The organism is Bradyrhizobium sp. UFLA05-153 (assembly GCF_054185185.1).
In genome coordinates this window covers 1-51,081 of the sequence record NZ_JBBIAM010000065.1, presented here as the reverse complement: position 1 = coordinate 51,081, position 51,081 = coordinate 1, and the positions used below count along the sequence as shown (strand labels likewise).

Annotated in this window: 52 protein-coding genes, 1 tRNA gene, 1 pseudogene and 1 riboswitch; of the genes and pseudogenes, 18 read left to right on the top strand and 36 right to left on the bottom strand. The window is 62.8% G+C overall.

From position 1 onward, the window contains the following. Positions 1-307 precede the first annotated feature (307 nt). Positions 308-796, top strand: coding sequence for a GNAT family N-acetyltransferase (locus tag Q2941_RS31030; protein WP_458194784.1), 489 nt, complete (start codon positions 308-310; stop codon positions 794-796). 34 nt (positions 797-830) lie between these two features. Here the strand turns inward: Q2941_RS31030 and Q2941_RS31025 are convergent, their stop codons facing one another. Then, positions 831-1,106 carry a hypothetical protein gene (locus tag Q2941_RS31025; RefSeq protein WP_156944672.1) on the bottom strand — a complete coding sequence of 92 codons (276 nt, stop codon included), beginning with the start codon at positions 1,104-1,106 and terminating at the stop codon, positions 831-833. A gap of 181 nt (positions 1,107-1,287) precedes the next feature. On the opposite strand from Q2941_RS31025, the gene Q2941_RS31020 reads away from it, so the two are divergent. Further along, on the top strand, positions 1,288-2,469 hold the full coding sequence (locus tag Q2941_RS31020) for a radical SAM protein (RefSeq protein WP_458194783.1): 1,182 nt from the start codon (positions 1,288-1,290) through the stop codon (positions 2,467-2,469). Positions 2,470-2,549: 80 nt separating this feature from the next. Here the strand turns inward: Q2941_RS31020 and Q2941_RS31015 are convergent, their stop codons facing one another. The 7 genes from Q2941_RS31015 to Q2941_RS30985 all read right to left on the bottom strand — a co-directional run bounded on the left by Q2941_RS31015 (position 2,550) and on the right by Q2941_RS30985 (position 7,937). Continuing rightward, on the bottom strand, positions 2,550-4,028 hold the full coding sequence (locus tag Q2941_RS31015) for an FAD-dependent monooxygenase (RefSeq protein ID WP_458194782.1): 1,479 nt from the start codon (positions 4,026-4,028) through the stop codon (positions 2,550-2,552). Positions 4,029-4,276: 248 nt separating this feature from the next. After that, positions 4,277-5,047: a hypothetical protein gene (locus Q2941_RS31010; protein ID WP_458194781.1), complete on the bottom strand. Its 771-nt coding sequence runs from the start codon at positions 5,045-5,047 to the stop codon at positions 4,277-4,279. Positions 5,048-5,132: 85 nt separating this feature from the next. Continuing rightward, positions 5,133-5,438: an ATP-dependent Clp protease adapter ClpS gene (clpS, locus tag Q2941_RS31005; RefSeq protein WP_027526523.1), complete on the bottom strand. Its 306-nt coding sequence runs from the start codon at positions 5,436-5,438 to the stop codon at positions 5,133-5,135. Between the two features lie 40 nt (positions 5,439-5,478). Then, entirely contained in the window at positions 5,479-5,820 is a 342-nt protein-coding gene (locus Q2941_RS31000; protein WP_458194780.1) for a DUF190 domain-containing protein, read from the bottom strand. 2 nt (positions 5,821-5,822) lie between these two features. After that, a complete protein-coding gene (gene crcB, locus Q2941_RS30995; protein WP_027526525.1) occupies positions 5,823-6,251 on the bottom strand; it encodes a fluoride efflux transporter CrcB in 429 nt (142 codons plus the stop codon). Between the two features lie 5 nt (positions 6,252-6,256). Then, entirely contained in the window at positions 6,257-6,646 is a 390-nt protein-coding gene (crcB, locus tag Q2941_RS30990; protein ID WP_027526526.1) for a fluoride efflux transporter CrcB, read from the bottom strand. 25 nt (positions 6,647-6,671) lie between these two features. Next, complete coding sequence (locus tag Q2941_RS30985; RefSeq protein ID WP_458194779.1) at positions 6,672-7,937, bottom strand: MFS transporter; 1,266 nt, start codon at positions 7,935-7,937, stop codon at positions 6,672-6,674. 37 nt (positions 7,938-7,974) lie between these two features. Further along, a riboswitch (Fluoride riboswitch) is annotated at positions 7,975-8,051 on the bottom strand. A 304-nt stretch (positions 8,052-8,355) separates the two neighbouring features. On the opposite strand from Q2941_RS30985, the gene Q2941_RS30980 reads away from it, so the two are divergent. Continuing rightward, on the top strand, positions 8,356-9,198 hold the full coding sequence (locus tag Q2941_RS30980) for a DUF1194 domain-containing protein (RefSeq protein WP_027526528.1): 843 nt from the start codon (positions 8,356-8,358) through the stop codon (positions 9,196-9,198). 24 nt (positions 9,199-9,222) lie between these two features. On the opposite strand, the gene Q2941_RS30975 is transcribed toward Q2941_RS30980, so the two are convergent. Then, on the bottom strand, positions 9,223-10,071 hold the full coding sequence (locus Q2941_RS30975) for a nucleotidyltransferase domain-containing protein (protein WP_051390042.1): 849 nt from the start codon (positions 10,069-10,071) through the stop codon (positions 9,223-9,225). A gap of 307 nt (positions 10,072-10,378) precedes the next feature. On the opposite strand from Q2941_RS30975, the gene Q2941_RS30970 reads away from it, so the two are divergent. Next, positions 10,379-11,056: a DUF2278 family protein gene (locus Q2941_RS30970; protein WP_458194778.1), complete on the top strand. Its 678-nt coding sequence runs from the start codon at positions 10,379-10,381 to the stop codon at positions 11,054-11,056. A gap of 224 nt (positions 11,057-11,280) precedes the next feature. Here the strand turns inward: Q2941_RS30970 and Q2941_RS30965 are convergent, their stop codons facing one another. The 3 genes from Q2941_RS30965 to Q2941_RS30955 all read right to left on the bottom strand — a co-directional run bounded on the left by Q2941_RS30965 (position 11,281) and on the right by Q2941_RS30955 (position 14,490). Further along, positions 11,281-12,336 carry a class I SAM-dependent methyltransferase gene (locus Q2941_RS30965; RefSeq protein WP_458194777.1) on the bottom strand — a complete coding sequence of 352 codons (1,056 nt, stop codon included), beginning with the start codon at positions 12,334-12,336 and terminating at the stop codon, positions 11,281-11,283. A 462-nt stretch (positions 12,337-12,798) separates the two neighbouring features. Next, positions 12,799-13,092, bottom strand: coding sequence for a hypothetical protein (locus tag Q2941_RS30960; protein ID WP_027526531.1), 294 nt, complete (start codon positions 13,090-13,092; stop codon positions 12,799-12,801). A gap of 486 nt (positions 13,093-13,578) precedes the next feature. Next, complete coding sequence (locus tag Q2941_RS30955) at positions 13,579-14,490, bottom strand: GntR family transcriptional regulator (protein WP_458194775.1); 912 nt, start codon at positions 14,488-14,490, stop codon at positions 13,579-13,581. Positions 14,491-14,575: 85 nt separating this feature from the next. On the opposite strand from Q2941_RS30955, the gene Q2941_RS30950 reads away from it, so the two are divergent. The 5 genes from Q2941_RS30950 to Q2941_RS30930 are packed head-to-tail and all read left to right on the top strand — an operon-like array spanning position 14,576 to position 19,502. Then, positions 14,576-15,511 (top strand): hydroxymethylglutaryl-CoA lyase, encoded by a 936-nt coding sequence (locus Q2941_RS30950; protein ID WP_027526533.1) that lies wholly within the window; start codon positions 14,576-14,578, stop codon positions 15,509-15,511. Further along, a complete protein-coding gene (locus tag Q2941_RS30945; protein ID WP_458194774.1) occupies positions 15,508-16,722 on the top strand; it encodes a CaiB/BaiF CoA transferase family protein in 1,215 nt (404 codons plus the stop codon). The genes Q2941_RS30950 and Q2941_RS30945 overlap by 4 nt, the downstream gene beginning before the upstream one ends. A 38-nt stretch (positions 16,723-16,760) precedes the next feature. Beyond that, positions 16,761-17,807: an ABC transporter substrate-binding protein gene (locus Q2941_RS30940; RefSeq protein WP_458194773.1), complete on the top strand. Its 1,047-nt coding sequence runs from the start codon at positions 16,761-16,763 to the stop codon at positions 17,805-17,807. Continuing rightward, positions 17,804-18,649: an ABC transporter ATP-binding protein gene (locus tag Q2941_RS30935; protein ID WP_027526536.1), complete on the top strand. Its 846-nt coding sequence runs from the start codon at positions 17,804-17,806 to the stop codon at positions 18,647-18,649. Before Q2941_RS30940 ends, Q2941_RS30935 begins: the two co-directional genes overlap by 4 nt. A gap of 1 nt (position 18,650) precedes the next feature. Continuing rightward, entirely contained in the window at positions 18,651-19,502 is an 852-nt protein-coding gene (locus tag Q2941_RS30930; RefSeq protein WP_027526537.1) for an ABC transporter permease, read from the top strand. 95 nt (positions 19,503-19,597) lie between these two features. Here the strand turns inward: Q2941_RS30930 and Q2941_RS30925 are convergent, their stop codons facing one another. From Q2941_RS30925 to Q2941_RS30870, 12 genes are all read right to left on the bottom strand, one after another. Next, positions 19,598-20,089, bottom strand: coding sequence for a GNAT family N-acetyltransferase (locus Q2941_RS30925; protein ID WP_458194772.1), 492 nt, complete (start codon positions 20,087-20,089; stop codon positions 19,598-19,600). Positions 20,090-20,092: 3 nt separating this feature from the next. Continuing rightward, positions 20,093-20,389: a type II toxin-antitoxin system TacA family antitoxin gene (locus Q2941_RS30920; protein ID WP_035664214.1), complete on the bottom strand. Its 297-nt coding sequence runs from the start codon at positions 20,387-20,389 to the stop codon at positions 20,093-20,095. Positions 20,390-20,463: 74 nt separating this feature from the next. Further along, a complete protein-coding gene (locus tag Q2941_RS30915) occupies positions 20,464-21,711 on the bottom strand; it encodes a class I SAM-dependent RNA methyltransferase (RefSeq protein ID WP_458194771.1) in 1,248 nt (415 codons plus the stop codon). Further along, positions 21,704-22,438 (bottom strand): TlyA family RNA methyltransferase, encoded by a 735-nt coding sequence (locus tag Q2941_RS30910; RefSeq protein ID WP_027526541.1) that lies wholly within the window; start codon positions 22,436-22,438, stop codon positions 21,704-21,706. The genes Q2941_RS30915 and Q2941_RS30910 overlap by 8 nt, the downstream gene beginning before the upstream one ends. 25 nt (positions 22,439-22,463) lie before the next feature. After that, the gene (locus Q2941_RS30905; RefSeq protein ID WP_027526542.1) at positions 22,464-23,018 is read right to left on the bottom strand and encodes a nucleoside 2-deoxyribosyltransferase; all 555 of its coding nucleotides are present in this window, start codon (positions 23,016-23,018) and stop codon (positions 22,464-22,466) included. Positions 23,019-23,203: 185 nt separating this feature from the next. After that, positions 23,204-25,132 (bottom strand): 1-deoxy-D-xylulose-5-phosphate synthase, encoded by a 1,929-nt coding sequence (gene dxs, locus Q2941_RS30900; RefSeq protein ID WP_458194770.1) that lies wholly within the window; start codon positions 25,130-25,132, stop codon positions 23,204-23,206. A gap of 348 nt (positions 25,133-25,480) precedes the next feature. Beyond that, a complete protein-coding gene (locus Q2941_RS30895) occupies positions 25,481-26,791 on the bottom strand; it encodes a hypothetical protein (protein ID WP_027526544.1) in 1,311 nt (436 codons plus the stop codon). A 248-nt stretch (positions 26,792-27,039) separates the two neighbouring features. Next, positions 27,040-27,291 carry an exodeoxyribonuclease VII small subunit gene (locus Q2941_RS30890; RefSeq protein WP_027526545.1) on the bottom strand — a complete coding sequence of 84 codons (252 nt, stop codon included), beginning with the start codon at positions 27,289-27,291 and terminating at the stop codon, positions 27,040-27,042. Between the two features lie 72 nt (positions 27,292-27,363). Continuing rightward, a complete protein-coding gene (locus Q2941_RS30885) occupies positions 27,364-28,293 on the bottom strand; it encodes a histone deacetylase family protein (RefSeq protein ID WP_027526546.1) in 930 nt (309 codons plus the stop codon). Positions 28,294-28,426: 133 nt separating this feature from the next. Beyond that, a complete protein-coding gene (locus Q2941_RS30880; protein ID WP_458194768.1) occupies positions 28,427-30,088 on the bottom strand; it encodes a bifunctional metallophosphatase/5'-nucleotidase in 1,662 nt (553 codons plus the stop codon). Positions 30,089-30,197: 109 nt separating this feature from the next. Further along, positions 30,198-30,632 carry a hypothetical protein gene (locus Q2941_RS30875; protein WP_156944676.1) on the bottom strand — a complete coding sequence of 145 codons (435 nt, stop codon included), beginning with the start codon at positions 30,630-30,632 and terminating at the stop codon, positions 30,198-30,200. A gap of 219 nt (positions 30,633-30,851) precedes the next feature. After that, entirely contained in the window at positions 30,852-31,604 is a 753-nt protein-coding gene (locus tag Q2941_RS30870; RefSeq protein WP_254107385.1) for an outer membrane protein, read from the bottom strand. Between the two features lie 558 nt (positions 31,605-32,162). On the opposite strand from Q2941_RS30870, the gene Q2941_RS30865 reads away from it, so the two are divergent. After that, positions 32,163-32,531, top strand: a complete 369-nt coding sequence (locus Q2941_RS30865; RefSeq protein ID WP_027526550.1) for a hypothetical protein — start codon at positions 32,163-32,165, stop codon at positions 32,529-32,531. A 207-nt stretch (positions 32,532-32,738) separates the two neighbouring features. On the opposite strand, the gene Q2941_RS30860 is transcribed toward Q2941_RS30865, so the two are convergent. Both Q2941_RS30860 and Q2941_RS30855 read right to left on the bottom strand, forming a co-directional pair. Beyond that, a complete protein-coding gene (locus Q2941_RS30860) occupies positions 32,739-33,500 on the bottom strand; it encodes an enoyl-CoA hydratase-related protein (RefSeq protein WP_254107383.1) in 762 nt (253 codons plus the stop codon). Between the two features lie 178 nt (positions 33,501-33,678). Continuing rightward, positions 33,679-35,457 carry an acyl-CoA dehydrogenase family protein gene (locus Q2941_RS30855; protein ID WP_458194766.1) on the bottom strand — a complete coding sequence of 593 codons (1,779 nt, stop codon included), beginning with the start codon at positions 35,455-35,457 and terminating at the stop codon, positions 33,679-33,681. A 259-nt stretch (positions 35,458-35,716) separates the two neighbouring features. On the opposite strand from Q2941_RS30855, the gene Q2941_RS30850 reads away from it, so the two are divergent. Next, positions 35,717-35,791: transfer RNA gene (locus Q2941_RS30850), tRNA-Gln, on the top strand. An 853-nt stretch (positions 35,792-36,644) separates the two neighbouring features. Further along, entirely contained in the window at positions 36,645-37,676 is a 1,032-nt protein-coding gene (locus Q2941_RS30845; RefSeq protein ID WP_458194765.1) for an Rv1681 family radical SAM protein, read from the top strand. A 6-nt stretch (positions 37,677-37,682) separates the two neighbouring features. On the opposite strand, the gene Q2941_RS30840 is transcribed toward Q2941_RS30845, so the two are convergent. Together Q2941_RS30840 and Q2941_RS30835 are read right to left on the bottom strand one after the other, a co-directional pair. Then, the gene (locus Q2941_RS30840; protein ID WP_458194764.1) at positions 37,683-38,477 is read right to left on the bottom strand and encodes a phosphate/phosphite/phosphonate ABC transporter substrate-binding protein; all 795 of its coding nucleotides are present in this window, start codon (positions 38,475-38,477) and stop codon (positions 37,683-37,685) included. A 128-nt stretch (positions 38,478-38,605) separates the two neighbouring features. Next, entirely contained in the window at positions 38,606-39,751 is a 1,146-nt protein-coding gene (locus Q2941_RS30835; protein WP_458194763.1) for an acyl-CoA dehydrogenase family protein, read from the bottom strand. Positions 39,752-40,104: 353 nt separating this feature from the next. On the opposite strand from Q2941_RS30835, the gene Q2941_RS30830 reads away from it, so the two are divergent. Genes Q2941_RS30830 through Q2941_RS30815 form a run of 4 tightly spaced genes read left to right on the top strand, consistent with a single transcriptional unit; the run spans position 40,105 to position 43,950 of the window. Next, complete coding sequence (locus Q2941_RS30830) at positions 40,105-40,809, top strand: TIGR04282 family arsenosugar biosynthesis glycosyltransferase (RefSeq protein WP_458194762.1); 705 nt, start codon at positions 40,105-40,107, stop codon at positions 40,807-40,809. Between the two features lie 5 nt (positions 40,810-40,814). Continuing rightward, positions 40,815-42,179, top strand: coding sequence for an MptA/MptB family glycosyltransferase (locus Q2941_RS30825; RefSeq protein ID WP_479684038.1), 1,365 nt, complete (start codon positions 40,815-40,817; stop codon positions 42,177-42,179). A 14-nt stretch (positions 42,180-42,193) separates the two neighbouring features. Continuing rightward, positions 42,194-43,255, top strand: a complete 1,062-nt coding sequence (locus Q2941_RS30820; protein ID WP_458194760.1) for a radical SAM/SPASM domain-containing protein — start codon at positions 42,194-42,196, stop codon at positions 43,253-43,255. Positions 43,256-43,260: 5 nt separating this feature from the next. Then, positions 43,261-43,950 (top strand): glycosyltransferase family 2 protein, encoded by a 690-nt coding sequence (locus tag Q2941_RS30815; RefSeq protein ID WP_458194759.1) that lies wholly within the window; start codon positions 43,261-43,263, stop codon positions 43,948-43,950. 31 nt (positions 43,951-43,981) lie between these two features. Here Q2941_RS30815 and Q2941_RS30810 read toward each other — a convergent pair whose 3' ends face one another. The 4 genes and pseudogenes from Q2941_RS30810 to Q2941_RS30795 form a co-directional block, all read right to left on the bottom strand. Continuing rightward, positions 43,982-44,716 (bottom strand): class I SAM-dependent methyltransferase, encoded by a 735-nt coding sequence (locus Q2941_RS30810; RefSeq protein ID WP_458194758.1) that lies wholly within the window; start codon positions 44,714-44,716, stop codon positions 43,982-43,984. A 26-nt stretch (positions 44,717-44,742) separates the two neighbouring features. Next, positions 44,743-45,399, bottom strand: a complete 657-nt coding sequence (locus Q2941_RS30805; RefSeq protein ID WP_458194757.1) for a DoxX family protein — start codon at positions 45,397-45,399, stop codon at positions 44,743-44,745. Positions 45,400-45,559: 160 nt separating this feature from the next. After that, positions 45,560-46,312 carry a hypothetical protein gene (locus Q2941_RS30800; RefSeq protein ID WP_458194755.1) on the bottom strand — a complete coding sequence of 251 codons (753 nt, stop codon included), beginning with the start codon at positions 46,310-46,312 and terminating at the stop codon, positions 45,560-45,562. Positions 46,313-46,650: 338 nt separating this feature from the next. Then, a pseudogene (locus Q2941_RS30795) lies at positions 46,651-46,941 on the bottom strand (epoxide hydrolase N-terminal domain-containing protein); the annotation flags it as partial. An 80-nt stretch (positions 46,942-47,021) separates the two neighbouring features. Between Q2941_RS30795 and Q2941_RS30790 the strand changes: the two are divergent. Beyond that, on the top strand, positions 47,022-47,267 hold the full coding sequence (locus Q2941_RS30790; RefSeq protein WP_254107366.1) for a histone: 246 nt from the start codon (positions 47,022-47,024) through the stop codon (positions 47,265-47,267). 2 nt (positions 47,268-47,269) lie between these two features. Here Q2941_RS30790 and Q2941_RS30785 read toward each other — a convergent pair whose 3' ends face one another. The 3 genes from Q2941_RS30785 to Q2941_RS30775 form a co-directional block, all read right to left on the bottom strand. Continuing rightward, entirely contained in the window at positions 47,270-47,428 is a 159-nt protein-coding gene (locus Q2941_RS30785; RefSeq protein ID WP_254107364.1) for a hypothetical protein, read from the bottom strand. 329 nt (positions 47,429-47,757) lie between these two features. Then, on the bottom strand, positions 47,758-48,114 hold the full coding sequence (locus tag Q2941_RS30780) for a hypothetical protein (protein WP_371932909.1): 357 nt from the start codon (positions 48,112-48,114) through the stop codon (positions 47,758-47,760). Between the two features lie 143 nt (positions 48,115-48,257). Beyond that, a complete protein-coding gene (locus tag Q2941_RS30775) occupies positions 48,258-48,629 on the bottom strand; it encodes an ATP-dependent DNA ligase (RefSeq protein WP_458194754.1) in 372 nt (123 codons plus the stop codon). A gap of 1,534 nt (positions 48,630-50,163) precedes the next feature. Between Q2941_RS30775 and Q2941_RS30770 the strand changes: the two genes are divergently transcribed. Further along, on the top strand, positions 50,164-50,355 hold the full coding sequence (locus Q2941_RS30770) for a hypothetical protein (protein WP_371260580.1): 192 nt from the start codon (positions 50,164-50,166) through the stop codon (positions 50,353-50,355). 119 nt (positions 50,356-50,474) lie between these two features. Here Q2941_RS30770 and Q2941_RS30765 read toward each other — a convergent pair whose 3' ends face one another. Next, positions 50,475-50,717, bottom strand: coding sequence for a hypothetical protein (locus tag Q2941_RS30765; RefSeq protein WP_027527522.1), 243 nt, complete (start codon positions 50,715-50,717; stop codon positions 50,475-50,477). Positions 50,718-51,081 lie beyond the last annotated feature (364 nt).

The window sequence follows — 51,081 nt, the reverse complement described above, 5'->3', positions numbered from 1 at the left end:
TGTCGGCGGTGACGCTGTGAACCTGATCAATGGTGGTCTAACAAACTTGGGTTTCCAATCGCACTAACAAACTTCGGATTGCAATAAAGCCCCCCGCCATCGGGAATGCCCGCCTGGGCTGCTCCCGTGGTGGGTTTTTTTGCACGCACTTCTGCCCGCACGCCCACTGCCGGCGGCGCGACAGGGACTGGATCAATCCCCGTTAGGCGTGAGCACCCTGGTCGGCCAAGTCGCCCAAAAGGCGCGTCTTCGAATGATCCGGGATCAGCTTGACGTCCGAGAGCCGCTGTAGGAGGACGCTGCGCGCATCGCTGCGATTCACGTCTCAAACTGGCGTGACGCGTATGCCGACCTTGCGCCGGAATTTCTGAGCGGCGGCGTCGAAGCCGACCGGCTCGCCGTCTGGTCGAAACGGCTGCGCGATCATTCCGCAACGCAGTTGATCAACGTTGCCTGTGACCTGGCCGGGCGCGTGCAGGCCTTTGTCGGTAGCTATTGTGATGTCGATCCTGTTTGGGGAAGTCTGATAGGCAATCTTCACGTTCGCCCGCAGGCTCGCGGTCAAGGAATAGGTGAGCAGCTCTTTCGTGCCGCCGCCGCTCAACTCTCGTCAATGGCGACTGGCGCCGGATTGCACTTGTGGGTCTTCGGGGCGAACATAGGCGGCGTTCGTTTCTATGAACGGCTTGGTGGCCGCGTCGTAGAGAAGGACAGTTCCAGAATTCCCGCTGCGGGCGGAAAGACTGTCCTGCGCGTCCATTGGCCCGAAGCCGCAGCGCGTTTGAGGGCAGGCTGAGGAAGCGCCGGTGGTGGTGGCTTAGGACGCGTACTCAGTCTGTTTCAGAGAAGTCCGGCCGCCCGCCTCGACACATTGCCGTTGCAGCAGGAAAGGTATACTGTTTGTCGTTGCTCAGCCGGTCCGATATGCCGGCCTTTCGTTCGATCCTGCACTGCGTCGCGAAAAGAGGAGCACGGCCATGCCGATTACGACCCTGAAGGTTTTGGCGAGCCTCATACAGCTGCATGGGCCAGGCGCAACAATTCAGAGCGATCATCAGGGCATCGGCGCATTGCTGAACGATCTGCGCGGGCAGGGTGCGGAGCAAGGCGTTGTCTCCGGCGAACCCGTAGTGACCCAGGCTGCTTTCAGACGAGGAGGTTTTGCCAAAGGGCCAAATGCTGGCGCCTTTCGCAGAGGGGGATACGCTCCCGGCGTGGGCGCGTTCCGCCGAGGGGGATTTGTTCGAGGGTACTAGGTAGTTCCTCCAAGCCCGTCGCGGTATCGGCATGTCGGCTGACAGTTCAGATTGTGCCGCCTTCGAGGATCAGCCGATCACGCAGTTGCTGGTCAAGGTCGCAACGAGATGCAATATCGACTGCTCCTATTGTTACTGGTTCCGCGACGCGTCCGTTTATAGCAAGCCCAAGCTGATGAGCCCTGACGTGCAGCATCGATTGCTGCAACGCATCGAGGAGCACGTCGTCAGATACTCCCTCGTCGATTTTCCCATCATTCTGCACGGCGGCGAGCCGTTGCTGTGGGGCGTCGAGAACTTCCACCGCTTTGCCGAGGCCTGCGAAGGCATTTCATCACGGACTGGCTGCGACATACCCATCGCGGTCACGACCAACGGCGTGTTGATCGATGACGAATGGCTGGCCTGCTTCGAGGCCCGCAACATTTCGGTTGCGATCAGCCTGGACGGGCCGGCACATATTCACGACCTCCATCGCAGGACGTTTCAGGGTACGGGCACCCATGCCGCCGTGGAACGTGCCGCGCGCATGCTGGTATCGCGCGACATCGGCGTCATTGCCCTGGCAGTCTGCAATCCCGCTTACGCGCCGCAGCAATACGCCGATTTTTTCGCCGCGTGTGGAATCTCCAACTACGATATCATGATCCCCGATGCGACGCTGGATGAGAGGCCACCGTCCATTGCGGCGTTCTACAAGGGCCTGTTCGAACTGTGGCTGGAGGCAAATCGCACGAGGCCGACGACCAATATCCGCATCGTTTCTGACATGATTACGGCCCTGCTCGGCAACAATTCGCCGACCGAGGGCGTGGGCCACAAACCCGTCGAGCTTTGCACCGTCATGACCGATGGCACCGTGGAGGCCCACGATGTGCTGCGGATTGCGGGCGACGGCTTCACCAACACCAAGTTCAACATCTTCGATCATGCGATCGACGAGGTCAGGAATGAGCCTCGCTGGAAGGCCGCGCGCGATGCGTCAATCAATCTTTGCGCGAAGTGTCGCCAATGCAAGTTCATGAACGCCTGCGGAGGAGGCTATCTTCCGCATCGTTTCTCCAGGAAGAACGGCTACGACAATCCGTCGGTCTATTGCGACGATCTCTATGCGATGTTTGAGAACATGCAGTCGGTACTGGAGAGCCATCTCTATGTCAGCAAGCCGGACGGCGGCCGCATCAATGTGCGCGACACGTTGGCAGGCACCTAACGGACCGCGCGAACCGTGAGAGCAGAGTTGGAAAGTGCGTGATTGCCTGGTCATCGCGCTTTGGGACACGGAAGCCCACACTACGCCGCAGCGGGCGGTCCGAACCATGTGGTGAGCGCGTCGGCGAGCCCTGACCGCGTCCGGTCGCCCACCCACGCCACATGGCCGTCAGGCCGAACCAGTGCGGCGTCGGGCGCCGCTACAGCGCCGATCACCGGAAGCTCCCAAGTCGCGGCGCACCTTGCATCGATCGTCTGAACTCGATCGCGCCACGGCGCGATGTCGAGGCCGATGGGCTCACCGAAATTGAGCAGAACCGGTCGTGCATCGTGCAGAAGACCGAAGACCCGTAGCGGACCCCTCGCTGTAACGAGATCGAGATCGGGCATACGGCGTCCGAGCAGCGGATGTCCCTCGCCGAGATCGTAGCGAACGTCGAGACCCGACATCATCGCGGCGACCCGCTTGCGCGGCTCGTCCATACCGAGCAGCCCGGACACGACCTCGCGCAACGCCTCGATGCGGTCGTCGTGGCGGAGCAGCGCGGTCTGCGCCATCGTGTTGTGCAGGACGCGTGCGGCGACCGGGTGGCGTTCGGAATGATAGGTATCGAGGAGAGTTTCCAGCGAGGTACCGTTCACCACCTGGGCAAGCTTCCATCCCAGATTCACCGCGTCCTGCACGCCGATCTGGAGGCCCTGTCCACCCATCGGCGGATGGACATGTGCGGCATCGCCGGCCAGCAGGACCCGTCCGCTCCGGTAGGATGACGCCTGCCGCGTCATGTCCGTGAATCTGGAGATCGAGGTGGGATTGTGGATTCCGTAGTCGGTGCCATAGACCGCGATGAGCGCCTCGCTGAGATCGCGCAGCGTGGGCTCAGCCGTTTGTCCGACGTGCCGTTCGGTTACCATAACGCGCACCGTGCCGTTCTCCAGGCGAGAGAGGCCATGGATGCCCCTGTCATCGCGGCGAAGGCCCCATTGCGGCTCTTTGGCTGTCTCGATCTCGGCGAGCAGGCAACTGATCGTCGGGTCCCAGCCGGGGAAATCGATGCCGGCACTCTTCCGGATCGCGCTGCGTCCGCCGTCGCACCCGACGAGATAGTCCGCCCGCAGCGAACGGCCATCGGCGAGCGCGATGTCGACGCCGGTCTCGTCTTGCGAGATGTCAGTCACCTCGCGTCCGCGATAGATCGGTACCTCCATTTCATCGACCCAGTCGGCGAGGATGCGCTCGATCTGGTTTTGCTGCAGCGCGAGCCCGTAGGGGTGTCGGCTCGGAAAGTCGCTGATGTCCAGTCGGATCCAGGCGAAGCCCGCAATTTGCGCCACCCGGCCTAGTGCAAGGAACCGGTCGGCCAGCCCACGTTGATCGAGCACCTCAATGGTGCGTGCATGCAGTCCGCCCGCACGCGAGCCGATGAGGTCCTGGCTGACCCGCCGCTCGACGATGGCGACGTCGATACCCGCCAACGCCAACTCGCCGCCCAGCATCAATCCCGTCGGGCCTGCTCCGACGATCATCACCGCATGCCTGGTCGACAGCAATTCAGTCATTCCGTGCTCCCGTAGATTTGGTCTTGGGTCGGCGGTTCTACGGGATGGTCGGGGTCTTGAAGCAAGCCCCTTGCAAGCTACATATCAAGCTGGGAGGAGCGGTGTTGCCGTCCTCCGTCCGTCCGCGACAGAGCGGTTTTTCCCGGATCGTTATCGAGGCGTCTTTCTGCCCCTCGGCCGTCAGGCCTGGGTCCGGGCGCTAATCGGTGCGCTTCAGATTATCGCGCACCTTTAACTGGGCGCTGCAACTAACTGCGATCCCTATGTATATGCGACTGCTTCAAGCCGAGTGTCAGGATCGTCAGGGTGATCCATAGCCGCAGCATGGCGAAGCTGAAGATGAAAACGAAATAGATCAGGTTCTTGATGAACTGGCTCGCTGACGAGGTCTGCCAGAAATTCCAGATCGCGCTGCGAACCAGCTCCTGCCCATAGAAAAGTGCGATGTTGACCACGCCGAGCACGATCACGGCGGCTCCGAGCCACAGCCCACGCCGCGCGAACTCGGCAATCGCGGCAAACAGCGCGATCTCGCCGTCGTTGCGTTCGGCATGGACGATGATGAGGAGCACCAGTGTGGCGATCAATGCGCTCCAGAACCGTCCGACGTGGGTGAACTGGTCGAAAGCCATGCCGTCGAGCCCGGCCATCAGGTGCCGCGACCATGCGCCATAGCCGATTGCCTCGGTGCCGATGGACACGGCGATCATCAGGAGCGTGATCCGCCAGAAGATCGCGAAAGAGAGCTTGAACTGCTCACCCATCGTCAGCTCGCCGAGGGAGGATTGACCGCCGGCGGATTCGATCGAGCGCTGCGCTGTCGCAAAGAAGGCCAGCAGCACCGACAAGTCGGAAACGATCGTCGCCGGCAGCGCCGCAGGGCCGCCGCCGAACGCGATCACCCGCATGGCGGCCGCCAGGATCAGCCAGGGCAGGGCATGCAGAAGCTTGAAGGGGCCGAACGAGGTCTCGGGGCGGGCGGGCCGGAGCTCGAGTTGCTTGCGCAGTGCGATTGTCATCGCATGGTGCTGCCACAGGAGATTGAACCTGTGGTAGCGCCGATCGGTAAAATTGACGCAAATGCGTGCGGCAGACTGGCGCGCTCTATTCCTCGGGCTCGGTAGTGAACAGCAGCGGATAGCCCTTGGCGCGGCCGGCGTCGGTGGCGCGCGTCGCCTTGGTCTCGGCGACGTCCTTGGTGAAGACGGCGACCACGCAGGCGCCCAGCTTGTGCGCAGTGATCATGACCTTGTACGCCTGATCCGCGGTCATGCGGAATTCGGCCTTCAGCACCAGGGTGACGAAATCGCGCGGCGTGAAGTCGTCGTTGAGCAGGATCACCTTGTGTAGCCGCGGCCGCTCGACCTTGGTCTTCGTCTTAGGTTTAGGCTTGGTGACGGTGTCGTTCATTCCGCCTCCGAGGAACGTCTGGGGTTCCAGCCGCGGGCGCTTAGGGCGCGGCCTTCTCACCATATTGGAGGACCTGCACCTTCTCCAAGGTGATCAGCCCGCTCGACATCATGCCATCCAGCATGGGCAGGAATGCGTTGATGTTGTCCTCGCTGTCGACGATCTCGATCACCAGCGGCAGATCCTCCGAGAGGCGCAGGATTTTCGAGGTGTGCAGCCGGCTCGATTTGCCGTATCCCATCGGGCCGCGCAGCACGGTAGCGCCCGCAAGGTGCCGTTCGCGCGCGCTCATCACGATCGCTTCATAGAGCGGCTTGCCGTCGAAATGATCGTTCTCGCCGATGAAGATGCGGAGCAGGACTGCCTGATGGGGAATCTGCATGATCAGCTCCTTTTCAAGCGGTTGTAGCGGCCGGCCATCATATGGCCGAGCCAGACCGACACCAGCCAGCAGATGAGCGAGGTGGCGATGTAGGCCAGCGCGGTATACTTCATGCCGCCATGGAACAGGCGGAACGTCTCGAGGCTGAAGGTCGAGAAGGTGGTGTAGCCGCCGCAGAAGCCGGTCATCACGAACTGCCGGTGCTCAGGGCGCGCCAGCACGCGGCCGTCGGGGCCGGTGAGCGTCGCATAGAAGCCGATGATCAGGGATCCCGTGGCGTTGATGAACAGCGTCGCGAAGGGAAAGCCGGGGCCGGTGTCGAGCAGGAGACCGACGAAATAGCGCGCGAGCCCGCCGATGATGCTGCCGGCGGCGACCCAGGCGTAAAGCACCGCAGTGCGCCAGCGGTCCTTGGAGGTGAGGGTGGTCATCGCCTCTAGCCTCCGAGCCTGTCCGCAAGCAGGAAGCCGCATGTCACGGCGGTGAGGCACAGGCCGACCGAGAACACGATGTTGCCGAGCGCGTGAAGTTGCTCGCCGTTGCGCGCGAGTGTCAGCGTCTGCAGGCTGAAGGACGACACGGTGGTGTAGCAGCCGAGGAAGCCGGTCACCGCGAACAGCCATGGCGTCGGGGTGGCGAAGATCGAGCCTGGATGCGTCGCCAGCGCGCCGAAAATGCCGATCAGGAAGGCACCGGTGACGTTGATGGTCATCGTGCCCCAGGGAAAGGTCTCGCCGAAGCGCCGCGCGATCGCGCCGGAGAGAAAATATCGCGCGCAGCCGCCGAGCACGCAGCCGATTACGATTGCAAGAACGCCGCTCACCACGTCGAATGATCCCCCACTTGTCCCATCACTGCCCCGCCGGCTTCGTGAAGCTCTTGCCGATCGCAAGCAGTCCCGAAAGCGAGATCAGCGCAAAGCCCAGCCCGGCAAGGAAGGTGCCGGCCGGCCCATAGGCGTCCCACAGCGCGCCCGCGAGTATGCTGGCCGCGAGCGTCGCAAGCCCCGTGAACAGATTGAAATAGCCGAATGCGGTGCCGCGCAAGCTTGGCGGCGCGGTATCGGCAACGAGCGCCGCGAACAGCCCCTGCGTCAGTCCCATGTGCAGGCCCCATAGCACGACGCCGAGCGCGAGGCCCGCAAGGCTCGGCAGCAGCGCAAGCGCCAAGTCGGCACCGGCGAGGAAAGCGAGCCCGAGCGCCAGCAGGGCGGTGCGGTTGATGCGGTCGGACAAGGCGCCGGCCGGATAGGCCGAGAGCGCATAGACAATGTTCATCAGCACCAGCACCGCCGGCACCCACATCGCATTGAGCCCGATATTCTGCGCCCGCAGGATCAGAAAAGCCTCGCTGAAGCGCGCCAGCGTGAAGACGATGCCGACCGCCACGACGCGCCAATAGGCCGTGCCAAGCTGCCGCATCGCCGCGGTGTTGAGCGGGTTTCGCGACGGCTCGCGGGTCCCGTCTGGCTCGGGCTCGCTGACCGCGAACGTGATCAGGCCAAAGGAGAGAAACGCCGGCAGCACCGCGACCCAGAACACGGCCGTAAAATTGTCCGCCGTCCACCACATCAGGCCGATCGCCGCGAGCGGCCCGACGAAGGCGCCGATCGTATCGAGCGACTGGCGCAGGCCAAAGCTCGCACCGCGCAATTGCGCCGGCGCAATGTCGGCGATCAGCGCATCGCGCGGCGCGCCGCGGATACCCTTGCCGACGCGGTCGATAAAGCGCGCCGCAACCAGCCATCCGGCGCTGGGCGCCAACGGAAACAGCGGCTTGGTGCACGCGGCGAGCCCATAGCCGAGCGCTGCGAGCAGCTTGCGCCGGCCGAGCCAGTCCGACAGCGCGCCCGAGAAGATCTTCGTGATCGAGGCGGTCGCCTCGGCGATGCCCTCGATGATGCCGACCGCGATGGTGGAGGTGCCGAGCACGGTAACCAGATAGACCGGCAGCAGCGCGTGGATCATCTCGGAGGAGACGTCCATCAGCAGCGAAACGAAGCCGAGCACCCAGACTCCCCTGGGGACCGCGGTCACGGATGGATTTGGCGTCGCCGTCGTCACCTCTTGCCCTTCGCATTCAGGCAACAAAAAACCCGCCACCGGCGGGTTATCCATGCTCCCGCCGAAGGTCGAGGCTTTCCGGAATGCCTCACCTCAAGCAGGAGTCATCAGCCCATACAATCTGACATCGTCGGGCGGTTATCGGGGGACTCCATCCCCATCTGTGTAACAAGCCTAGCATGGAAATCGCGCCGCACAATAGGGTGCGGTCTTTGCTTCCACATCCATGCCGTCATTCCCGGGCGGCTCGCAGAGCCGAACCCGGAATCTCGAGATTCCGGATTCTCGCTTCGCGAGCCCCGGAATGACGTTGGTGGAGATCGCCAGCGCGAAGCGACGCGACCATGGCGGAGCTGCGGCAGCTTTGCGTAGCAGTATGCATCCCTAACTCGAATGTGAAGCGAGGTCGATCTTCGCGCTTTGCTTAAATGCATTTGCATGTCACCATCGCGTCATACGACGGGAGGGCGCGATGCGCTTGCTGATCTCGATCGGGGCTGTGCTGGTGGCCGGCGTGCTTGCCGGAGGTGACGTTGCGAGCGTCGCGGCGCCAGGAACCAGGTATCAGCAGCAAGCTGCAGACAAGGACGCGCAAAGCGTCGATGTCGAACTGATCCTCGCGGTCGACGTCTCCTACTCGATGGATATGGACGAGCTCGCGATCCAGCGCGAGGGCTACGCCCAGGCGATACAATCCAAGGAATTCCTCCAGGCGCTGAAGGCGGGGCCCAACGGCCGGATCGCGGTGACCTATTTCGAATGGGCCGCTTCCAGCGACCAGAAGATCATCATTCCCTGGCGATTGATCGACGGGCCCGAGACGGCGGATGCGGTCGCCGCCGAAATTTTGAAGACGCCGATCCGGCGCGCCTCGCGCACCTCGATCTCCGGCGCGATCAATTTCGCGATCCCGCTGTTCGACGAGGATCCCTATCGGGGCCTGCGCCGCGTCATCGACATCTCGGGCGATGGTCCCAACAACAATGGCGGGCCGGTCACCGTGTCGCGCGATGCGGCGCTGGAGAAGGGCATCGTCATCAACGGCCTGCCGATCATGGTCAAAGAGCCGTCTTACTCGACTATGGATATCGACAATCTCGACTATTACTACGAGGACTGCGTAATCGGCGGTCCCGGCTCGTTCGTGATCGCGATCAAGGATCGCGAGAAGTTCAAGGAGGCGATCCGCACAAAGCTACTGATGGAGGTCGCCGGCCGCACGCCCGAGCGTAAAGTCATGCACGTCGCCGACAAAGAGCCGCGGGTGAGCTGCCTGATCGGGGAAAAGATCTGGCAGGATCGCTGGGGCAGGTAGGCGAGAACCTGACGACCCTGCTCGTCAATGCGGTTCGAGTGTCGACAGCTCCCGCTCGATTGTGCGCAGGTTCGAAAGCGCCGTCCCGAACGCGTGGTTTCCGATGCGCCGCCAGATCGCCGAGGTCTGCTCCATCAGATCAGGAATTGTCAGCGGAAACTCTGCGGCCTGCTGCAACGCCGCCTTCTCGTTGATGAGATATTCCCCGTTGAGCGCAAACAGCACCTGCGCGACGCAGGTGAGCGCACGGTAGGCGCAGCCTGCGACATGGATCTGGTCCTCGTGCAGCACGGCAAGTTCGGCGTTCTCGATGCTGAACAGGATTTCCCACCGGAACCGCCGGATAAGCGCGTCACGTAGCGGCTTTGGATAGGGCAGTGCGATCGACTTCAGCTCCGCAATCACCGCGCGCTCGTCGCGCAGCGCCTGACAATAGGCGATCTCGCCCATCCAGATCGCCGAGCAGAACCCGTGCGGATGCCCGGGCTGATAGTCCATGCTGATCTGTCCCGCCCGGCAGGCCTGCATCGTGCGGCGGACCGCATCGATGTTACGGTAGAGCAGATCGACCTTCTGCCCTTCGACCGTCAGCCAGGCGCCGCCGACAATCCACGGCCCCCATTCGCCGACCGTGGTGACCGTCGTCGCCTCAGGATCGTCGGCGAGCTGCCGCGCCGCCTGTTGCAGGCGATCGATGTCGAGGCTGCCGCTATCCGAGAAGTACAGCCCGATGTCGTAGTCGGAGTTTTCATGCGACGTCCCTCGCGCCCGCGAGCCGCCGAGCACGATGGCCTCCACGCCTGCCACGTCGCCAAGCGTGGATACCACCCGCTCGATGAGCGGATCGCGCTGGATGTCGGTCTGCGCTGCCATCTGGTGAAACCCGCCGAAGCCCGCGCGGCTTGCGCCCGGTGGCGGATATGGTCCTGATTGTGGCAATGGTCAACTCCCTGCTGCCGCCGTCCGTCAGTCGCGCGGCGCAGGCAAAGACCGCAACTTGTTGGCCGTTCGGTGGACGTTCGCGATGCGGGTTCCTGCCGCGAGCCGTCAAAATGCCTTTCAATCTGTGGTTTAAATCACGCCCGGGCGCCGTGAAGGCGTATCTACTGTCCCTGTCATTCCGGTCGAGAGAACGTCACGCGACATGCACGATCTCGATGTTCACAGGAGGATCGCCGTCATGACCCATCGCAGAAAACCCCCGGGGGCAATTCGTCACTATGGTGTCCTGGTAGGAACCGTCGTCGATGGCCTGCAAAGCTCGGACGGCTCATCGCCGCACTACGAGATTCACGTGGGTGGCGCCGGGGACTACCGGATCGCGGTCAACGTCCAGTCCGTCGACGACAGTGAGGTGCTGGCCTATTTCGACGCCGACTTCGCGAGGTCCGGAACTCTGGATCTGAAGCCATATCTGCAACGCGACCGCGGCTTTCGGCGGCTCGAGACCGGTCCGTCAGGCTCGGGCGGGCTTGATTATCTCCGCGACAAGCTCTTCCCGGTCGATGCGATGCAGCCGATCCCGGCGACGGGCCGCGGCGTGTCGCTGAAGAACCTGCTCAACGCCAACATCAAGCGGGCGAAGGCGGACCGTCACGCCATGGTGATCGCGTTCGGCGAATATTTTGAAGACCATGGCCAGACCGACAAGTATTTCCACTTCCGGCCCGAGCGCGGGATTCACGACATCCACATGATGCAGGGCAATCGCGGGCAGTTCGCGAGCGACAACCGCACCCATGGCGATGGCGCGCTGTTCATTTCGTTCGACAAGGGGCAGGAGATCGTCGCGCTGTTCGTGCGCTTCCAGACGCAATCGCTCCACACCGATGATCGCACCGGCGCGCCGCTCGACTAGCGCGGCGCGAGCTCGTCCTGAAGCCATCGACGCGTCGAGCGTTGCAAGGGTCGGTTCGATGATGCGCAGGTGAAGCCGTCAATCGGCCGAATGGCGAACGCCAGACTCGCGGAAAGCGCCGATCTCGCCGGGCTGCTCGAACTCTTTCGTGTCCCGGAGGTCTGCGCCACGGCCGCTCCGCAAGGGCTACGTCGCGCGCAGACCCGAGCCCGGCATGATCGACGTCAGATCCGCGCCTCCAGGATCAGGTTGAAGGGCGTCTCGGCGGCCCGACGGAAGCGGCTCAAGCCGCCCTCGCGCGCAACTTTGCGCAGTCTTGCCTCGCCGGCCTGAGCACCGAGGGCCATGCCGACCTCCTGATCGAGCGATGCCGGTGTGCAGATCATGGTCGATGCCGCGTAATAGACGCGCCCCACCGGGTTGAGGTTGTCTTCGAGGCGGTCATTGGCGAACGGCTCGACCAGCATGCAGGTGCCGTCTTTCGCCATGGATTCGCGCACGTGGCTGATCGCGCCGACGGGGTCGCCCATGTCGTGCAGGCAGTCGAAGAAGCAGACGAGATCATAGCCTTCGGCCGGATAGGTCTTGGCCGAGTGAACGGCGAAGCTGACGCGGTCGCCGAGCTTGGCTTCGGCGGCCGACCGGCGTGCGGTCTCGATCGAGCCTTCGTGATAGTCAAAACCGTAGAAGCGGGAGTTCGGGAAGGCTTCCGCCATCAGCCGTGTCGAGACGCCGTGCCCGCAGCCGACATCGGCGACCTTGGCGCCGCGCTTGAGCTTTTCCACCACGCCCTCGAGCGCGGGCAGCCACTCCTGCACCAGATGATGCTTGTAGCCGGTGCGGAAGAAGCGGGCGGTGCCGCAGAACAGGCACTCGCTGCGCCGGTTCCAGCCGACACCCTTGCCGGTCTTGAAGGCGTCCGTGACCTTCGGCTCGTCGAGGAACGCCGCGGCAATGACATTGCCCACTGCGCCGAGGAACACCGGGCTCTCCTCGTCGGCAAGCGCCATCGCCTGCTCTGGCAGCATCGAGAACTTGCCCGACGCGGAATCGTATTCGACGTAACTCGACGCAGCCTGGCTCGCCAGCCACTCGCGGATGTAGCGCTCCTTCGTTCCGGTGGCGCTCGCGAGCTCGGCGGAGTTCATCGGTCCCTTGGCGAGGGCGCGGTAGAGGCCGAGCTTGTCGCCGAGCAGGACCAGCGATGCATTCATCGCCGCGCCGACCTCCGTGATCATCTTGCCCATAAAGGCATTCAACTTGTCGGAATTGACTTCCATGACGGCCTCCATGCGATGTGGGGCATTACCAGCAGTTGCGCTTTGCCGGACTGCGCGCAAGCCATCGGCCGCTAGGAGAGGGACGCTCTCGAAAAACCGCGGGTCCTCTATGTGGGTCAATCCGGCGCGCTGCAGGTTCAACGTGTCGGCGCAAACCTCGTCGTGAGCTCGGCGGGAACCGGCTCTCGGAGAAGGTCCAGTCGCGCCGAGGGCGTGGCTGAGTGGAGTCCGGGCGTCTTGAATGGGTTGCCTATTTTGAGCGCGGCCTGCCGTCCGGCACCCGCCCCGCAATTACCAACCAACGATGCACGATCTCCCATTTGTCGCGTCCGCGTGGATTGAAATCCAGGAGGGGCGACTTGGCACTTTGAAGTTCGAGGAAGAATTCGAGAGTTTTTTTGCGCGTGGTTCGATAGCGCGGCAATCGTTGCCTCGCGATCCAACGATCCCATTCTCGGACAATCAGGAATTGTCGTCTTGTCCATTGAGCCATCGCAGCCCGCTTGCGTCCGGACCAAGGTCGCGCTGGAGGTCAGATGACGGAAGCGGCAGGCGGTCGAGCCTTGGTTCAATGGGCTGTGTCTGCTGTCGAGTGCTCAACTGAGAGGGGCCAGCGACTGCATCGTCTCGTAAAGCCTTGAACACTTGGGCGGCCAGTTCGCTTAGCTTGGTCAGGCTTCTTTCGATGTCGCTGGGCATCCGAGCGAGTTCACGAGATCTCTGATATTTGCTGAACTGAATAATCTGAGCCGACATGGCAATGCTCCGGCGGTATGTTTTGCCAGAGTAGTCGCTGGTAGGCGGATTTTCCTATCTGCCAATTCAGGTGGCAGGCGCATTCTTTTGGGTGGCAATCACACGTGCCATCGACGAGCGCTGCCGTTCACCTTGGCGGGACGTTTCGCCTCGAATTTGGGGAAGCTGACGACAAAGCCGACCTCGCCGCCGGGCGATCAATCGGCCGGGGTCATATACGGGCCATAAAGTACGTCTCGCCGTCGCCTGTATGTCTTCGAGATAGCCCGCATCGCGACGATGCAAATTACAGAACAAGCGATTTCAATGATCACTTGAGTCGTTCCGTATCAAAAAGAACAGGTAATAATTGCGGACATTAGCAGATTCTGGACTGGCTGGGCCGGCAGATCGGCCAGTTTCAAAGCCAGGCACTTATCTTTTCCGAGCGTGCGACATTTTTGTCACCAATCGCGGGAGAAGCAGCGACCACGCAGGCCTCGGGCCTCAAGACAAGCCCACTACCAGCGGGCGTTGCAGGTGTTTTGCCATCAGCTCCGCCGCCTCGGCGTAGCGCCGCGCTTCCAGGAGGTCGAGCAGGCGCAGATGCTCACGCACGTGCCGGCGCATGCCATCACGGTCGGCGAAACTGCGATAGGCGAACAGGCGCCTGATCGAGTTCACCCGCTTGAGCGCTTCCACGAAGAACGGATTGCCCGCCCCGCGGATGATCTCTTCATGAAACTCGCAGCCGGAGTGATAGATCTCTCCGATCGTCATCTTCTCGAGTTCGCCTTCCAGGACGCGCAGCTGGCGCTCGCGCAAACGTGCGATCACCTCCTGCGACAGCATGAAATCGGGCTGCGCGATCGCCGCCGGCTCGATCACCGCGCGAAACGCCATCGCCTTGGCCTGCGCTTCGGGGCTGGAGACCGTTTCCCCAAAGCGCCAGCCATAGCCCGGCAGGCGCGCGATCCAGCCCTCGGCAGCGATCCGGTCGAGCAGCCGCTGCAGCTCGGCTCGGCTCAGATCATAGCGGCGCATGAGCTCCGCCTCGGTGACATCGGCCGGCAGCCGGCTCGCGAGCACGTCGCCCGCGATTGTCGCGTAGACCTGCTCGCTGCGCCCGACGGCCGCGAGCGCCGGTTGGGCCGCGCCGCTGCTCGGATTCTTCGCCAGCACGAAGCCGCGATGCGGCTCGCCGCGCGCAAGCCCTGCCGCCTCCAGAGCCTTCAGGCCGAGCCGGATCGGCGCGCGTGAAAGGTCCAGCGCATCCGCAAGTCTTTGTTCGATCAAGCGATCGCCGGCCTTCATGCCTTCGCGGCGGGCGAGCGCCATGATCAGGCCGGCGAGATGCTCGGCACGCTCGGAACCGCCGTTTTTGGCGGCGCGCAGTCGGGAACTGTCGGACGCGGTCATTGCAGTGCACGCAAAGTTTAGGGCTTGACAGACTGTCCCATGGATTGTTCTTTTATGCAACAATATACAATCAAGGGAGAGCCCGATGGCGCGCGCGCCGGATGTCCATATTTGCGAGGTCGCTCCCCGCGATGGTCTCCAAAATCTGGATGTGTTCGTTCCCACCGAAGCCAAATGCGCGCTGATCGATACGATCGCTGCCGCCGGCGTGCGCGAGATCGATGCCGGATCCTTCGTCCCGCCAAAGGTCGTGCCGCAATTCGCCGACGTCGATGCGGTGATGGCGCATGCACTCACGCACAAGACGGCAACCATCGGCGCGCTGGTGCCGAACCCGAAGGGCGCCGAGCGCGCCATCGCCGCCGGCGTCAACGCCGTCTATTTCGTCATCTCGGCAAGCGAGACGCACAACCGCGCCAATGTGCGGCGCTCGGTCGAAGAGCAGCTCGAGGGATTTCGCGCGGTCCGCGCCGCGATCGACGCCCGTCCGTTGGACCAGCGGCCGCAACTGATGGGCGCGATCTCCACCTCCTTCGGTTGCTCACTGGAAGGCGAGGTCAGCGAAGCGGCCGTGTGCCGGCTTGCGCGCGCCTTTGCCGAGGGTCGCGCCGACGAGATCGGGCTTGCCGACACTGTCGGCTATGCCACCCCGAAACTGATCGGGCAGATTGTCGAGGCTGTCAGGCGCGAGGTCGGATCGCAGATGACGCTGCGGCTGCATCTGCACGACACGCTCGGCGCGGGCCTCGCAAATGCCGTCGCTGGCCTTGAGGCAGGCATCCGCCGTTTCGATGCGGCGGTCTCCGGACTCGGCGGCTGCCCCTTTGCCCCGGGTGCGCGCGGCAACATCGTCACCGAGGATCTCGTGTTCATGCTGGAGCGGATGGGCCTGTCCACCGGCATTGATCTCGATCGCCTGATGCAAACCCGCGAGATTCTCGCCCGTCACATCCCGGCAAAACATCTGACGGGGCATCTGCACGAGGCGGGCATCCCCAAGGTGCTGCGGAGGGCGGCATGACGGCTTCCATGCGCGAGACCGCATCGGAGCTTCGTCCGCTGGCCGGCCTTCGCGTCATCGAGTTCAGCCAGATGGTGATGGGACCGAGCTGCGGGCTGATCCTCGCCGATCTCGGCGCGGACGTGATCAAGGTCGAGCCGCCCAAAGGCGACCGCACCCGCTATTTCAAGGGCGCTGCCGCCGGCTTCTTCGCCACCTACAGCCGCAACAAGCGCAGCATCGCGCTGGATACGTCGACCGCGGAAGGCCAGAACATCGCACGAAGGTTGATCGAGAGCAGCGACGTCCTCATCGAGAATTTCCGGCCGGGTCTGTTGAAGCGCGTCGGCCTCGACTACGAGACGGTGGTGGCCTTCGCGCCACGCCTGATCTATTGCTCGCTCAAAGGATATCTTCCCGGCCCTTACGAAAATCGCCTCGCGCTCGACGAGGTCGTGCAGATGATGGGCGGCCTCGCCTACATGACCGGACTGCCGGACCGGCCGATGCGCGCCGGCGCCTCGGTCAACGACATCATGGGCGGCATGTTCGGCGTGATCGCGATTCAGGCTGCACTCGCCGAGCGGCAGCGCACCGGCCGCGGTCGTTATATCCAGAGCGCACTGTACGAGAACAACGTGTTCCTGATGGCGCAGGCCATGATGTGCGAAGTGGTCAGCGGCCAGCCGTCGATCCCCTATTCGATCAAGGACAGCCCCTGGCCGGTCTACGACCTCTTCGACACCAGGGACGGCTCAAAGCTGTTCGTCACCATCGTCGGTGAAGAGCAATGGGAGGCGTTCTGCCGCGCCTTCGATCGCGAAGCCTGGCTTACCGATCCGCGCTTTGCGACGAGCAACGACCGCGTCGACCATCGCGGCTGGCTGATCCCCGAAATCGCTGACATCTTCAAGCAATGGGACAAGGCCGATCTCGCCGCACGCCTTGAGCAGCTCGATCTGCCCTACGCGCCGGTGAACAAACCCGGCGATCTCTTCGATGACCCGCATCTCAACCAGTCGGGTGGGCTGACCGACATTCGCCTGCCTGACGGCGGCGAGGCGAGAACGCCGCTGTTGCCGATCTCCATGGACGGCCGCCGCCTGCCCAACCGCTACGATCCGCCGCAGATCGGCGAGCAGACGAGCGAGATCCTGAGCGAGATCGGCCTTTCCCGGAACGAGATCGAAGCGCTGCGACAAGCCGGAACAATCAAGGTCGCGCCATCCTGATGCTTGGCGCGATCAAGACAGAACACAGGGAGGAGCACATGAGGATTACCAGGCGCCAGGCGCTGATCGCGGGCTCCGCATTGGCCGGCGCATCGCTGCTGCCGGGACGATTGCGCGCGGAGGGCAAGCAGGTCTCGCTCGCCTTCGGGCCGGTGTCGCCGGTCTACGCCATCGGCATGATCGCGGAGCTGAAGGGGTACTTCAGGGACGAAGGGCTCGATTCAAAGCTCGTGACCGGCAATGCCGGCACGTTCGGCCGCCAGACGCTGGCGGCAGGGCAGGCGCTGTTCGCGCATGGCGATGCCAGCCATCCGCTCCAGCTCAGCGCGCGCGGCAAGCCCTGCAAGATACTGCTTGCGACCGAGATGGTGTGTTCCTACGCCAACATCATGGTCCGGCAGGATCTCTATGAGAGCGGCATCAATTCGGTCGAGAAGCTTGCGGACTACAAGCGCGCGGACGGGGCCAAGCCGATCGTCGCAGCCACTGCGATCGGCTCGGGCACCTGGGTGTTCGGCACCTATGTGTTCGAGGCGCGCGGTCTCGCCGACAAGGTGAACTGGGTCGCAGGCGGAGGGCCCAACACGATGTTCCCCTCGCTCCAGACCAAGCAGTTCGACGCCATCATGGCGCCGCCGAGCTGGATCGTCGAAGTCGAGAAGAAGGGGTTTGGCAGGACGATCTACGACACGTCAAAGCCCGGTGTGTTCGAGAAGGATTTCGGCGGCACGCTGCCCGTGCTCGTGATCTACACACTCCAGGACACGGTCGAGCAGGACAAGGCGATGGTGCAGGGCTACGTCAACGCGATCTACCGCGCGATGGCCTTCGTGAAGACGACGCCGCTCGCGGACGTGCAGGCGCTGGTCACGCCGAAATATTTCTCCGGCATCGACCCCGATGCGATCAGCGCCGAGCTCGGCTTCGACAAGTCGACCTGGGCCTATGACGGGGTTATCGACAAGTCCTCGTTCGAACGCGGCGCCAAGCCCTGGTACCGCAAGGGCACCGACATTCCCGAAACCAAGTATGAGGATGTCGTCGACATGAGCTTCCTTGAGGCAGCCAGGGCGAAATACAAATGATGGCTGCACCCAGCCCGGGCCTCGCGCGCGCGAGAGACGACGACAGGGCCGCGGCGCGCACGCGCATCGCCGTGCAATGTCTCGCCAAACGCTTCAATGCATCTGGCCGGGAGTTCGTGGCGGTCGATGATGTGTCCTTCGAAGTCAAGCAGGGCGAGTTCGTCGCGCTGCTCGGCCCATCCGGCTGCGGCAAGAGCACCATTCTCAACATGGTGGCGGGGCTGTTGCCGCGCTCGGGCGGGCGCATCCTCATCGACGACGACACCGTCGAGACCGGCAAGGTCAACCCCAGGGTCGGCTATGTCTTCCAGCGCGACACACTCTTTCCCTGGCGGACCGTGGAGCAGAACATCGGCTATGGGTTGGAGATCGCAGGGCTGCCGAAGACGGAGCGCGCCCGGCGCGTCGCTTCGGCCGTGGAGAAGGCCGGGCTCACAGGTTTTGCGCAGAGCTTCCCGCGCATGCTCTCCGGCGGCATGCGCCAGCGCGTCGCCTTGATGCGGACGCTGATCCTGGAGCCCGAAATCCTGCTGATGGACGAACCGTTCGGCGCGCTCGACACCCACACCAAGCTCGAGATGCACAAGACTCTGCTGGAGATCTGGGAGCGCGAGCGGCAGACCGTGCTGTTCGTGACGCACGACCTCGGCGAGGCGCTGACACTCGCAAGCCGCATCATCCTGCTCTCGGCGCGGCCCGGGCGGCTCAAGGAGGATTTCGACGTCGCCATCGCGCGGCCGCGCGATCCCGTGGCCGTGCGCGAGACCGCCGAATTCGGCCGCCTCTATTCCCACATCTGGCATTCCCTCGGCGAAGAATTCCGCCGCACCAGGGCTGACTGACATGGCGAAAAGCCGCACCGTGATCCTGCTCTGGCAACTGGCCATTCTCGCAGCTGTGCTCGTCATCTGGCAGTGGGGCTTTGAATGGAGCAAGGCGCTGCTGCCGAAGGCTTACGTGCCAAAAATCCTCGATCCTTATTTCGTCGCCAAGCCGTCGCTGATCTGGCAGAGTTTTCTGCGGCTGGGCTGCTTCTCTGACGCCGCTGGCTTTGCCGCCTGCATCAAGGGCAACGACAATAATCTGTGGCTCGCCACGCTGGTCACGTTGAAAAACACCTGGTGGGGATTCTTGTTCGGATCTTTGAGCGGAATCGCGGCCGGCCTGATTCTCGGCCGCTCCGACTTCCTTGCCCGCGTGTTCGGGCCCTACATCGTGGCGCTCAACTCGATACCGCGCATCGCGCTGGTGCCGCTGGTCATCCTGATCTTCGGCCTCGGAGATCTCTCCAAGATCGCGACCGCCTGGCTGGTCGTGTTCTTCGTGGTGTTCTTCAACACCTTTGAGGGAACGCGCGCGGTCGATCGCGACCAGATCGCAGTCGCCCGTCTACTCGGCGCCAGCGAATTCACCGTGCTGCGTACCGTCGTGATCCCGTCCGCGCTCGCCTGGGTGTTCGCTTCGCTCCTGCCGGCGGTGTCTTTTGCGCTGATCGGCGTTATCGTCGGCGAATTCATCGGCGCCGAACGCGGGCTCGGCAAGCTCATCATCGAAGCGGAAGCGCGCGCCAACGCCAGCGAGATGATGGTCGCCATCTTCGTCATGATGTTCGTCGGCATTTTGCTCGCGGTCGCCGTACGCTCGCTGCAGTCCTACCTGCTGCGCTGGCAGCCGCAATTCGAGCCGTCGGCATAAGGCTGCAGGATTCGAGAAGCTTCCGTCATGCACTCCTGCAGTCCGGAGCTTGTAGTCGCCATCGATAAGGAGCCACGCGTCGCCGTGCGCGGTCACTAAGGCAGCGAGGCAGCAATGTCTGCGATCGACCTGAACAGGATCAACGGATCATCTTTGGATGGGACGAAGCCGCGCCGCGACGCAGCCGCGTCAAGGTCAACCGCATTCACGACGAGAGCGCGCCCACCGATCAGGCCGGCGGCGGTCACGCAACGCTCGAGCGCATGTTTGAGGAGTCCGGTCCCGACACCCTTGCCTATCCAGTTCTGATCCGTTGCGAGCTGTCCGAGGAGCAGGCAGGGGACGGGGGCCGGGGGCTGTCCGGTTCGGATTGATCGCGGCGAATGCGCAGGCACGATCGCCGTTGGCGCGAGGCCATAATAGCCGATCACCTGATTTGCTTCATGAACCACGATGACGGCGGTGAAACCCTTCTGCTGGTTGGAGAGCGCTCGCGTCTTGAGCCAGCGGTCGAGCGACGGCTTGCCACAGGAAAAGGGTTCGAGATCGTGTTCTGCCGTGAGCGGTTCCGGGCCGGAAATGGCCAAGCCTCAGCTCCTAGCCTTCGAGCTGCCGGTCTCCCAAGGCGCAGCCCGCCGAAAAATCTCCTTCAGCTCCGGCACGGGCTTGGCAGGTTCGGATATCGTAGCGAGGAATGCTTTGAACCCTGCGGCACTCATTCGGATAGGGAGTGTCTCCATCAACACATCCTCTGCAGCGCGAACGGCCGCGTCACGTACGAAATCAGTGCGCGAGCGGCCGCGCAGCGTTGCCGCCCGATCGATGATCGCGATGTCGGATTCGGGCAATCGCATCGACAACGGATGTTCCTTGCGCCGGGCAGCCATGGGCGATCTCCACAAAATGAGGCCCTACTGTAGCGCATTTTGCAATACATGAAAAGTGCCGCTGTGTGGTCGATCTACCGGCTGAACCGCGCCACCAGCTCGACATGCGGCGTGTGGCGGAACTGGTCGACCGGCACGACGGCCTCGAGCTTGTAGCCGCCATCGATCAGCAGCCGCGCGTCGCGTGCGAACGTCGCGACGTTGCAGGACACCGCGATCACGACTGGCACCTTGCTTGCGGCGAGTTTTAGCGCCTGCGCCTGCGCGCCCTGGCGTGGCGGGTCGAACACGACGGCGTCGAAGTCGCGCAACTCCTGCGGCACCAGGGGACGGCGGAACAGGTCGCGCGGCGTGGCCGTGATCGGCTTCAGCCCCGGGGTACGCGCAGCTTTCGCGAGCGCCGCGACAGCGCCGGCGTCGCTGTCATAGGCCGTGACGCGCGCCTTCTCCGCAAGTCTCAAGGCAAAGGGACCGACGCCGCAGAAGAGATCGACGATCTCCTTCGCCTTGCCGACGCGCTCGCTCACCAGCGCGGCCAGCGTCTCTTCGCCCGCCACAGTTGCCTGGAGGAAAGAGCCCGGGGGCAGCGTCACCTCTGCGCGCCCCATGCGCAGCGTCGGCGGCAGCCGTTGCAGCACGAGCTCGCCATGCCGCGTCAGCCGCGCCAGGCGATGCTGCTCGGCGACGCCCGAAACGGCCGCGACCATCGCGGCCGGCAGCGGACCCGATCCGCGCACGTCGACATCGAGGCCGTTCTCGGTTGCAGTGACCTGGATGTCGAGCGGCTTGGTCACCGCCATTTTCGACGTCAGCGGCTCGGCGATTGCCCAGGCCGCATCGAGCGCACCTTCGAGCGAGGGATCGAGGATCGGACAGCGATGGATCGGGATGACGTCATGCGAGCTCGTCGCGGCAAAGCCCACTTTCAGGATCTCATGCGTGCCGAACCGGCCATGCAGTGTGATGCGGCGGCGTCCCGCGCCATGGGCGTCGACCAGCGGCGCCACCTCGCACGCGACGCCGGCCTGTGCCAGCGTCTCGACCACGATGTTGCGCTTCCAGGCCTGGTACGGCGCGGCCGCCCAATGCTGGATCGCGCAGCCGCCGCAGACGCCGAAATGCGGACAAAACGGCGCGATGCGCTCGGGGCTTGCCACATCCACCGCGAGCAGCTTGCGGCGGTCCGGATGATGGCCGGGAACCTGCTCGACCTCGACGGTCTCGCCGCCGAGCGCATAGGGCACGTAGATCGCCTCGCGTTCGTCGAGGCAGACACCGTGGCCGCGATGGCCGACGTGATCGATCTTCAGGCGCTCAACCACGGCGCGCGCCCAGGAAGAATTCGACGTTGCCGTCGCCACCAGTGATCGGCGAGGGAAATACCTCGATGTCGGTACAGCCGAGCGAGGCGGCAAAGGCCGCGATATCGTCGCAGATCTCCTGATGCACGTCGGCGTCGCGGATGATCCCCTTCTTGTTATGCTTCCGCTCCGCCTCGAACTGCGGCTTGATCAGCGCGAGCAGGCTCATCGGTGCCGCCGCCAGCGACAGCGCCACCGGCAGCACCGTCTTCAGCGAGATGAAGCTGACGTCGATGACGACGATATCGGGCCGCGCCGGCAGGCGCTTGCCTTCGTAAGAGCGGATGTCGGTCTCCTCCATCGAGACGATCCTGGGATGACCGCGCAGCGAGGGGTGCAGCTGCTCGCGCCCGACATCGACGGCGAAAACGAGGCTCGCGCCGTTTGCCAGCAGCACCTCGGTGAAGCCGCCGGTGGAGGCGCCGACGTCGAGGCAGACATGGTCCTCGATCTCGATGGGGTAGCGTTCCAGCGCACCGGCGAGCTTGACGCCGCCGCGCGAGACATAAGGATGCGCCGGCTCGGCCTGGAGCACAGCATTCTCCGCGATGGTCTCGGAGGGTTTTGTGACGGGCTTGTCATTGGCGGTGACGAGCCCGGCCTCGATCGCCGCGCGCGCCCGCGCTCGGCTCTCGAACAGGCCGCGCTCGACCAGAAGAACATCCGCGCGCTTGCGGGGAGGGGACATCAGGTTCTCCGGACGACCAAAGCGCTTATGTAAGCAAGCGTCGCGCGGCCGCCATCCGGACGCAAGTCTCGAACGCGGCGAGATCGTGCCAGACGTCGACGGGCATCTTTGCCGGCGTCACCAGCGGGCAGCCGTGCAGCTCCAGCGCGTGGATCATCATGAGATTGTCGACCAGGCCAAAATCCTCGATCGTCAGTCCCTGCGCATCGACCAGGCGGCCGTCCTCGGTCGTGACATCCATGAAGCGGCCGACGCGGTCGGCATAGACGGCGGGATCGTTGGAGTAGGCGAGGCACAGCTTGCCGCGGCCGGCCATGTAACCGAGTTCGTAGACAGTGCCGGGGTCGGCGCCCGCGGCGCGGAAGGGTGTGAGATTGGCGATGATGGCCTCGGCGGCATCCATCATCGCCTCGTTGGCGGTGAAGATCTGCCGCGAAGCATCGGGCGCGGTGAGATCGATCGCGTTGTCGAGGGGATAAAGGCCGTCGAGCCCCTGGGCAGCGCAGATCGCGACCTTGCGCCGGCCGATCTCAACCGCATCCGGCAGGAACACGTCGGGGCCTGCCAGATAGATTTTCATGGGGAACCGTTCAGGAGAATCAGGCGAGCTGCGCACCGCGGCGAAAACTGCGCTCCCTCCCCCGCGTGCGGGGGAGGGCTGGGGAGAGGGTGTCTTCGCAATCGAGAACCCCCAAGAGGGGAAAGCCCTCACCCGGATCGCTTTCGCGATCCGACCTCTCCCGCAAGCGTGAGAGGTAAACAGACTCAGGCGAGCTTGACCGTCTCGGTCTTCACATCCTTGCCGAGCGCCTCGAACACCTTGGCGACGATGCCCTTGGCGTCGAGACCGGCGCGGCCGTACATCGCGGCCGGCGTGTCGTGGTCGAGGAAAACGTCGGGCAGCACCATCGAGCGGAACCGCACCGCGCCGCTGTCGAGCACGCCCTGGTCGGTCAGGAACTGCGCGATATGCGAGCCGAAGCCGCCGACCGAGCCTTCCTCGATCGTGATCAGGATCTCGTGCTCGCGGGCGAGCTTGAGCACCAGGTCGGTATCGAGCGGCTTCATGAAGCGCGCGTCCGCGATCGTGGTGGAGAGGCCGTGCGCGGCGAGCTCGTCGGCCGCCTTCTCGCACTCGGCAAGACGGGTGCCGAAGGAGAGCAGGGCGATCTTGTTGCCCTGGCGGACGACGCGGCCCTTGCCGATCTCGAGGGGAATGCCGACCTCGGGCATTTCGACGCCGCGGCCCTCGCCGCGCGGATAGCGCAGCGCGCTCGGACGGTCGTTGATCGCGACCTGGGTCGCGACCATGTGCACCATTTCGGCTTCGTCGGAGGCCGCCATGATCACCATGTTCGGCAGACAGCCCAGATAGGCGTTGTCGAACGAGCCCGCATGCGTCGCGCCGTCAGCGCCGACGAGGCCGGCGCGATCGATGGCGAAGCGCACCGGCAGGCTCTGGATCGCGACGTCATGCACGACCTGGTCGTAACCGCGCTGCAGGAAGGTCGAGTAGATCGCGCAGAACGGCTTGTATCCTTCGGTGGCGAGGCCGGCGGCAAACGTCACCGCGTGCTGCTCGGCGATACCGACGTCGAAGGTCCTGTTGGGGAACGCCTTGTTGAAGATGTCGACGCCAGTGCCGGACGGCATTGCCGCGGTGATGGCGACGATCTTGTCGTCCTTCTGCGCTTCCTTGACCAGGCTCTGACCGAACACGTTCTGGTAGGCCGGCGCATTCGGTTTGGCCTTGGCCTGAGTGCCGGTCGCGACGTCGAACTTGACGACCGCGTGGTACTTGTCTGCTGAGGCTTCCGCCGGGCCGTAGCCCTTGCCCTTCTGGGTCACGACGTGGACCAGGATCGGGCCGGTCTCCATGTCGCGCACATTCTTCAGAACGGGCAGCAGATGGTCGAGATTGTGGCCGTCGATCGGACCGACGTAATAGAAGCCGAGCTCCTCGAACAGCGTGCCGCCGTCCATCATGAAGCCGCGGGAGTATTCCTCGACGCGGTTGGCGCGGTTGGCGATGATCTTGGGCAGGCGCTTGTTGATCTGCTTGGCCGCCTCGCGCAGCGTGCGATAGGTCTTGCCGGAGTAGAGCCGCGACAGATACGCGCTCATCGCGCCGACCGGCGGGGCGATCGACATGTCGTTGTCGTTGAGGATGACGATCAGGCGGGAGTTCATCGCGCCCGCATTGTTCATCGCCTCATAGGCCATGCCTGCCGACATCGAGCCGTCGCCGATCACGGCGATGACGTTGTTCTTGCCGCCGGCGAGGTCGCGCGCCACGGCCATGCCGAGGCCGGCCGAGATCGAGGTCGAGGAGTGCGCCGCGCCGAACGGATCGTAGTCGCTCTCGCTGCGCTTGGTGAAGCCGGAGAGGCCGCCGCCGGTGCGCAAGGTGCGGATGCGGTCGCGCCGCCCGGTCAGGATCTTGTGCGGATAGGCCTGGTGGCCGACGTCCCAGATCAGCCGGTCGCGCGGCGTATCGAAGATGTAATGGATCGCGGTGGTCAGCTCGACCACGCCGAGGCCCGCGCCGAAGTGACCGCCGGTCACGGAAACGGCGTCGATGGTCTCCTGCCTCAGCTCGTCTGCGACCTGGCGGACCTGCTCGATCTTGAGCTTGCGCAGGTCGTCCGGCGTTCGGATGGTGTCGAGAAGCGGCGTCTTGCTGTATGCGTTCACGGCGATTTCCAATTTTAAGGGCCGGACGACCGTCCGGCGCGAGATGGGTATGCACAATATTGGCGCAGCGCGAGCCCTGACTGTCGGAGCCACCTGCGCAGGGGCAAAGCCCCTTCTTCAAGCTTAAGTGCGCTCCGGTTCAGTCTCTGTGATCTTGTCACTCAGCTCGGCGTCACCCGTCCCAGCCAATTTCATTAGCTATTTGAAGCACTTGCCGTCAGCAATATTTGCTTACGAAAGGCTCTCAAATAGCCATAGTCCGCGCACCTTTACACCAAAGCTGCCGCCAAAGCCAACCCGTTAGGCCCCTGGACAGGGTATGAGCCTGCAAGCCTTGGGCCGGTTTGGTTAACCCCGGCTCCGGGCCGGTGGTTCCATCTTGCCGAGTTCCGCGGCAGGAATTTGACCGCGGGGACAGGAATTTTCCAGTTCCAGCCGTCGCCAGGCAAACTCGCGGGCCGAGGCGTCCCCTAGCGCGACCGCAAGCGCCGCGTCCGGCATGGCCATCCGTTCCCGCAAGGGAACCGGGCCGCACACGATCATGAAGAAGTCGTAGGCATGGGGGCGCTCATTGGCCATCACGAACTGGAAATGGACGCGGAAGAACTGCCAGCGGAACAACTTGTAGTGCTCCGGCGCGATGATCTCGCGAAAGCGCACCGGCACGATGGCGGCGGGATTGCAGCGTGCCGCGCCGACGTCGATGCCGTGGCCCGCGATCGGATCGAACTGGAAGAAGTTCATCACGTCCTTGCGGGCCTGGCAGTCGATCCATTCGATCGAGGGCTCGACCGCGAGCTCGCGCAAACGGTCGCGGAAGTCCTGTGCCGCCGCGTGATAGCCGACGACCGGACAATTGCCGCCGACCGTAAGCAGCATGACGCGGCCGCCGCGTTGCCCGAGCGCAGGATCAAGCTTGAGCGCGCGCGCCAGGATCTCGATGGCGAGGAACGAGCCCGAGGAGTGGCCGACCAGCACGATCTCCTCTGCGCGCGTGGTGCGCGCGACCTTGCACAGATGCTCCGCAAAGCGGTCGATGCGCCGGTCCCACTCCGGCTGGCGGCGATGGGCGAATTCCCAGGTCCAGATGTGGTCGCGCAGGAGATAGAGCACATAGGTCCTCTCCTCCGTGTATTTCAGCGTGGTGCCGAGCAGCGCTACGAACAGTGCGGCGGCTGCGAGCAGGCTGAAGGGATCGGGGACGCCGAATGCATCCAGCCCTTTGCGGAACAGCCATGCGACGCCGGCCGCGCACAGCGCCTCCGCGAGCAGCACCAGATAGGGGTAGCTGACGAAGGTCGCGAATCGCCAGTTCGCCTTGGCGAAGCGCGCGATGGTGCCGCCGAACACGAGCTGGCAGTAGACCCAGAGCGCCGCGAACACGGTCTTGCGGATCGGCTGGGCGAGGTCGCGCTTGATGAAGTCCTCAAAGCGCAGGAAGTCATAGGCCGTGCGGGTCTGCCAGTCGTCCGCGCGGGTCTCGATGCTCCAGGACGCGATCTCGCCTTCGCTCAGATCCTGCGGCCTGCTGATCGTGGTCTTGAGCTGGTAGAGCCGGTCGAACTTGCGCAGCTCGGTACGGAACATGCGATAATATCGCGCGAGGCCGCGCGGATCGTAGCCCTGCACATAGATGATATGGCGGTTCTGAACGCGCACTGACCTTGTGATCCCGCAAGCCGGCCTTGGGGCCCCGTCAGGCGCCCCAGCCTCTCTCCCCCGATTGACGCGCTTCTTCGACGTAAAACGTCGATGTTCGCCCGGACCGTTGGCCCGGTCCGCATTCCCTGCCTCGGGACTATAGCAGTCCGCGGGACAGGCCAAGAGCTATTTGCGGCCTGGCTGCGCGGCCTTCGGGCGCATTCCCTGAATGTTCTGAATGGCTTGGGGGTATCGGGGAAAGGCGGCTACTGCACGTCGAGGGGCGCGGTGCCGCTCGCCTGGCCGCTGGCGTCCGTGGTGATCTTGTCGACGCGGGCCTCGGCCTGGCGCAAGAGTTCCTCGCAGCGGCGCTTCAAGGCCTCGCCGCGCTCATAGATCGCCACCGATTCTTCCAGCGGCACCTTGCCCTCCTCGAGGCGCTTCACGATCGTTTCGAGTTCCTCGATCGCGCGCTCAAAGGTCAGCCTGGTGACGTCGATTTGGGTGTTTTCGGCCATATCAGTTTCCGATTGCCCGCCCTTCGCTAAGTTACGAAGCAAGATTTTGCGGGCGCAATGTGGCGGGTGTCGTCAGGCGCCCATCAGGGCGCCGACATGCGCCGTAACAGATTCTTTCAGTCCTTGCAGGTCATAGCCACCCTCGAGCACCGAAACAACGCGTCCGCCCGCGGTCTTGTCGGCGAGGTCCATGAGCTTCCGCGTGACCCAGGCATAGTCCTCCCCGCGCAGGTTCAGCGAGGCCAGCGGATCGCGGTAATGCGCGTCGAACCCTGCGGAGATGATGAGAAGCTCGGGGCTGAACTTCGTCAGCTGCGGCAGGATCAAATTCTCGAAGGCGTCGCGGAATTCAGGGCCGCCGTCCTCGGAGGCGAGCGGCGCGTTGACGATGGTGTCGTGATCGCCGCGCTCGGAGCGCGCGCCGGTGCCTGGAAACAGCGGCATCTGATGGGTCGAGCAGTACATCACGGTCGGATCCGACCAGAAGATGTCCTGTGTGCCGTTGCCGTGGTGCACGTCGAAATCGACGATGGCCGCACGCTTGATGCCGTATTTGCGCTGCGCGTGGCGCGCGGCGATCGCGACATTATCGAAGAAGCAGAAGCCCATCGGCTTGCCGATCTCGGCATGGTGTCCGGGCGGGCGCACCGCGACGAAGGCGTTGCGGTGTTCGCCCGCCATCACGGCCTCGGTCGCGGCAACTGCGCCGCCGACCCCGCGCATGACGGCTTCCCAGGTACCCGGCGACATCGAGGTGTCGCCGTCGATATAGACTTGGCCGCTGGTCGGCGCGATGTGGCGAAGCTCGGTGACGTAATGCTCGTTGTGGCAGAGCGTGACGAGGTCGAGATTGCCCTCCGGCGCCTGGTCGCGCACCAGGAACTGGAAGCGCTCGTGCGACAGCGCTTCCTCCACCGCGCGCAGGCGGTCCGGCCGCTCGGGATGGCCCTGCGGCGTGACATGGTCGAGGCAGGCCTTGTGGGAGAGAAGAAGCGTGCTCATCAGGTCGGGCTCACTGCGAACGGGCTTTTGACGTCGCTTGGCGCATCCGGCGCCAAAAGGCAATGCAAAACGCAATGTAGGGCTTTGGCCGGGAATGGCAAAGGTGGTCCCGTTCCGGGCCGTTTGATCCGGATCAATTGATGCGCTGGATGCGGGTCGGTGGCAGCGGGCCGATCGGGCCGTGCACCCTGAAGAAGGCAAACAGCGCATCCGCATCGTAGCCGCCATATTGCGGCGAGGTGCCCTGCTTGGCGACCGTGAAACCGTCGCCGCCGACGGCGAGATAGTCGTTGAGGGTGACGCGGTAGCTCGATGCCGGATCGATCGGCTTGCCGTCGAGCGTCATCTTGTCGGTCGCGACGCGCTCGCCGAACGGCTTTGAGGCGTCCCAGACATAGCTGAAGCCATTTGACACCTGGAGTATCCGCGGCCGCTTTGGATCGAGCCATTGCTGCTCCAGTATCTCCTTGAGCTGGCTGCCCGTGAGCGTCAGGGTGACGAGGCGGTTGCGGAACGGCTGGCTCGCGAACACTTCGCCAAAGGACACCGCGCCGTTCTCCTTCGGCACGATGTCGGTGCGGATGCCGCCGGGATTGGTGACGGCAATGACGGCGCCGCCGTCCTTCGCGTCCTTCGTCGCCGCCAACTGCGCATCCGCGATGACGTCGCCGAGCGCGCTCTCGCCTGCGTCGTTGGGCACGCGCGACAATGTCTGTGTCACCGAGCCAGCCGGACGGTTGGCGATTGGGGCTGCGAGCTTGTCGTAGGCCTCGATCAGCGCGGTCTGATCGGGATCCTTGGCGAGCGAGGCGTTCGCGACGATGACGTTCTCGGCTTTCGCGCTGACGATGTCGCGCGTCGTGGAATCGAGCGTGACGTCGATCGCGGTCACCAGCGTGCCGTACTTGTCGCCGCTGGTAACGAGCCGGCCGTCGATGTTGCAGACGTAAGCCCGATGCGTGTGGCCGCTGACGACGACGTCGACCGCGCGATCGAATTTCTTGACGATGTCGACGATAGGCCCTGAAATGCCCGGGCATTCATTGTAGTCGCCGGTCGGCTCGCCGCCTTCGTGGATCAGGACCACGATCGCCTCGACGCCGCGCGCCTTCAGCTGCGGAACAAGCGCATTCACCGTCTCGGCCTCGTCGCGGAATTCGAGCCCGGCAATGCCGGCCGGCGAGACGATGCCGGCGGTGCCCTTGAGCGTCAGCCCGATGAAGGCGACGGGGATGCCGTCGAATTCCCTGATCTCATAGGGCGGCAGGATGCTCTTGCCGGTCGCGGTATCGATGGTGGAGGCCGCCAGATAATGGAATTTGGCACCCGTGAAGGGATGCGGTCCCTGGCATCCGTCCTCCGGATGGCAGCCGCCGTTCTGCATCCTGAGCAGCTCGGTCTTGCCCTCGTCGAACTCGTGATTGCCGACCGAGGTGATCGCAAGCCCCATCGTCGACAGCGACTCGACCGACGGCTCGTCATGAAACATCGCCGACAAGAACGGGCTCGCGCCGATGAGGTCGCCGGCTGCGACGAAGATCGTGTTCTTGCGGCCCTCGCGAAGCTGCTTGACCAGCGTCGCCATGTACTCGGCGCCGCCCGCTGCGACCGACACCTTCTTGGACTTGTCCTCGGGATCGCCGATGCGGATGCCGCCGGGCGGCGGGCGGAGATTGCCGTGGAGGTCGTTGATCGCGAGGATGCGCAGTTCGACCGGCGTCGCGCTCTGGGCAAGAGCGGGCAGGGCGCAGCCGAGCGCCAGCGTGGCGAATATCGGGCGGAGGGAGCATCGCATGGAACAAGATTAGACGCTCCACGCAAAGATTTCACGATGCTTGTTGCTTCAATTCGTCGATCGCGAACGCTCGTAAACGAGAATCCGATTCGTGGCGTTGACGCATCCCTCACCACATGCTGGGGCCAAACCAGCCAAAATGCGCCTGCCGTGCCATCATGAACTCGTATGGCGGCGCGCGCCTCCTTGTCGCCTTGTGCTGGTGCGACGGTCTCGTCTCACGCGCTCTCGCCTTCGGCGCGGCCGGACGCGCGGCATCGGATGGCTGAAATTGCGCAAATGCCTCGCGTGTCTTGTCCGCGGTGGTCGTTGTCGACTTCGGGGTGCTGCGCTCGTCGTTCGCGATCGGAGCAACAACGATGGTCGGCTGGCTGGTGTCGTAGACCACGCGCTCCGGCAATTTCATCTCGGACCGGATACGAATGGCAATGCGATTGGAATCCGCCTTTTCGGCAACGGGAGACGTCGTCACGCAGGCGTCCGCAATGAACAGCAGCACGAGCAGGGCGACGCCGATCAACGCAAAGTACCGGGCCAGGGGCATACGATGCTCCAAGACCCCCCTACCATTTGTGCATGCTCGGCCGCGTTTGTCCGGCACGAGTTGATTCAGATCAAGCTATGTGCATCTTCGCCGCGCCGTCGAGACCAGATGATGGTTGCGCTTCGGCGAGACGTTGGTTGTGCAATTTGTGCCATTCGCCGAGCGACAAAAAGAGCCCCGGCTATGCCGGGGCTCCAGTGGTGGGTAACCAGTGCTTGATTAGTAGCGCGCGGTGACCGGCGCGCCGTAACCGCCGAAGCGGTAGTTGAAGCGCACGGTGACCATGTCGACATCCTGGCTGATCCGGTCGTTGAGGACGCCGGCAAGGCGCGCATCGACCACGGAGAAGGAGTTGTTCGCGTGCCCCATCCACAGATGGTCGTATTCAAAACCAACCGACCAGTTCGGTGCGAAGCCATACTCAAAGCCGACACCCAAGGTGCCGCCCCAGCGCGTGTTACTTGCCGAGACCAGACCGAGCCCGGTGATGTTGTCGAATATAGTAAGGTTATTGCTGGTCACGGCCGCGCCGCCCTTCACGTAGAGCAGTGCCGCGTTCCACGCCCAACCGATTTGACCCGTGAAGAGGCCGATGCCGTCGGTTTTCACCGTGGTTGAGAGCGTCGGATCGAGCAGGCTGACGCGCGTGTTCCTGAGGTTGGCCCAATCGCCTTGTGCCTCCAACCCGAACACAAACTGATTGGTTTGCCAGCGATACCCGATTTGTCCGCCGACGACGCCTCCGGAACGATCGCTGCAACCGCTGGCGACTGTTCCTAGAACGGTGACGAAATCCAAGCAATTGTGGCTCTGGCCCCATCCGCCATTGGCGCCGATGTAGAAGCCACTCCAGTTGTAGATCGTCACCACGGGCGGAGGCGGCGGTGCCTTGACGGCCATGTCGGCAGCCGATGCGGGAGCGGCCATGCCCAAGGCCGCGAGGCCGACAGCGGCCATTAATAGTTTCTTCATCCTGATTGTCTCCATGTCCCCTAGTGCGGGTCTTCTTCAATCAATAAATTCGTGTGCACGATCGCGTGCACATCTCTGCCATTCCAGCCTCAAGTTTAGTCGCGCCGCGTTTAGGCCCCCGTAACAAAATGGCAACACTCAACCGCAATCGAAAAACTGCGCGACTCATGATCGGTGCGCGCTCAGCCATCATCATCGGAAGGAGCCGCGCGTTGTGTTGAATCCTCCTGGCTTTCCGCAAGCCAGAGATGGACGCCGTTGGACGGGATGAGACGCCTCGGGGAATGGGGATTTATCGTGCCTGCGAAAACGATCAGTCCGTCTTCCAGCTTTGCACGTGCGAACATTTTGGCCTCAGCTTCCGTTGCAAATGTTCTGGTTTCGCGCGGGCTTCGCCTCTTGGGCAGGAGACCGGTCTTGCGGCTCTCGAAGGTGACGTACCAGGTTGGCTGCATTTCACACGACGCGTGGGCGAATATTGGTGTCGGGGGCTGCAGTTCATGCGAGGAGCCGGGTCCACCTTTGACCTAGGTCAATCGATTTTGTTCCTTCCTGGCCATGAAGATTGGCCTGACGTGCCTGGACCCGACCATGCCGAGGCTTTCCGAACCGGCCTATTTTCTTGCTGTGATCATGACGATCGCGACCACGGCTGCGAGCGAAGCAAAGGTGTTGCGCGACAAAGGCAACTCGCCGACAGTCTTGATTTTCAAGGACGCGGAAGCGCTCAGTCGCTTCAGCAAGCTGGCCGTCGCCGCTTCGCAGAACGAAAGTGCCGTGGGGCCTTTGCTCTCTTGCAGGGCTCCGCAGGGCAGCAAGGTCGATGTCCTCGGCAGCGGATATCGAACGGCGTTCGTTCGCGTGGTCGACGGCATCGCCGCCGGTTGCGAAGGAACGGTGTCGCTGGGAACCTTGAAGGACCAATAATCGGCGCCGTCGTGTCTCCGGTAGCCAAGGCGTCGACGAGGTGGTGCGAAGCGAAGCTTGATCTAACCCAAGCCTCGCATCGATCAGCGTTGAAAGCGTGCAAAGGGTCGCCGTCTCAACACGTGAGCCCGGAAGCTCGCCCTCATCCGGAATTCAAACCGCGCTTGAATTCCGACCTCTCCCCGCAAGCACGGCGAGAGGAAGTGCCTAATGCCTCTTCCTCGCGAAGAACGCCTTGAATGCGGCGATGGCTTCCTTCGAGCGTATTCGTTCGCCGAAGAGATGGCTCTCCTGGTCGATGCGGCGCGTCAGTTCCTCCGGCGGCAGGCGCAGCAATTTGCGCGAGATCGCGACCGCGTCCGCCGGCAGCTTGCAGATGTCGCGCGCCACCTTCTTGGCCTCGGCCTCGGTATGTCCGGGTGAGACGACCATGTTGACGAAACCGGCATTTTGCGCCTCGGCGGCGGTGAAGGTGCGTCCCATCACCAGCATCGCGAAGGCGCGCTGGTAGCCCATGGTGCGCGGCATCAAGAGGGTTGATGCGCCCTCCGGGATCAGTCCGAGCGGGACGAACGGCGTCCTGAAAGTCGCAGCCGTCGATGCGAGCACGTAGTCGCAATGGAACAGCATGGTCGTGCCGATTCCGATGGCGACGCCGTCGACGGCGGCGATGATCGGCTTCACATTGTGGGCGAGCGAATAAAGCAGCTTGATGGCATTGGAGGCTCTCGGCGTCTCGGGGCTCGCCGTGGCATCCGCCAGGAACTCCTCGATGTCGTTGCCTGCGCTGAAGGCGCCGGAGCCGCCGGTGATGATGAGGCAGCGGATGTCCGGGTTGTTCTGCGCCGTGTCGATCGCGTGGCCGATGTCGCGGTACATGGCTTGCGTGACCGCGTTCCTCTTGTCCGGCCGGCGCAGCGTGATCACGCGCATCGCGCCTTCGTGCGTCACAACAATCTGGCCGGCCATGCTTCCCAGTCCCCAATAACGGCCCGCAGCACCGTTGCCGCCAGCCTGTCGTTTTGCTGTCAGCCTACATCATCTTGCGGAACTGCAAAACCTGGGGTTGCCGTTTTCAACGGTGGGGGCGGTGCATCCCACCCCCTCGCGGTTGCGCGGGGATGACGGAGCGAACAGTGCGCAGTTCTTACCCCAGCAGCACCGCGTCGGCAGCCGCGACCGACTCTGCGCTCTCCGTGACGGTGCGCTCCAGCGAGCTCGCCTGCACCGTGATGTTCTCTGCGAAGAAGCGGGCGAGCGAGACGTATCGGGGCGCATCGAGGTTGCCGTCGCTCTTGGCCGCGAGCGCCTCGCTTGCCAGCATGCAGCCGCCGAGCGTCGCACCGAACTGCTGGAGATAGGGTGTGGCGCCGGCGAGTGCGTCGTTCGGCGCCTCAGCCAGCCGCTCCAGGAGCCACTTGCTGGTGCGCTTGAGCGCGTCCAGCGCCTCGCGCAATTTGACGCCGGTGGTGCCGAAGGCGGGATCGTTGGAGGCCTCGACCTGCTTGATGATGCCGGAGAGCTCGCCGAGCAGCCCCCAGACTGCGGTGCCGCCGTTGGCCGCCAGCTTGCGCGTAACGAGGTCGATCGCCTGGATGCCGTTGGTGCCTTCATAGATCGCGGTGATGCGGGCGTCACGGTAGTGCTGGGCCGCGCCGGTCTCCTCGATGAAACCCATGCCGCCATGCACCTGGACGCCGAGATAGGCGACCTCGTTGCCGACATCGGTCGAATAGGCCTTTGCGATCGGCGTCAGCAGCGCCGCGCGCGCCGCGGCCTCGACCCGCACGCCGGGATCCCTGGCGCGCGTCGAGACGTCGATTGCGACTGCCGTCGCATAGCAGATGGTGCGCGCGGCCGCGGTCTGTGCGCGCATCCGCATCAGCATGCGCTTGACGTCGGGATGCACGATGATGGCATCGGAGCCGTCGCCCCTGTTGCCGAGGGCGCGACCCTGCTTGCGTTCCTGCGCGTAAGCCAGCGCCTGCTGATAGGCGCGGTCGGCGACGCCGACGCCTTCGAGGCCGACGCCGAGGCGGGCCTGGTTCATCATCGTGAACATGCAGCGCATGCCCTGGTTCTCTTCGCCGATCAGAAAGCCGATCGCGCCGCCATGATCGCCCATGGTCATGGTGCAGGTGGGGGAGGCGTGCATGCCGAGCTTGTGCTCGACGCCGCTGGCATAGATGTCGTTGCGCGCGCCGAGCGAGCCGTCGACGTTGACCATGAATTTGGGAACAAGGAACAGAGAAATTCCCTTGGTGCCGGCGGGTGCATCAGGCAGGCGCGCGAGCACGAAATGCACGATGTTGTCGGTCATGTCGTGCTCGCCATAGGTGATGAAGATCTTCGTCCCCTTGATGCGATAGGTGCCGTCGGCCTGCCGCTCGGCGCGGGTGCGCAGCGCGCCGACGTCAGAGCCGGCCTGCGGCTCGGTGAGCTGCATCGTGCCGGTCCATTCGCCGGTGACGAGTTTTTCGAGATAGATCTGCTTCAGCTCGTCGCTGCCATGCGCCTCCAGCGCCTCGATCGCGGAGGCCGTCAGCAGCGGGCAGAGGCCGAAGGCGACGTTGGAGGCGCTCCAGATCTCGGTGCAGGCCGCGTTGATCGCGAGCGGCAGGCCCTGGCCGCCGAACCCCTCCGGCCCCGACACCGCGTTCCAGCCGCCGTCCGTCCAGCGCTTATAGGCATCCGGCCAGCCGGGCGCGGTCGTGACCTTGCCATCATCGAGCTTGATGCCGTTCTCGTCGCCGACGCGGTTGAGCGGCGCAAGAACGTCGGTCGCGAACTTGCCGGCTTCCTCCAGCACGGCAGCTGCGATATCGGCGTCGAAATCGCCGTAATGGCCGGCCTCCACGGCGGCCTTGAGGCCCGCGCCGTGATTGAGCGAAAGCAGCATGTCGTTGATCGGCGCGCGGTAGGTCATGGCGTACTCCCGGAAACCTCGTTGCCGCCGTATTCCCACGAAACCGCCGGGGTCTCAATGGCCGGGAGGGCCAAGTTTCGTGACTGGCAAGCCAGGCCGGGCGCGGGCAGGGCGCCCATAATAGAGTGGCGCAAACGCCCCCGCCGCCGGCCAATTTGCGCGCGGAGGCGGTTGAAATGGCCGGCTACTCTCTGTAGACCGGCGGGACCCGAAGGGAATCCGCGGTAGCCTGTTCTGGCGCCGTTCCCGAAGGCGGTGTTGGGGCGTAGCCAAGCGGTAAGGCAGCGGATTTTGATTCCGCCATTCGGAGGTTCGATCCCTCCCGCCCCAGCCAGAACCAAGCTGCTGAATTCATTATTTTAAACAGATCTACGTCCACCAATTTCTGAGCGCGTTTGGAAACAGAGCCTCTCAGGCTTGGTTGAAAATCGAAGGTATCGCGCGCGTTGTCCTATATCGGGTTATCTCTTTTCGCTCGTCTCAATGTATATCGCGGAAATTGTCGGGGAGCAGGTCTGTTTCATACTGATCGTAGGATAGAGGGCCACGGCGAATAAATCGGACAACCAATCGATGCATTTGTACGTATTTGTGTACGTATTTGGCGTCGAGCTGCAGCCTGCCCAGCGAAGGGCGTTCGAGCCGCGGCTACTCTGTGCAAGTTCACGAGCCGCGCGATGGAATTGTAAGGTCTCTTAACGAGGCGACTGAGTTACTGCACATCTCTAAACGGAGGCCGCCAACGTGTCTTAATGCAGGCTGCGGCCTTGACACCACGATGCAGCGTTATCGCTTCTATCTGTTGGACGAGCTCATCCGCGCGCGCCTAACCAATCGTCGGACATCCTGCTCGGCCCATCACGTTGGCTTTGGCGTTTTCATATTGGGTCGGTTTAGACCAAAGTTCTGGCTCGATCCGGCCGGACCTGCGGTCCCCACTCAGCGCTTTTCGGTCGAGCTCACCTTGCTGCCATTCCCGAATGTAGTCGAACAGGGTCGTTGCATACGGCCAGAATCTGCCGACCATTCTCGACTGGCATGTCGGATGCCATCATGCCTTGCCCGCCGACCAGGGGTCCTTGATTGCGCCCCTCGCCATTTCGATCTCGGCTGGCGACGCCAGGCAGCTCAATTTGGAGATCCAGGCTCGTCTTGGATTTCTTGAGGCAAAAGCTATGATATCCCGCATGACCAATGCCAACGTTGAGCTCGACGCCGGCACCAAGACATTCGCCTCGGGCCTCCTGCCGGATTTGATCGCTGCACTTCGCCGCAGCCGTAAGGGCGATCTGGTGGCAGTAGTCAGCAGCAATTCAAACATCGGCCCCGAGCTCGAGGCATGGTGTCGCTTCACCCGCAACAGTTTGATCGACACCGCATTCGAAGACGGTCGCACCAGATGGGTGCTCCGATACGGAGAGGCTCCTGAAAATGTGGGAGAAGATCGGCCTGTCGGCTCTCGCCTATGGCTTTACACCAACTTCGACTGCAACCTGAGCTGCGACTATTGTTGTGTGCGCTCGTCGCCCAAAGCGCCGCGGCGCGCGCTTGGCTTCGAGCGGGTGCAACGCATCGCTGTCGAGGCGGCGGAGCTCGGTGTGCGCGAGATTTTTGTCACCGGCGGTGAGCCGTTCATGCTGCCGGATATTGGCGAGATGCTTGTCGCCTGCGCCGCGGCTGCGCCGACCACGGTCCTCACCAACGGCATGCTCTTTGCGGGACGTCGGCTCGAAACGCTGCGCTCGCTGCCGCGGGAGCGCGTCACTTTGCAAATTAGCCTCGACAGTCCGACGCCGGAGCGCCACGACCGCCATCGCGGCCAGGGGACATGGGCGCGCACCTGGAAGGGAATCGAGCGGGCCCGCGTCGAGGGATTTCGAGTGCGGTTGGCGGCGACTGTTTCGACCGACAGAGAAGCGGAAGAGTTTCGTGACTTCCTTGACACCCATCACGTGAGCGAGGTGAATCGGGTGATCAGGCGAATTGCGCTCCGAGGCTCCGCTACGCAGGGCATCGCGTTGGCAAGGGCAGATCTGGTTCCCGAGGTAACGATCACCGCAGAAGGCGTATTTTGGCATCCGGTTGGCGCTGAAGACAACGACCTCCTGGTCAGCCGCGACATCTTTCCGCTTGCCGATTCCTTCGCGGCCGTGCGCCGCGCCTATGATCGCGAATCCGAGCATCAACGCCGCTTGGCGACGATCTTCAATTGCGCCTGATAGCGTTCAGGGCCGCTTCAAAAAGCCCTGTTGCGCAGAAGCATCCCGCAATTCGGCATACGCTTCAAGTTGAGGCGCTATCCATTGTCGGAGCCCTTCTGCTTCGAGCACGGGGCGATGCGCCGGATTGTCGTAGCTCATCTCAAATAGTGCTTTGGCAAACGCCTGCTCCAACGCAGGGTTGAGATCAGACCGAGCAGTAAACATGCAGTGATTATAGGGCCGAGAGGTCCAGATCTCCGTCAGCGCGCCTTCGGGCACCAGGCGCTCGCTGCGCACGGTACTCCAGAATGGGCTGCCAATGGCGCCGGCATCGGCACGACCGTCAAGTACCGCACCTATGACGTCGGCCTCGCTTGTCCCGGTGTCTCCATGCTTGCCGAGGTCGGTGTTGAAGCGCAGCGATCGGTAATCCTTCCCCTCGGCCAGTCCCTCGCGCTGCAGAAAATAGACGGGGAGGATCGCCGCATGGCCGCTGTCGCGGCTGCCGAGCGCGAGTGTGCGATTTCTGAGATCGGCGAGCTTGGCCACCGGCCCACCCGTGACGGCGACGATCTTGGTCATCCAGCCTATATCGGTGTCGCGCATCGCGATCGGTCGGCAGCGGTGGTCGCTCCAGGCATCGGCCTGGACATAAGCGAGGTTCGTGTTCCACCCGATGTCGATGCGCGGCAGCGGCTCGTCGGGCGAGGCGAGGAGGGCGGCGACCTGCGTCTCGTAGCTCTGAAACAGCACCACCTCGACAGGTAGATGCGCTTCCTCGTGAAAGTACCGCCGCATGCCCTCCCAGATGCTGACCACCCTCGGATCATATGCGACGGCACCTACCCAGATTGTCTGGCTCATGACTGCTCCACCCGCCACGCTTGATATTTGGATGCGATCAGTTCGCTTGCAGACTGCTTCCGAACGCCGCGACACTCGCGTGCTCAGAACAGCGGTAGTCCCAAAACGGCCTTGCCGATGAACTCGCGCAAAACATCGCCCGTCGGCGCCATGATTGCTCCCGCATGGGCATCGCGGAACAACCGCTCGATCGAGAGATGCTTGGAAAACGCTGCGCCCCCACACACTCGCATCGCTGCCGAGGTGACGGCGATCGCAACATCTCCCGCCGCCGCCTTGCTCTCGAGCACGCGCAACATGGTCGCCTCTTGGGGCCGTTCAAGGTGATCGATGAGATCGTCGACGCGCACGGCGAGCCCATCGGTGTCGATCTGCATCGTCGCAAGCTGCGCGCGGAGCGTCGGCAGGCTCTCTCCGAGGGTCTGGCCCAAATGCTCGAAGCGAGCGCTATTGAGATGGGCCGCGGTCCCCGCGACCGCGGCCCGGCAAAGACCAAGCGCGACCGCCGATGTCCCGAGGTTGAACAGCGGAAGCACGACCTCCAGCATCGCCTTGAACCCCGCACCGTCGTCGGTCAGCTGGAACTCGGGTGCGATCTCACAATCCTCGAGGATCATCGGCGCGGAGGCGTTGGCCCGCATCCCAAGACCATCCCAGGCGCCGGCGACCGACAGTCCGATCGTGTTACTCGCAACAAGATAAAGGGTTGAATCCGTTGGGCTCTTGCCTTCAGGCGCAAGCGCCGAGACCACATAGCTTTGCGCGTGACCGGCGCTCGTCACCCATGATTTCTTGGCAGTGAGATGCACATTGACAGCGCTTCGCTTTGCGCGCGAGACTGGTGCCCAGAAGTGGCTGCGCGATCCGGCTTCGCTGAATGCCAGGGTCGTCAGGTGTCTTCCGGCCAAAATGTCCGCCAGTGTCTGCGAGACCGCGGCACCCGGACGAGCTCCCGCAATCGTTGCGGTGGCGCACATGTGCATCAAGTAAACCATCGCGGCGGACGCGTCCGCCTCCGCAAGCGTGGCGATGACGGCAGCGAGCGTCCGAGGTCCGAGCGCCGAGCCGCCAACCTCAGTGGGCAGCGTGATTCCGAGCAATCCGGCCGGACCAAGCGCCGCAATTGCCTCGGACGAAAATCGAGCTTCCTTGTCATTTTGCCTGGCTGCCGGCCCGAGAATGCGATCGGCGATTTCTTTGGCATTCGAAACTGCGGTCTCGTGGTTCATGACAATCCTCGACACCTGCGCACAGCCTGCCAAGTTCGAAATTAGCGAACCCGCCCTTTTCTTGCGACCAATGCTACGCGACCCGCAGCACCGGATCAACACGACCGGCTTCGGGGTATGGCAGAATCTGGATATCCCAGCAGCGTGCAAGGGCCGTTCTTATTACGTCCGTCAAAGCCATTTCGTTACATCCTTCGAAATCTTTTTAAGGCTCGGTGAAACCTTTGGCCTCTTCCGGCGGCAGCTATCCGGTGACGCTTGCCGGCTGTCGATGAGAACGCTACCAATGACCGGCAATGGTGTGACGAGGTTTGTCCGGCGATGGCGGTCAATGATGGCGGGGCCCCGCTGCCGTGAGCGGCGCGGCGATCGGGATCATCGGCAAGGCGCCGCAGCCCGGCCGCTCAAAGACGCGGCTTGCGGGGGCTATTGGTCCTGCAGCCGCTTCCGAACTGTCGGCTTGCTTTCTGCGCGACGTCGCCGCGGCCATAGAGGCGGTACCGGAGGTGCTTGGCAGGCGCGGCTATGGCGTCTACGCGCCGGCCGGCGCCGAAGACGTTATTCGGCAGCTGCTTCCTGCGGGTTTCGGACTGCTGTTACAGACCGGTGAAGATCTCGGACACGTGCTGCTTGGCGCTACGTGTGCGCTCCTCGATGCCGGACATGACTGCGTCCTGCTCGTCAATGGCGACAGCCCAACCCTGCCAACTCGCCTGCTGGTGCAGGCGATCGAAGCCCTGCGCGAGCCCGGCGATCGGATGGTGCTCGGGCCGGCAAGCGACGGCGGCTACTATCTCATCGGCTTGAAGCATCCGCATCGGCAATTGTTCACACGGATCGCGTGGGGAACGGATAGCGTGGCGAGCAGCACTTGCGAGCGCGCCGCCGAAATCGAACTTGCCACAACGCTGCTTTCGGAATGGTACGATGTCGACGACATCCAAACTTTGCGCTGGCTTCAGGACGAGCTGGCCGGGCACTCGACCCGCTTTCTTGGCGGTGGGTTTGCTGCGGCGAGCCGGGCCTTTCTCCGAGCCGCGCCGCTGACAAACCTGTGAAGCCAATGCCAGGGGCTGCTACCAATCAATTCGGTCGACTGGCGCGCTTCGCGGACAACGTGCTTCCGCTTCATCTCCTGGTGGGCATCGGTATTGTCCTCGTCGGCTTGACGCTTGTGACCCCGTTCGCCTTCGAGGCTTTCGGTGACAACGCCTTCATGGCCGCGACTATCCCTGCGGGTCTACTGACGATTGCGGCGACACGGCTCGCCGAGCGCGCGCCAGATAGGCGTGCGCTGTGGCTCGTCTTTGGCCTTGCGATCGTTCTGAGAGGCTATGCGCTGTGGTTCGATCCGATGCTGTCCAGCGACGTCTATCGCTATGTCTGGGATGGCAGGGTTCAGGCCGCCGGCATCAATCCATACCGCTATGTCGCCGCCGATGAGGCGCTGGCGTTTCTACGAGATGGGACGATCTTTCCCCACATCAATCGGGCCGATACCGCCGTCACCATCTATCCTCCGGTGGCGCAATTTTTCTTTCTCGTCGTCACGCGAGTCGGTGAGAGCGTGACTGTGATGCGTGTCGCGCTGCTGGGGTGCGAGTCCGTCACTGTTTTGCTGATAGTGCTCCTGCTTCGGCGAATGGGCCGCCCGCTGACGCGGGTGACCGCCTATCTCTGGCATCCGCTTCCCGTGTGGGAGATTGCCAATAGCGGCCATGTCGACGCGCTGATGGTGGCGCTGATGCTGCTCGGCCTGTGGATTGCGCTGGCCGGTCATGCGCTCCGCGGCGCCGTCGTGATCGCGTTTTCGGTGCTGGTGAAACCATACGTTGCGCCGGTGCTGGCCGGGATCTGGCGGCCGTGGGACGTCAAAATGCCGCTCGTCGTATTCGCCACCGCCGCACTTTGCTATCTTCCCTATTTGTCGGTCGGTTGGAGAGTTCTCGGCTTCCTGACCGAAGGCTATCTGACGGAAGAGGGCATCCGTGCCGGCAATGATCTCTGGCTGTTGTCGCTCTGGCGGCTAGTGTTTGGCGAGCATCAAAGTGATGTCGTCGCGTACGTTGTGCTGGCCGCGCTGATCCTCCTTTTCAAAGGGCTTTCTGTGGCCCGCAGCTCTCATCGCAGCGTCGCGTCCACGCTTGCCGACATCAACATGCTGTTACTCGTCACGCTCCTGTTATTGTCGCCAAACTATCCTTGGTATTTTCTTGTCATCACCCCGTTTGTCGCCCTATGTGGCTCCGCGCCAACATGGGTCGCGTCGATGGGAGCGCTGTTGCTGTCAGAGCAACTCGACTGGGATTTCTACATTCCAAGAATGGTGACCAAGTCGGTACTGTTCGGAGGTCTCTTGCTTGCTTGGGCCTTCATGGCCTGGACGACTCGCATGCAGCGAACCGCAGATACAGGGACATCGGCATGAGTAGTTCCGGCGAAGTGGCAGGTGCCCAGGCGCGCTTCGATCCGCGTCGCTATCACGAGCAGGTCACGGGCGAGCGCACGGAGGTCGCGCAGCGACCGCCGGTTTGCCTTTATCTCGAAGTGACCAATCGTTGCAATCTGTTGTGTACCACTTGTCCTCGCACCTATGAGGAGCTCGAGCCGGCGGCAGACATGAGATGGGACCTGTTCACGTCGATTGTCGATCAGGCGCCCGGTCTTACGCGGGCGGTCCTGCATGGCGTCGGCGAACCGATGCTGGTTGCGAACCTGCCACGGATGGTCAGGTACCTGAAGGACGGCGGCGTTTACGTCCTGTTCAACACCAATGGAACGGTTCTCAGTGAGCGCAACGGCCGTGCGCTGATCGACGCCGGACTTGATGAATTGCGTGTGTCGCTCGACGCCTCAAACCGCGAGAGTTTTAAGGCGATCCGGGGAAGGGATTATTTCGGCCGCATCACCCGCAATGTGCGTGCGTTTCGCGAGCTGCAGGAGCGGGAAGGGCACAGGAAGCCGCTCGTTTCCATATGGCTCACAGGCCTCAAAGAGACCGTCACGGAACTCCCGGCATTCGTGAAGGTTGCGGCCGAAATCGGCGTCAAGGAAGTCTATCTGCAACGGCTGGTGTTTTTTGACGAAGCGGCAATCGGTAAGGCGCGGCCGGATCAAGCCTTGTTCGAGCGCCTGACCGAGGGGGAAGCCGAATGTCTGAAGCAGGCCGAGGATCTGGCGCGCTCCCTTGGCGTGACCTTCAGCGCGTCCGGCGCGACGAGCGAGCCGGGATTAAGTCTGAAAGGCAGCGGTGACAGTTCGCCCTGGTCGCTGTGCCGGCGCCCGTGGTCGCTGATGTATTTCACGGCCAATGGCCGCGCATTGCCGTGCTGTATCGCGCCGTTTTCGCAGCACGGTTACGACAATTATACCCTTGGGCATGCAGGGCGGCAGTCCTTGCGAGAAATCTGGAATGGGCCGGCGTATCGGGACTTTCGCGCGGCGCTGCTGTCCGACGAGCCGCCGAAAAGCTGCGCCAATTGCGGTCTGCGCTGGAGCCTGTAAGCGAGGTGGCCGTCGTTTCAGCGATCATTCCCTGTCTCGACGAGGAAGCGGCGATTGGGCCGGTTGTGACCGCGGTGCTGGCGCAGAATGTGAGCGAAGTTATCGTGGTCGACGGCGGCTCGCGGGATCGTACCGCCGAGCGGGCCGAGGCCGCTGGGGCGCATGTTGTTGTAGAGCCGCGACGCGGTTACGGTCGCGCAATCCAGGCAGGCATTGCTGCAGCGCGTGACGACGCCGACATTCTTCTCTTCCTCGACGGCGACGGCAGCGATCCTGCAGAATTCATTCCCGAGTTGGTGTCGCCAATTGTTGCGGGCCAGGCTGTCTTCGTACTCGGCTCGCGCGTTCGCGGACCACGCGAGCCCGGCAGCCTGGCGCCGCAGCAGCTCATCGCGGCCCATGTCGGCCGGCTGCTCCTGCGGTTCGCCTACGGCGCAAGCTTCACCGACCTGTCGCCATTTCGCGCCATCCGCCGGGACGAACTCAACCGTCTTGGCATGAAAGAGGAAACCTATGGCTGGAATCTGGAAATGCTGATGCGGGTCGCGGCCGCCCGGCTGCCGGCAATGGAGATCGCCGTTGGACAACGCCACCGGATCGGCGGCGTATCGAAGGTGTCCGGCAATCTCATCGCGGGCGTCAAGGCGGTCTGGTCCATTTCGACGACGTTCGTTCGCATCGCGCTTGAGCTGTGAGCTTCTTACAGACAATAGTTGTCGGGAGCGGTCACCAGTGCGTGCCGCAAGCAACGATGTCGCGGGGAGACTTTCGGCCGGCTTCCGGAGGTGGAGAAAACACCGCCAGGTATCCGCCATCGCCTGCGAGCTGATAAGTGGCTATCTCGTGATAGCCGACGGCGGACAGTTCGCAGCGCAAGAGCTCAATCGGCGTGCCATGCTGCGGCGTTGGGCGTTCGAGGTCGACAATTCCGATGCGCGCGCCCGGCTTCAAGGCAGGCGCGAGATTGTAGAGGAAGGCATAGGGCTGGGTGATCTCGTGATACATGTGCACGAGGATGGCGGCATCCAGCGAGGACGCGGGCAGGCGAGGGTCGTGCGGTTCGCCCATCGCGAATTTGACGTTTGTCAGCTTAAGGCGTTCCGTTCGCCTGGCGAGCTCGATGAGATAATCCCGCGTGACATCCTCGGCGACGACGGAGCCGCTGGGGCCGACGAGCGGCGACAGATGAACCGTGTGGTAGCCACTGCCCGCACCAATGTCGCCGACCGTCATGCCCGGCTTTAGTTCAAGGCGGCGGGCGACCTCACCGCCCTCATTGAGGGCGTCACGGTGTTCCTCGGAGGAGCGGCGTGGGCTGACGATCTCTGCAACCGGGCGCCGTGGTGAGGGAAACTCGTTTGCGGCAACTCCGGGCGGAGCCAGGTAGCCGAAGTCGGCGGCGTGTGCGCAAGTTGGACCCAGCGCCACAAGGAGCGTCACTGCACGGGCCAGTGCTATCATGGGGCTCGTCCTCAAAACGTTGGCGACTAGCCCGCGATATTGAAGAACCAGCCGACAAAGCCCTTCCCCTCGCGGACGGTGGGGACGTTGCGGCGCAACCAGGCATCGAGGCCGAGACTCCGGCCGGCACCCTTGAGCGCAAACAGGAACATCAGCAGGGCCAGGCACATATACGTCCACGGCCACTCGGACGGGTTGGCGTAGAGGCCGAGCCAGAGCTGCAGCGTATAGACCAAGGCCAGTACGCCCACGAACCGCACTGCAAGCCCAAGCAGCATCGACCCGGCGAACACAAGCTCGGCCAGAAAGACGATCGGCCCGAAGATCGTCATGTGAGGCAACACCGTGTCCTTCAAAAACGTACGGTGAAACTCGAAGGCCGCGCTCGTCGATTCCTGTTCGGTCCAGTACTGCAGACCGTCAGAAACCGGTAGCGGCAATTTCCACAACATCCCCTGGAACCAAAGGCAGCCGATCAGGACGCGGGCCAGCCAGATTCCCAGGTGTTGGCCGGTCCGTTGCGTCGAATCCTCCCGCCAATTCCGGATGGCCACTACAATGCTGGCAAGCACCAACGCCCAGAACAGTGCTAGGATCAGAAAGCGCCAATTTCCTTGGTGGAGATAGTCATTCGTCGTCGCGGTCAGGAAATGCCAGACGTCGGTGAAGGGATTGGTGGGCATGTGCGCGAGCTCCGAACCAGGATTCCTACAGTTCTTCGACGTAATATTGATTGAAGCGTTACCGTGCGCATCCGTTAGCTAACCAGCGCACCGCCGTGCGGGCGGTCGGGCGATGCGCTTGGCCCTTACTATCAGCGGCCCGGACGAGCCCCTCTGACGGTCACTGGGCGTTGATCCAATTATCGGATCCCGTTAGTTTAACGGACACATCCGTAATGGTAATCCGGAAGGTCTCCCCGTCCACTAACCCTGGATGATCTGTTGAAATCAGGAGTGGGCCAGCCCTTTTGTAGTCCGCATATTTGGCCGACACGAGGTGGGGCGGGTTGGCTGCGCCCCGATGGTAGACGATCTCCTCTATCCGCTTGTCGGCACCAACATAGAGATCCCAGGTGTCGCCGGGCTGGTAGCCGCCCTCTGACGGGTATTTCATCACGACCCGCTGAGCGGACGTGTCACCCGTCGGTCGCTTCTGCTGGCCCTCGTCAGTCGCGGCCGCGCCGTCCCATAGCAGATGGAACGGTAGGAGTAGCCAATACTGATCGTTGGCGAATGCCGGATCGACTTCCTTCTTGACGACATCGCTTTGACTAGAGATTTGTGAGCGCTGATAGGTCACCTTGACCGAATTGCCTTCCTTGTCTTTGCCCTCGAAAGACACCGTGCCGGTCTTCGGGCCCCACTCCCATTTGTTAGAAAGATTGTGACCGCCAGGAAACTCACCATTCCAGGTGTACCGGATTGCCTCGACTTGTCCGAACGAATCGAGTCCGTAGGTCTTGGCGATCTGTTCGGCAATCGCCGGCTCCGCCCTCGATGGCGCAGGAGAGACCAGCAGCATGCTCAAGGCCAGAAGAAAGATCAGATTGAAGTGTCTCGTTTCGCTGCGTGCCAGAATAAGAGTTCTGCTCATATCGAGCTCCCTGATTTTGGATGCAAAAAACGCCGACTGAGCCAAGGCTCGGGTCGCCCAACGCGACTTAGGTCCGGCCGGAACCGAGGCGTAGACGTGGCGACGGAGAGACTATCTATCGCGTTGCGCACGAATGGCGGTTCGGCAGGTACGTCGCGCCTAAGGAGACTACCCGAACATTCGCGCAGATGCAGGAAAATTGCCTGTTACGTATTGTGAGAGACCGTTAGCGGTCGCGAGCCGCGGCAATTCATGTTCCAGGCGGCTGAGATCTGCCTGGCCTTTGCGCGGCCAAAGCGTGACCTCGCCGGAGTGGCAGCTTTGCCGAATATCGTTGAGTTCGCCCCCTGGGCGACATGGCGGGCGTAGCGCCCGGGCGCTTCATCAGTTCCGCCCATGCGTGGCCCATGCGTTCCCGGTGCTCGTTGGCTTACCGGAGAAACCGTTGCCGGGCATCGACAGGATGACGACGTCGAACGCGTCTTCGGCCTTCCCGCCATGCGCGGTTGGATCGGTAGCGGCCCGATGAGCTTGATCTGCTCCAGCACCGGGCGTGGCCAACCATAATTGATGACCAAGGCAAGCGCGTCCTTGTGGCCCGACCGGACATGGATGAAGTGAATGTCGAGATGAGCGTGCGCACCTGCTCTTTGATGGCTTCGCGAATCGCTTTATCGTTCTCACATTGTCAACACTTTGGGGGTTCGATATGGACGACGTTAAAGCTGCTATCGAACGAACGACCGATGCAATGGGCGCCCCTCCGGAAGCACCTGCGGAAGCGCCGAAGCCTGAGATGAAGAAAGTCCGGCACGCCGCAAAGAAAGTCGCTAAGAAGGTCGGGCCAAAGAAGAAGGTCGGTAAGAAGGCCAAGAAGTCAGTCAAGAAATCCGCAAAGAAAGCGCCCAAGAAGGCGAAAGCCAAGAAAAAAAAGACAAAGAAAGCGAAGCGCTGAGGTCAAACGAAAACCTCCTGACGAAGGTCGGGAGGTTTTTTGCTTTCGTCTCTTGGAAGGCGAGCCCGCATCTCGGCGATGGTCATCGCTCGGCTGCAACAAAAAGTACCGGCGATGATCAGCCAATGAGGAAGCTGAAGCTGCATCACCTGGTCGAGCATTCTAGGATCTCTTCGACTTCAGCCCGATCTTGGATGAGCCGCTATTGTTTTGGTGCTTCGGAAGGTGCTTCTGGCGCTGGGGGCTCGGCGGCCGGTGTGGTGCCTCTGAGTTCTGACGGAGCCGCACAATCGCCGGCCCAAATCTTGGTGCCCTTTACCGTGCCGACTAGTTTGCAACCCATCGGCGGCTGCGGCTTGGCCTGCACTGGTCTTTTAGCCGCCTTCGGTGGAGGACTCTGAGCAAGCGCACTCGTTGCAAACAAAAGGGCGAGAAGTCCGACCGCTACCTTCATGATTTTCGTACTCCACTTTCCCCTTTCGCTCGGCCTTCATGGAGGGCGCTGGATTATTTCGACTTTGCCTTCCAGCCCGATCTGGATCAGCCGGCGGATAGCCTCGATTTGATTTACGGGCTCATTGGTCGGCCCAATGTAACATCCGGTCAGGTACTTCAGGAAGGCTTGGCAGGCCTCCTCCGCTTCAGTGAGAGTCTTGAAGGGCGAGCCTATCAATTTGATTGCAGGTCTGTTCGGATGGATGGGACGCCACGAGGCAAGATAGCCGGGTCGTCCGTGAAGACCAGGACCAGTGCGGCTATCGAAGCTGATCACGAACGAAAAGCCGCGGCTGCTCGCGCTCCACACTTCCAGATCGTTCACGGGACTCATTATGCGGCTGAATTGCATGATACATCCGACAAAGGCCCGCACTGCCGGAATAGAAACTGATTTTAGCTGAGTCGGAAAATGCAGCGAGGCGGAATTAACGGCAGTTTTCCCCAAGCTGCGTCGGATGCGGTGGCACGCTAGGGCTGGAAACTTGGGACGGGTCAAGCCTGCGCGAGCGCGTCCATCACCCGGTGCATCGCCGGGTGGGTGCGGTTCTTGACCTTCACCCAATACATCGACCGTCCGGCCTGATACGGCCGGTCCCGGTGCTTCGAGACCAATCCTTCCAGCCCAATGCGGCAGGCCGCCCGGAATAGGTCTGGCCCGATCTCGCCGCTCTCGAAGGGTGCAACAGTGATCCCGTCCGGTCGCCTCGCCAGAAACCGCTCCAGGTTCGACTTGTAGTGCAGCGGCAACTCCCGTAGGTCGTTACCGCCCATGGCGAGAATGTCGAAGGCGTAGAGCTGAACTTCGTGATCGTGCTTGCGGGAGTGGAGCGCAATGAAATCGGAGATTCCGTCGACACCGAGCACCACAGCCTCGCCATCGATGACGAAAGGCGTTTGCCGATTCCTCTGCAATCCATGGATAGCGCTTGGTCCAGTCGCTGCCGTTGCGAGACAGCACGCATCACGATCTTGAGCGCATCATCGGGCAACGGCCGTTGCAGCGCCTACGCCTCATCCCATGGCGCGCGCATCCAGACATCGCGCTATTCATCGGGTCGTTAGGATCACCGGCATCGCCTTCGGATGGATCGGTTTCCCAATGCGTTGGCCTCGGTGTTCGCGCTTGTCACGGCGCTCGAAGAGTTGGTTTCCCGGAAGATCAGCTTGCTTGACATAACTCAAGGGCTGCCTTTGCGGGACAATCTCAATATGGCGGCACGTACGAGATGACGCTCAATCGCAAATGGGGCTGGTGGGAATGGAGGGTAAGTGACCGTTCCGGGAAGACTATTACGTTCGGACGCGTGATTTCGCATTCCGCCGCAAGGTACAAAGCCGCGCGGGCCTTGTTTCAACTATTGCTCACGTCGGGGCTATGTGATCTGGAGAAATTGAAACGCAGGCAGCGTCGCTGAGTAAGGGACAGCGCCCCCTAGGTTCATTTGGGCCCCGTGGTGGATGGGCTGGTCAGACCAAGCTATTCGCGGCGCGCATCGGCCCTTAGGCCGTCGGGCGTAACCTCATAGTCCTCGCCTCGATGCCTGAGCCAGCCTGCCTTGACCATCGCGATTGCGGTCTCCTCGCTGCATAAACGGTGGTTGTCGCCAGGAGAATACAGTTTCCCATTGTGCGCGATTAGGCGACCGTACAGGTGCGCCTGCCTCAACACTCTGCGCATTCCGGGCGAGGGCTTGACCATAGCGCCTGTCAACTTTGGCTGCCCGTATTTGTTCCGGTGAATTTATCGCTGCGCGTCGTCGCGGCGAAGGGGAATTCCCGGAAATCGATGCAGTTGGGCACGGCGAGAGCGACAGCCCGTCACCGAGACAGAAATGCCAATCCACTGTCCCATGCCACAGCAGAAAGGCCGCCCGAAAGCGGCCTCTGAAAGTCTAAAGCGCTGATCTAATAAAGTAGGTCAAAGAACCTTTGGCAGCATAGCCGCCCGCCCCCGGGCTCAACATCGTTACGAATTCAAAGTTCTTCAGCCCCGGTACCAGCAAGGCTACGCTTGGCAGGTGCGGTCGCACAAATGAATTATTTTTCCGGAGAAGGAAGTGCTAGCACCTCAGCCGCACGTTCGGCCGCGATTCGGGACCGAGGTGCCTTAAAGCCAGTCGCGGGACTTGGCGACGATGGCGGAGAGGATGCTGAGGCGGCACCGCAAGCCGGCCGCAACTGGTCCGGGACAGTAGTGTCTCCCAATTCCCACACTGCGACCGGAAAGGCGTCTGTTCGTCGGCTTTCGAACAGACGGGGTAGGCCATCTGTTCAAACCTTGCGGCGTTTTCATACCGATGGATATTTGCGATCCGCTACAGGTGAACGACTGGGGACGGCCCTGCAATTCCACCGTGCCATCGAACACATGGAAATATGGAGCGCAAGCAGCGAGGGCTTGTCGTTCGTGATCAGCTATGAGAGTCCCACCGGCCCCGGCTTTCGCGGGCGCGCCGGCTATGTGGCGTCGTGGCGCCGCGCTATCGGGGGCAGCGGCGCGATCAAGATCGGCGGTTCACCGTTCAAGACTTTCGCGGAAGCCGATGAAGCCTGCAAAACTATGCTTATGCACCTCAACAGAGATCACTGAAATCACGCTCGTTGGCGGAAACATCACTAAATGACCCGGCTCGGAAGTCTCTGCTACGTTGCAGCTTTGTGTTTCGACGATGCTTCATCGAGATTTTTTTTCTCCCCCGGCTGGGTCGATCACTTACCCCTGTTCTTCCATTCAGCCCGAAGTTTACCGACTGCGTGCTGCACCTGGGTCCATGACAGACCAAGGTCACGCGCCGCCTCTTTGCGGGAGCATCCTAGGTGAGTCTCGTAGTAACCGCGAACTCGCTCCATATTGAACGCGGCCGTGTCGTGCACACTCGGACTGAGCTGAGCGCTTGCTGCCGTGCGCGCGAGATCGATGATCCACTTCGGCGCTTCGGCAAGGTCACGCATTCAGCATCCTCCAAACAAGAAATCGTCCATTCCGTTGTTGCCGAATCCGGTGACTGGCCCCTCTGCTTTGTCTTGAAACACAGTGGGACTCTTCGAGCCAGGCCGGATTATCCGAGGCCACTCTGGCGCAACGCTCTCGCCAAGGCTGTGACGCCTATCACGCTGGCCTGCGTCACGACAGCCGCCTTTTTCAACGGAATCGGCCCGTCAGCGAAGTGGCGGCACGTCTTGTTGAGGTCCGCTCAGCGCAGTGAAGCGGTCGAGATTTGCTCACGTTGAGTTCTTCGCATTTTGACCCGGAACGGAGTGCGCCAGGAAAGCTGGCAAAGAATAGGAGGTGAAAGTCCCCCATGGGGTAAGGACT

What these genes read in the sequence shown, in the direction of transcription:
- Q2941_RS30935 (WP_027526536.1), top strand. Translation starts at nt 17,804, where the DNA reads ATGATGGCTGCACCCAGCCCGGGCCTCGCGCGCGCGAGAGACGACGAC.
- Q2941_RS30940 (WP_458194773.1), top strand. Translation starts at nt 16,761, where the DNA reads ATGAGGATTACCAGGCGCCAGGCGCTGATCGCGGGCTCCGCATTGGCC.
- Q2941_RS30875 (WP_156944676.1), bottom strand. Translation starts at nt 30,632, where the DNA reads ATGCCCCTGGCCCGGTACTTTGCGTTGATCGGCGTCGCCCTGCTCGTG.
- Q2941_RS30885 (WP_027526546.1), bottom strand. Translation starts at nt 28,293, where the DNA reads ATGAGCACGCTTCTTCTCTCCCACAAGGCCTGCCTCGACCATGTCACG.
- Q2941_RS30975 (WP_051390042.1), bottom strand. Translation starts at nt 10,071, where the DNA reads ATGGCAGCGCAGACCGACATCCAGCGCGATCCGCTCATCGAGCGGGTG.
- Q2941_RS30930 (WP_027526537.1), top strand. Translation starts at nt 18,651, where the DNA reads ATGGCGAAAAGCCGCACCGTGATCCTGCTCTGGCAACTGGCCATTCTC.
- Q2941_RS30965 (WP_458194777.1), bottom strand. Translation starts at nt 12,336, where the DNA reads ATGGAAGTCAATTCCGACAAGTTGAATGCCTTTATGGGCAAGATGATC.
- Q2941_RS30785 (WP_254107364.1), bottom strand. Translation starts at nt 47,428, where the DNA reads ATGCTCGACCAGGTGATGCAGCTTCAGCTTCCTCATTGGCTGATCATC.
- Q2941_RS30835 (WP_458194763.1), bottom strand. Translation starts at nt 39,751, where the DNA reads ATGAACCACGAGACCGCAGTTTCGAATGCCAAAGAAATCGCCGATCGC.
- Q2941_RS30825 (WP_479684038.1), top strand. Translation starts at nt 40,815, where the DNA reads ATGCCAGGGGCTGCTACCAATCAATTCGGTCGACTGGCGCGCTTCGCG.
- Q2941_RS30970 (WP_458194778.1), top strand. Translation starts at nt 10,379, where the DNA reads ATGACCCATCGCAGAAAACCCCCGGGGGCAATTCGTCACTATGGTGTC.
- Q2941_RS30980 (WP_027526528.1), top strand. Translation starts at nt 8,356, where the DNA reads ATGCGCTTGCTGATCTCGATCGGGGCTGTGCTGGTGGCCGGCGTGCTT.
- Q2941_RS30865 (WP_027526550.1), top strand. Translation starts at nt 32,163, where the DNA reads ATGAAGATTGGCCTGACGTGCCTGGACCCGACCATGCCGAGGCTTTCC.
- Q2941_RS30780 (WP_371932909.1), bottom strand. Translation starts at nt 48,114, where the DNA reads ATGCAATTCAGCCGCATAATGAGTCCCGTGAACGATCTGGAAGTGTGG.
- crcB (WP_027526525.1), bottom strand. Translation starts at nt 6,251, where the DNA reads ATGACCACCCTCACCTCCAAGGACCGCTGGCGCACTGCGGTGCTTTAC.
- Q2941_RS30870 (WP_254107385.1), bottom strand. Translation starts at nt 31,604, where the DNA reads ATGAAGAAACTATTAATGGCCGCTGTCGGCCTCGCGGCCTTGGGCATG.
- Q2941_RS30810 (WP_458194758.1), bottom strand. Translation starts at nt 44,716, where the DNA reads ATGATAGCACTGGCCCGTGCAGTGACGCTCCTTGTGGCGCTGGGTCCA.
- Q2941_RS30945 (WP_458194774.1), top strand. Translation starts at nt 15,508, where the DNA reads ATGACGGCTTCCATGCGCGAGACCGCATCGGAGCTTCGTCCGCTGGCC.
- Q2941_RS30880 (WP_458194768.1), bottom strand. Translation starts at nt 30,088, where the DNA reads ATGCGATGCTCCCTCCGCCCGATATTCGCCACGCTGGCGCTCGGCTGC.
- Q2941_RS31010 (WP_458194781.1), bottom strand. Translation starts at nt 5,047, where the DNA reads ATGACAATCGCACTGCGCAAGCAACTCGAGCTCCGGCCCGCCCGCCCC.
- Q2941_RS30860 (WP_254107383.1), bottom strand. Translation starts at nt 33,500, where the DNA reads ATGGCCGGCCAGATTGTTGTGACGCACGAAGGCGCGATGCGCGTGATC.
- Q2941_RS30790 (WP_254107366.1), top strand. Translation starts at nt 47,022, where the DNA reads ATGGACGACGTTAAAGCTGCTATCGAACGAACGACCGATGCAATGGGC.
- Q2941_RS30910 (WP_027526541.1), bottom strand. Translation starts at nt 22,438, where the DNA reads ATGTCCCCTCCCCGCAAGCGCGCGGATGTTCTTCTGGTCGAGCGCGGC.
- Q2941_RS30805 (WP_458194757.1), bottom strand. Translation starts at nt 45,399, where the DNA reads ATGCCCACCAATCCCTTCACCGACGTCTGGCATTTCCTGACCGCGACG.
- clpS (WP_027526523.1), bottom strand. Translation starts at nt 5,438, where the DNA reads ATGAACGACACCGTCACCAAGCCTAAACCTAAGACGAAGACCAAGGTC.
- Q2941_RS30890 (WP_027526545.1), bottom strand. Translation starts at nt 27,291, where the DNA reads ATGGCCGAAAACACCCAAATCGACGTCACCAGGCTGACCTTTGAGCGC.
- Q2941_RS31000 (WP_458194780.1), bottom strand. Translation starts at nt 5,820, where the DNA reads ATGCAGATTCCCCATCAGGCAGTCCTGCTCCGCATCTTCATCGGCGAG.
- Q2941_RS31015 (WP_458194782.1), bottom strand. Translation starts at nt 4,028, where the DNA reads ATGACTGAATTGCTGTCGACCAGGCATGCGGTGATGATCGTCGGAGCA.
- Q2941_RS30765 (WP_027527522.1), bottom strand. Translation starts at nt 50,717, where the DNA reads ATGCGTGACCTTGCCGAAGCGCCGAAGTGGATCATCGATCTCGCGCGC.
- Q2941_RS30955 (WP_458194775.1), bottom strand. Translation starts at nt 14,490, where the DNA reads ATGACCGCGTCCGACAGTTCCCGACTGCGCGCCGCCAAAAACGGCGGT.
- Q2941_RS30985 (WP_458194779.1), bottom strand. Translation starts at nt 7,937, where the DNA reads ATGGATAACCCGCCGGTGGCGGGTTTTTTGTTGCCTGAATGCGAAGGG.
- Q2941_RS30920 (WP_035664214.1), bottom strand. Translation starts at nt 20,389, where the DNA reads ATGGCTGCCCGGCGCAAGGAACATCCGTTGTCGATGCGATTGCCCGAA.
- Q2941_RS30845 (WP_458194765.1), top strand. Translation starts at nt 36,645, where the DNA reads ATGACCAATGCCAACGTTGAGCTCGACGCCGGCACCAAGACATTCGCC.
- Q2941_RS31020 (WP_458194783.1), top strand. Translation starts at nt 1,288, where the DNA reads ATGTCGGCTGACAGTTCAGATTGTGCCGCCTTCGAGGATCAGCCGATC.
- Q2941_RS30950 (WP_027526533.1), top strand. Translation starts at nt 14,576, where the DNA reads ATGGCGCGCGCGCCGGATGTCCATATTTGCGAGGTCGCTCCCCGCGAT.
- Q2941_RS30905 (WP_027526542.1), bottom strand. Translation starts at nt 23,018, where the DNA reads ATGAAAATCTATCTGGCAGGCCCCGACGTGTTCCTGCCGGATGCGGTT.
- Q2941_RS30855 (WP_458194766.1), bottom strand. Translation starts at nt 35,457, where the DNA reads ATGACCTACCGCGCGCCGATCAACGACATGCTGCTTTCGCTCAATCAC.
- Q2941_RS30960 (WP_027526531.1), bottom strand. Translation starts at nt 13,092, where the DNA reads ATGTCGGCTCAGATTATTCAGTTCAGCAAATATCAGAGATCTCGTGAA.
- Q2941_RS30800 (WP_458194755.1), bottom strand. Translation starts at nt 46,312, where the DNA reads ATGAGCAGAACTCTTATTCTGGCACGCAGCGAAACGAGACACTTCAAT.